The organism is Sulfitobacter mediterraneus (assembly GCF_016801775.1).
Classification (GTDB): domain Bacteria; phylum Pseudomonadota; class Alphaproteobacteria; order Rhodobacterales; family Rhodobacteraceae; genus Sulfitobacter; species Sulfitobacter mediterraneus_A.
In genome coordinates this window covers 2,375,664-2,432,318 of the sequence record NZ_CP069004.1, presented here as the reverse complement: position 1 = coordinate 2,432,318, position 56,655 = coordinate 2,375,664, and the positions used below count along the sequence as shown (strand labels likewise).

Genomic DNA, 56,655 nt, shown 5'->3' with positions numbered 1-56,655 from the left:
GAATGGCATGTCGGGGTAAAGGCACCGGGCACAGCAAAGATCACAACCTTACGTCCCTTGACTTTGTCGGCCATTTTCACGGGCGTTGGCCCCTCAGCGCCCATTTGCACCAGCGTGGCGTCGGGCAGCGTGTCCCCTTGTGAGATTGTCATCAGCTAGACCTTTCATGACATTGCGTTTGCTATGTCGCTCAATATAGGTTTCCGGCGACAGGCGACCAGCGAATTTGGGAGAATGAAACCATGGGCCAAGTAATCGTGATCGGAGCAGGGCAGGCAGGTGCCTCTTGCGTGGCCAAGCTGCGCAACAATGGCTTTGAAGGGGGCATCACACTCATCGGGGCCGAGCCGGTGCCGCCCTATCAACGGCCACCGCTAAGCAAGGCCTATTTGCTGGGAGAAATGAGTTTGGACCGCCTTTTCCTGCGGCCAGAGACCTTCTACGGGGAGCAAGATATCACTCTGCGTATGGGACAGAGTGTGGATGCGATTGATACCGCCGCTCAAACCGTGACACTGGGCGATGAAGTGCTGCCCTACGACGATCTGGTGCTGACCACTGGGTCTGTTCCGAACCGTTTGCCTACGGCCATTGGTGGCGATCTGGATGGGGTGTTCACCGTGCGTGATTTGGCGGACGTGGACGCCATGGCACCGCGATTTACCGAAGGGGCGCGGGTGCTGATTGTCGGGGGTGGATATATCGGGCTTGAAGCGGCGGCGGTGGCGGCCAAGCTGGGGCTCAAGGTGACATTGGTCGAAATGGCCGACCGCATCCTACAACGGGTCGCCGCGCCCGAGACCAGCGATTTCTTCCGTGATCTGCATCGCTCGCATGGGGTCGAAATTCTTGAGGGTGTGGGATTGGATCATCTGACCGGAACCGGCGCGGTGAGCGGGGCGAAGCTGACCGATGGCTCCGAGATCGCGGCGGATTTTGTGATTGTGGGCGTCGGCATACGCCCCGGCACCGCATTGGCCGCGGCGGCAGGCATTGAGATCGACAACGGGATCAAGGTGGATGCGCATGGGCGAACCTCCGCTGCGCATGTCTGGGCGGCCGGGGATTGCACGTCTTTCCCTTATCAAGGCGGACGTATCCGGCTGGAATCGGTGCCCAACGCAATTGAACAAGCAGAATGCGTCGCGCAGAACATCATGGGCGCAGGCGAGGATTACCTGGCAAAGCCGTGGTTCTGGTCGGACCAATATGACGTGAAATTGCAGATCGGCGGGCTGAACACGGGGTATGACAGGGTCGTCACGCGGCGCGCCGATGAAGACAGCGTCAGCTTTTGGTATTATCAGGGCGATCAGCTTTTGGCAGTGGATGCGATGAACGATCCGCGCGGCTATATGGTTGGGAAACGCCTGATTGAGGGCGGCAAATCCCCTGATCCGGCCCTGATCGAAGATCCAGCGACCAATCTGAAGGCGCTTTTGAAAGCGTGAGGATCATCGCGGGCAAATTTCGGGGCACAGCGCTGGCCAATGTTGGCAAGGGGGATGCCGCGGCGCATTTGCGTCCGACCTCAGACAGGGTGCGGGAAAGCCTGTTTTCAATGCTGACCCATCATGACGTGATTCATGGAGCGCGGGTGCTTGACCTTTTTGCGGGCACCGGAGCCTTGGGGCTAGAGGCCTTGTCGCGCGGTGCGGCAGAGGTCTGTTTTGTGGAGAATGGCCGCGCCGGGCAAAAGCTTCTACGCGAGAACATTGAAAAACTCCGGGCGGAGGGAGAGACAACCCTCATGCGCAACGACGCAACACGGCTCGGCCCTTGGCCCAATGCCCGGTTTGATCTGGTGTTTCTGGATCCGCCCTATGGCAAGGGCATGGGCCAGACCGCGCTGGCGGCTGCGCGTACAGGGGGGTGGCTGGCCCCCGATGCGATGATCGTCTGGGAGGAAAACGCCCCGATGAACGCGCCCGAGGGGTTTGAGCGGATCGACAAACGCAAATATGGTGATACCCACGTGACGTTGCTGCGCCACGTGGTGGCAGGTTAAAGCGCTGCGCGAATGGCCGCGCCGAGCCGGGTGATTCCTTCGGCGATCTGGGCGTCATCGGCCAGAGAGAAACTAAGCCGGAGGGTGTTCTTGCCGGACCGATCCGCAAAGAATGCCTGGCCCGGGACAAAGGCCACGCGCTGTGTCTCAAGCGATTGGCGCAACAGTTCGCCGCCGTCCATGTGCTTGGGCAAGGTGAGCCAGACAAACATGCCGCCTTCGGGTTTGGTCCATGTCACACCATCGGGCATCTGTGCCTCCAGTGCGGAAAGCATCGCATCGCGGCGGGCGGTGTAGGTCTGGCGCAGCTTTGCGGTGTGTTCCTCGAAAATCGTGTTGGCAACCTCCGCGATCGCCATTTGGTTGATGGTAGATGAATGCAGATCGCTGGCCTGTTTCATCAGCACCAGCCGCGAGATGACATCTGCCGCACCGCAGATCCAGCCAACCCGCAATCCGGGGGCAAGCGATTTGGAGAAGCTGCCGCAATAAAGGGTCCGGCAGGCGTCTATCGAGCCCTTGCGTGCCACTTCCAAAGCCAGCACCGGCGGAATCGGATCGCCGTCAAAGCGCAGCGCCTGATAGGCGGCATCTTCGATCACCGCAATGTCCAGATCATCGGCCAGATCCAGAATGTTCTCACGGGCCGTTTGGTCAAGCGTTTCGCCGGTCGGGTTGGCAAAATCCACGGACATATAGGCAAATTTGACCCGCCCGCCGTTGTCTTTGGCGGTTTGGGCGTAGTCCTCGGCGGATCGGTTACCGCCGGGGATCAGCCGGTCATAATGCGGCTCATAAGCGTTGAACGCTCCCAATGCGCCCAGATAGGTCGGCCAACCCAGTAGGGCGGTGTCATTGGGGGACAGCATCAGTTTGCCCAGATAATCCAGCGCCTGTTGCGAGCCGGAGGTGATCAGGACGTTGTCGCGGGTACAGGGCACGCCGATTTCGGTCATTTTTCCCACAATCCAGTCGCGCAGCGAGCCGTAACCTTCGGAAACCGAATATTGCAAAGCGGTGCTTTGGTTCTCGGTCGACAGCGCATTGCCAAGCGCCTTTTGAAAGGCCTCGGTCGGGAACAGCGCTGGATCGGGAATGCCGCCGGCAAAGGAAATGATGTCCGGCTGATCCAACAGCTTGAGCAATTCACGGATCTCGCTGGCCTTCATCCGGTCCATGCGGGTTGCAAAAATGTCCTGCCAATTCATGTGACGTTCTCCCAATTTTCGGCAAATGAACACGATTCTATAATTATGGCAACATTTCTTACCTAAAGAGGCGAGAAAACCACAAATGCAAAATGCCGCGCTTTGATGGGCGCGGCATTTCGAAAACTTGGTCTGACGGGACTTAGCCGTAGGTTGGGTGAAACTTGTTGGCCGGTGACAGGGTGAAAATCTCAACCCCGTCTTCGGTCACGCCCACCGAATGTTCAAATTGCGCTGACAGTGATTTATCACGTGTCACGGCGGTCCAATCATCGGCCAACGTCTTGGTTTCGGCACGGCCCAGATTGACCATCGGCTCAATGGTAAAGAACATGCCCGGTTCCAAAACCGCGCCCGTGCCGGGGCGACCATAATGCAGAACGTTGGGCGGCGAATGGAACACCCGGCCCAGACCATGACCGCAGAAATCGGTCACAACGCTCATCCGGTGACCTTCGACAAAGCTTTGGATCGCGTGGCCGATATCACCAAAGGTATTGCCCGGTTTCACGACAGAAATCCCGCGCATCAGGCTGTCGTGGGTCACCTCGATCAGCCGTTCGGCCTTGCGCGGCAGTTTGCCCGCGACATACATCCGCGAGGTGTCACCGTACCAGCCGTCCACGATCACGGTCACGTCGATGTTCAGGATGTCCCCGTCTTTCAGCTTTTTGTCGCCCGGAATGCCGTGGCAGACCACGTGATTGACCGAGATACAGCTGGCGTGTTTGTAGCCCTTGTAACCGATGGTGGCGGATTTGGCGCCTGCGGCCTTGACCTTATCTTCGATGATCCGGTCCAGTTCGCCCGTGGTTTGGCCAACGGTCACATGTTCGGCGATCTCATCGAGAATGGTCGCCGCCAGTTTGCCCGCGGCATGCATGCCGGCGAAATCCGAAGGGTCGTAAATGCGAATGCCGTCTTTCGTCTGGCGGCCACGGTGTTGGTCGTTCACCGGTTTCTCCATCTTTTAGGGTCGGCCTCTCTTACATCGCCGGGCGGCCAAGGGCCAGAGGCGCGGCAAGAGTTACCTCTTGGGGGGTGATATGGGTGCCGATGCACAGGGTTTCCACCCCGGCCTCGGTAGCCTCTGCATGGGCGGCGGCATAGGCGGGGTCGATGTCACCTGCCATCGCGACATGGGTGCAATCGGTCCGTTGCACCAGATAAAGCAGGACCGCACGGTGCCCCTGGCGGGCCATTTGCGCCAGTTCACCCAGATGTTTGGTTCCCCTTGCCGTGACACTGTCAGGAAATTCCGCCAGTCCCGATTGGCGCGATAGGGTCACGCTTTTGACCTCGACATAGGCATCGGGCAGGCCGCTTTCGCTCAGCAGAAAGTCTATGCGGGATTTCTCGCCATATTTCACTTCGGCCCGCACGTTAGTGTAATCCGCCAGCGCTGCGATCTGCCCGCCTTGCAAAGCGGCCCGCACTGCGCGGTTCGGCAATGCGGTATCGACGCCGGTGAAATGGCCGTTTTCATGATCTACAAGGCGCCAACCGAATTTCAGCTTTTTCTTGGGATCATCGTTGGGTTCAAGCCAGATGCGGCTTCCGGGTTCGGCCAGACCCATCATGGAGCCGGGATTGGCACAATGGGCCGTTACCTCGGCCCCCGATTCCTCCAAGGTACAATCGGCCAGAAACCTTTTGTAACGGCGGATCAGGCGGGCGGGGACAAGATCGGTTTGAAAGCGCATGTACGCGGGCCTATACCGACAAGAGCACATGCTCAAGGAACTTGCCCATGACCAACCCAACAGCCGCGATGCTGGTGATCGGAGATGAAATTCTGTCTGGCCGCACCCGCGATTCAAACATGTATCATCTGGCAGGAGAACTGACCAACGCCGGCATCGACCTCAAAGAGGTTCGAGTGGTCGGGGACGAGCGCGGGACCATCATCGCAGCGGTGCAGGCGCTGTCCAATGCGCATGACTATGTCTTTACCTCTGGCGGTATCGGCCCAACCCACGATGACATCACCGCGGATTGCATTGCGGCGGCTTTTGATCGCGCGATTGATGTGCGGGATGACGCGCGGGCCATCCTGGCGGAACATTACGCCAAATCCGGAACCGAGCTGAACTCTGCGCGGCTGCGCATGGCGCGTATCCCCGACGGGGCGGAGTTGATCGAAAATCCGGTTTCGGCCGCGCCGGGGTTCAAGCTTGAAAATGTGCATGTGATGGCTGGTGTCCCTTCGGTGTTTCAGGCGATGGTGCAATCGGTTCTGCCCACATTAACCGGCGGTGCACCCTTGATCAGCAAGACACTGCGTGTGGACCGGGGCGAAGGGGATATTGCCGGACCTTTGGGTGAGCTGGCAGAGAAATTCCCGTTGCTGTCCATGGGATCTTACCCGTTTCAGAAAGACGGCAAATATGGTGCACATGTGGTGATCCGCGGCAATGATCCGGATGCGGTGGATGCGGCCATTGCCGAGCTTGAGGCGATATTTAGATGACACCGACAACGGAACAATTGTTCAGGGCCAGCGACGAGACCTGGCCTGCGGCAAGGGTCTGGAGCCAAGGTCCATGGACCTTGCGCGAGGGCAAGGGTGGCGGCAAACGTGTGTCAGCAGCCACGGCCAACGGTCCGGTGACAGAGGCGGACATCGAAGCGGCAGAGGATGCGATGCGAAGCATTGGCCAGACCCCGCTTTTCATGTTGCGTGAGGATGAGGACCGGCTGGACGGGTTGTTGGCTGGCAAAGGATATGATGTCGTTGATCCGGTCACAATCTATACGCTCCCGATCGAGCGACTGACGGACAAGCCGATCCCGCGCGTGACCGCCTTTGCCGTCTGGGAACCCCTGGCGATCATGACCGAAATCTGGGCCGCGGGCGGGATTGGTCCGGCGCGTTTGGATGTGATGGCGCGGGCTAAGGTCAAAACCGGTATTTTTTCGCGTTGGAACGAGATGCCCGGCGGTGTGGCTTTTGCCGCCGTCCATGACGGGATCTGCATGGTCCATGCTGTCGAAGTGCGCCCCGAACAGCGCCGTCAGGGTGTTGCCGACTGGATGATGCGCAAGGCGGCGTTCTGGGGTCAGGAACAGGGGGCAAGCCATCTGGCGGTGCTTTGCGTCAAGCAGAATGAAGGGGCCAATGCGTTATATCGCGCACTGGGCTTTGCCCCGGCAGGCGGTTATCATTACCGCCAATACCCTGCCTGAGGAGTTACCGCAGATGGCCAATGAAATGCCGACCGCCCTTGACCTGCCGATGGTTGATCCATTGCCCGAGGCCACGCAGAAATATTTCGATGTGTGTCAGGAAAAGCTGGGCATGATTCCGAATGTCCTTCGGGCCTATGCCTTTGATATTGAAAAGCTGAACAGCTTTACCGCGATGTACAACGATCTGATGCTGGGGGCCTCTGCACTGTCCAAGCTGGAGCGGGAGATGATCGCGGTGGCGGTGTCTTCGGTCAACAAATGCTACTACTGCCTTGTGGCGCATGGGGCTGCGGTGCGTGAATTGTCGGGTGATCCGCAATTGGGCGAGGCGCTGGTGATGAATTACAAGGTAGCCAAGGTCACGGACAAACAGCGTGCGATGCTGGACTTCGCAGTCAAGCTTACCAAGGAGAGCGCCAATGTGGTTGAGGCAGACCGTCAAGCCCTGCGCGATGCCGGTTTTTCCGATCGGGACATTTGGGACATCGCCAGCGTTGCGGCGTTCTTTAACATGACCAACCGCGTGGCAAGCGCGTCGGATATGCGCCCCAACGAAGAATACCACGCGCAGGCGCGATGACGCGGCGCTTTGCCTGTCTTATCGGTGCCGCGTTTTGTGCGGCATTGATGGCCGGGCCGGTGCTTGCGCTTGATCTGGCTTTGCCCGTCAACGCCCGCCCCACGGTTGAGCGGAATACATCACCCGATCTTTACGCCGCCCCCATTGGGGTGTTTGAGGCCGGAAAGGTGCCTGTGCTGTCGGTCGAAGGTGATGTGCGGCGCGGTGCCTGGCGGCTTGGCTCACCTGGGTTGACGCCATTGCAGGTGATTGTCCCGCTGCGCAGACAGCTTGTCGATGCCGGATTTGAAATACTGCTGGATTGTGCCAGCGCCGCATGCGGCGGGTTCGATTTCCGGTTCGCCACAGAAACCCTGCCCGGACCAAATATGTATGTGAACATCAGGGCATTTCACTTTGTCACGGCGGTACGCAAAGCAAATGGCACGGTGCAGGAAGTTGTGACCGTTCTCAGCAGCACGTCTGCCACATCTGCCTATATCCAGATTATTCAAGCGGGCGCTTTGGCAGAGCGGACCACAAGCGTCACGGCCAAGGCCGAGGTGCCTGTACCCGTAGGAGAGGCTGGACCTTCTCGTCCAACTGCTCAAGGGGATCTGGCCTCTGCCCTGCTGAACGCGGGTCATGCCGTTTTGTCAGATCTCGATTTTGACACCGGGACAACGTCATTGGGGCAAGGGCCGTTCGCAAGCCTGCAGGCCTTGGCAGAATTGATGCGCGATCAACCGGATCTCAGGCTGGCACTGGTGGGACATACGGATTCTGTTGGTGGATTGCAGGCCAACATCAATATCTCACGGGAACGGGCACAATCGGTGCGGCAGCGGCTGATCGACGTGCACAGCATCTCTCCCTCACGGCTGGAGGCGGAGGCCGTCGGTTATCTTTCCCCCATCGCCACAAACCGGACCGAAGCGGGGCGCACCCACAATCGCCGTGTCGAGGCGGTGCTGCTGCCTGCGCCCAATTGAGCAGACAAAAAGGCCCGGCAACCAGTGGATGGATGCCGGGCGAAGTTTCACCGAGGGGATTGGTGTTTCGTTACCAGTCGCTTGGGCCTTTTTCGGCAAAGGCATGGACCAGAAAATCGATAAAGGCGCGGACCTTGGGCTGGGTAAACCGGCCGGGTGGGTAGACCGCGTAGATGCCTTGGGTTTCCATTGGCAGATCGGGGATTGCGTCCTCGACCAGACCTTGCGCCATCGCGTCGGAGTAAAGGAAGCTTGGCAAATAGGCGATGCCGAGACCCGAGATCGCCGCGTTCAAGAGGCTCTGCCCGTCGTTCACAGACAGCCAGCCCGCGGTGCGCACCTGGCGTTTCTCGCCAGATGGGGCGGTCAGTTTCCAGACATTTCCCGACGATTGGTTGGAATAATGCAGCAGCTTGTGATCATTCAGATCGTCGATCTTTTCGGGCCGGCCGTATTCTTCAAAATACTTCGGGCTGGCGATCATGCGTTTGGTGGTTTCCGTCAGCTTGCGCGCCCGCAAGGTGCTGTCTTCCAGCTCACCGATGCGGACGGCCATGTCAAAGCCTTCACTGATCAGCTCAACATAGCGGTTGTTCAGCACCATGTTCACCGTAATGTCCGGGAAGTCGCTGAGGAATTCCGACAGGGCCGGTGAGAGGTGATTGACCCCAAAATCCGTGGCCACCGAAATACGCAGCAGCCCCGAAGGTGCCGATTGCATGGATGTGACCAATGCATCCGCTTCGCCGGCATCGTTCAGAACGCGGCGGGCGCGGTCATAATAGGCAAGGCCAATTTCAGTGGGCGAGACCCGCCGGGTTGTCCGGTTCAAAAGCCGTGCGCCAAGGCGTGCCTCAAGCGATGAGACGTGTTTTGAGACGGCGGATTTGGATATCCCCATCTTCTTGGCGGCATCGGTAAAGCCACCCTGATCCACCACGGTGGCAAAAGCTTCCATTTCTGTGAGGCGGTCCATTTGGGCTTCCTTCAAAATACTTGTTTCAAGGAAAAGGTATGACGCGCAATTCAGGCAGGAACGGGGCAGGGGTGGGACAGTTGCGTGGTAATTGCGGGATCGTTCATGGCATGGAAACATGGAAACAGCTGTTTCTCACCCGGAGTCAAAGCCATCTGGTAAGTTTGAGAATCAGCAGCATCACGAGGGCAAGTGCAGCCATCGAGAGGCATAGCCAGGCAAAGGCCATCGGGTTGTCCAGCCCCGGCATGCCGCCGATGTTGACGCCAAACAGCCCGGTCAGAAACCCAAGCGGCAAGAACACCCCCGCAGCCACAGACAACCGGTACCCATGCCGGGCCTGCGTGCGTGCGACAAAGAGATCGTGATCGTCTTGCACCGTCAAAAGCCGGTCGCGCAGCGCATCGAGTTCCTCAACCGCCAGTGTGGTGCGGTTCGCAAGTTCGCGCAGGCGCAGACCGTCAGGTTCGGGCATCAAAGGCAGATCAACTGCCGCCAGCTTGGTCAATGCGGTGCGCTGCGGCTCCAGATAGCGGCGCAAGCGGATCACACGCCGCCGTGTGGCGGGTAGGTCTTTGGGCGGCGGCGTGGTGTCGTCATCCAGATCCGCTTCGTAATACTCGGCCAGTTTGGCAATCTCCATTACCTCTTCCTGTACGCGCGTGGTCAGGCGTGACACCAGGGCCTCGACAAAAGCGGCCGGTGTTGCGGGCGCGGCACCTGCTTCGATACCTTGGCGGATATCCTCCAGGGCAAAGACTTTGCGCATGCGCACCGTGATGACCACATCATCATCGACCCACATCCGCACCGATACCATCTGATCGGCCGGTTGCCCCGCGTTCAGGTTGATGCCCCGCAGGTTCAACATCAGACCGTCTTCATAGGCATCGCATCGGGGGCGGGTTTCTGGCTGGATCAAGGCGCCGGCAGGAATGGCAGGCAAATGTTCGGGCAACCATTCGGTCAGCGCCGGATCATTCAGATCAAAATGCCACCAACGATAAGTGCCACCCCCCGTCAGCGCAGTATCATCTGCCGGTTTGGTGGTCCCATCGGGATAGATATCAAAGACGCAAATAGCCATGCATCTACCTTGCAAGGGAAGCTGGATGCTTGCAATGGCGGTGGCGGGGACTAGGCCCGCCACCGATTGTCATCTGGTCAAAGCGTGGCCGCCAGCCGGGTGCCTTGATCAATGGCGCGTTTGGCGTCCAGTTCCGCCGCAACATCGGCGCCGCCGATCACATGGCAGGTCTTGCCTGTCGCCTCAAGCGCGTCTGCAAGGCTGCGGTCTGACAGTTGCCCGGCGCACAGGACTATCGTGTCGGCCTCGACAAGCGTCGGATTTTCGCGGGCCTCGCCAAAGCTGATGTGCAGACCGCTGTCGTCGATTTTTTCGTAGTTCACACCCGCGATCATCTTGACCTCTTTCATGGTCAGTGAGGCGCGATGTATCCAACCCGTTGTCTTGCCCAGCCCTTTGCCCAGCTTACTGGTCTTGCGCTGTAACATGGTGATCTCCCGCGCGGCAGGATGGGGTTGCGGACCTTCGGGGGCCAGTCCGCTGCGATGTTCAGCGGGATCGGCGACGCCCCATTCGCGCATCCATTCCGGCAGGTTCAGTGTTGTGCTTTCTCCGTCATGTGCCAGATGTTCGGACACGTCAAAGCCGATACCGCCAGCACCGATCACGGCGACCTTCTGGCCAACCTTGGCGCTGCCGTTCAGCACATCAATGTAGGACACGACGTTGTCGCCATTCTGGCCGGGGATCTGCGGATCGCGGGGAATAACGCCGGTTGCGATGACAACCTCGTCAAAGCCGTCCAGATCGTTCGCGGACACTTCGGTGTTCAGTTTCACGTCAATCTTCAGATCGGCGACCATGGTGCGGTACCAATCCACAAAACCCCAGAATTCCTCTTTGCCCGCGACCTGTTTGGCCAGGTTCAACTGTCCGCCAATTTCGCTGGCCCGATCAAAGACTGTAACTTTATGCCCCCGCTGTGCCGCAGCAATGGCGGTGGACAAGCCCGCAGGACCCGCGCCCACAATGGCGATGCTTTTGGCCGCGCTCACTGGATCAAGGGTCAACTCGGTCTCGTAGCAGGCTTGCGGATTGACCAGACAGCTTGAGATTTTGCCGCCAAAGGTGTGATCCAGACAGGCCTGATTGCAGGCGATACATGGGGCGATATGGCCGGATTTCCCTGCCATTGCCTTGGCGACAAAGTCAGGGTCGGCAAGCATTGGCCGCGCCAGCGACACCATATCGGCACAGCCATCGGCGAGCACCTCTTCGGCCACCTCGGGTGTGTTGATGCGGTTGGAGGTGATCAGAGGAATACCGACCTTGCCCATCAATTTCTTGGTGACCCAGGCAAAGGCCGCACGCGGGACCGAGGTGGCGATGGTGGGAATACGCGCCTCGTGCCAGCCAATGCCGGTGTTGATGATCGTGGCACCTGCCTTTTCGATTTCCTGCGCCAGTTGCACGACCTCTTCATAAGTGGAGCCGTTGGGGATCAGATCTATCATCGACAGGCGGTAGATCAGGATGAAATCCTCGCCCACCGCCTCGCGGGTGCGGCGCACGATCTCGATAGGCAGGCGCATGCGGTTCTCGTAGGAGCCGCCCCATTCGTCGGTGCGCTTGTTGGTGTGGGTAACAAGGAACTGGTTGATGAAATACCCTTCGGAGCCCATGATCTCGACCCCGTCATAACCGGCCTGTTTGGCGCGGGTGGCACAGGCGACGATATCACTGATCTGTTTTTCGATGCCTTCTGTGTCCAGTTCCTTGGGCGCGAACATAGAGATTGGCGATTTGATCGCGGAGGGGGCAACACAATCGGGCGAAAACGCATAGCGGCCTGCATGCAGGATCTGCATTGCAATCTTGCCGCCGGCCTCATGCACGCGGCTGGTGACGATGCTGTGGTTGTCCACGTCTTGCTGGCTGACCATCATCGCCGCGCCATGCGCCACCGATCCTTCGGGGTTGGGGCCGATCCCGCCTGTGACCATCAGCCCGACTTCCCCCCGCGCACGGGTCGCGTAGAATTCGGCAACACGGTTCCAGTCCTTGGTTTCTTCCAGACCGGTGTGCATCGAACCCATCAGGACACGGTTCTTGAGCGTGGTAAAGCCCAGATCAAGGGGGGCAAGCATATGGGGGTAATTGGACATGTTCGGGCCTCTCTGGCAGGACGCTGGTTGCCGGTGACAACACCTGATGTGATGCGCTAAGTCACGCGCAACGCGGCGTCACCTTTCGCGATTGGACGCCAAGGAAGGATCAGAGGCAAGGTAGAATGACAGAACTGAAAATACGGCTTGCACAGTCGCAGGATGCCGACGCACTGGGCCAGGTGATGTACGATGCGATCCATAGTGGCGCCAGCAGATACACCGCAGCGCAACGCGCGGCATGGCAATCCTCACCGAACAGCGGTGCCAAATGGGCTGAACGGTTGGCCGAGCAGGATGTTTGGCTGGCCGAAGAGGACGGCAACGCGCTCGCCTTTTTGACCCTGCGAAAGGACGGATACGTCGATATGGCCTTTGTTCGGGGCGATGCACAGGGTCGGGGGCTGTTTCGGCGGCTTTACGATCATTTGGAGGCAGCGGCGCTGGTCCAAGGGCATCAGCGGCTTTGGACCCATGCCAGCCTGATGGCGCAGCCCGCCTTTCTGGCGGTTGGCTTTCATGTTATCCGGCATGAAAGCGTGGCGCGGCATGGCGAAACGCTCGACCGTGCCGAGATGGAGAAACCCCTGCAATGACGCCAGATGAAATTGCCAAACTTCCCTATCGCCCCTGTGTGGGGGTGATGTTGATCAATGCCGATGGTGCCGCCTTTGTCGGACAGCGCAAGGACCGTGATCAGGACGCATGGCAAATGCCGCAGGGCGGTGTGGAAAAGGGCGAAGACCCCCGCGAGGCGGCGCTGCGTGAGTTGGAAGAAGAAACGGGTGTCTCGCGTGATTTGGTGCAGGTGGTGGCGGAAACCGCTGGCTGGGTGCCCTATGATTTGCCACACGACATTGTGCCCCATATATGGAAAGGCCGGTTTCGGGGGCAGGAACAGAAATGGTTCCTGATGCGGTTTGAAGGCCGTGACGATCAGGTGAATATCGAAACAGAGCACCCAGAATTTTCGAAGTGGCGCTGGCTGCCGACCGCCGATCTGGTGCCGCAAATCGTGCCGTTCAAGCGTGCGGTGTATGAAACGGTTCTGTCCGAGTTCGAGCCGCATCTGTGATCCGCCTTCTGGCATATCTCGTTGCGATCTGCGCCCCTTTGCCTGCGCTTGCGCTGTCTTGTGCTGAACCTTCCGTTGCGCGCGGGTTCCACGCTGCCAGCGCCGCGCCCGAGACCTATGTCGTTGTACGGGGTCGGCTGTCTTTTGATGAGGGTGCATTGCCGAAGGGCATGACGGACCCCGCACCGCCGAAACAGACAAAGTTACCGGCCCGGATCACCGGCACTTCATTGTCGATGGCAGGGTTCATCCATCACTTTGATCGCGAGATAACGCTTGAGGTGCTTTGCTTTGGCCCGTGGTGCGGCGGTGCTGTGGATGGCATGGGCGTGCTGGCCTTTGTCGAAAAGGCCGATGGCCGCTACACGATGACAATCGACCCATGCGGCGGCTTTGTTTACCCCAACCCCAGCGAGGATCAGATCAACACGATCCAGCAGTGTTTTCGCGGGGAAAGCTGCCTGCTGGACTAGTCGAATATCGGGACATGTGTGGCAGCACTGCGTGGCAGGGTGCCGTCCAAACGGGGATCATCGCCAATCTCGACCTTCAGATCACAGGGAGTAAACCCGCTGCGGATATAGAACGGCAGGGCTTGTGGGCTGTCCATTGTACAGGTGTGGACATGAAAGCGGGAGATGTCTTGCGCCCAAGCGAGCGAGATCGCTTTGTTCATCAAGAACCGGCCTGCGCCACTGCCGATGAGGTTGGCAGTCAGCCCAAAATAGGCCAGTTCGCATGCGCCGTCTTGGCGAAAATCCAGCTCCAGCAAGGCTTCGTCTTTGCCATTTTTGCTGAGAGTGTAAAAGGCGACCTTCGGATCGTTAAGGATCGCGTTCAGATCGGCCTCTTTCATCTTGAGCCGTCCATGCCAGAGCCAATCAAAGCTGCCGACCCGTTTGAACAGATCACGATACCGGTCCAGGTCAGGTTTGATCTGTTCAAAGGTGACGCCCTTCGGCGCAGGCACAGGGCGTTCAGGCGCAGGGGTCAGCATTTCCAGATGCGTCATGACCGCTGCCACCTTGCCCGGTGGAATATCGTAGAGTCCGTCCTCAATCATGTGTCGATCAACCCTTCGGCGCGGAAGGCGGCCAGCATGTCTTGCTGTGGGCGTGGGCCGATATGGCTGATCACTTCGCCTGCGCACAGATTGCCCATCCGGCCGCAGACTTCCAGCTCGCAGCCGCGGGACAGCCCAAACAGGAAACCGGCGGCAAATTGATCCCCTGCGCCGGTGGCGTCGACCGGGGTCACGGATTGCACAGGCACATCCACCCGTTCGCCATCGCGGATCAGGCTGACACCATCGCCGGACCGGGTGCACACGACGATGGGGCACATGTCGGCGGTTTTGGACAGGGCCAGCTCGGTGTCATCGGTTTCAAACAGCGACCGCATCTCGGCCTCGTTGCCGATCACATAGTCCAGATCGTTCTTGATCAGGGACAGGAAATCATCGCGGTGACGTTCCACGCAAAAGGGATCGGAGATGGCGATGCCCGCCTTGCCGCCACCCGCCTTGGTGGCGCGTGCGGCCTCGCGGAATGCGGTTTTTCCGGCGTCGTGGTCAAACAGATAACCCTCAAGAAACATCAGCTTGGCATTGCCGGACACGTCGGTTGGCACATCGTCCGAATTGAGGCCTGTAGAAATACCAAGATAAGTGTTCAGCGACCGTTCCCCGTCCGGTGTGACAAAGATCATGCAGCGAGAGGTTGGCGTATCGCCATTCGCAACCGGCGGATTCACAAAGTCGATGCCGTGATCCGTCATCGCATCCGCATAAAAATGACCCAGCGCATCGTCCCGCACCCGCCCGATAAATGCGGTCTGCATGCCAAGCGCACCTGCGCCCGCAATTGTATTGGCCACAGCGCCGCCCGGCGTCTGCACCCGTTCGTTCATCGCGGCATAAAGGACTTCGGCGCGTTCCTGTTCGATCAGCTGCATGATGCCTTTTTCGATGCCCATATGCCCCAGAAAGCTGTCGTCGGTCTGGGTGATCACATCAACAACGGCATTCCCGATGCCAACAAGTTCGTAGGTCTTCATTCAGTTTTGTCCTCAAATTGGCAAAGGTCACGGATGATACAGGTACGGCATTGCGGTTTGCGGGCCTTGCAGTGGTAACGGCCATGCAGGATGAGCCAGTGATGCGCGTGCAGCTGGAAATCAGCCGGAATGTTGTCCTCAATCGCACGCTCGACGGCGTCTACCGTTTTGCCCGGCGCAATGCCAGTGCGGTTTCCGACGCGGAAGATATGGGTATCAACGGCTTGTGCCGGTTGGCGCCACCACATGTTGAGCACCACATTGGCGGTCTTGCGCCCCACGCCGGGCAGGGATTGCAGCGCCGCGCGGCTGTTTGGCACCTCGCCGCCATAGTCATCCACGAGAATCTGGCTAAGTTTCATGACGTTCTTGGCCTTTTGACGGAACAAGCCAATCGTCTTGATATGTTCGGTCAGCCCCTCAAGGCCCAGATCCAGCATTTTCTGCGGTGTATCGGCGATTTGGAACAGGGCGTGGGTGGCCTTGTTGACGCCAGCATCGGTCGCCTGCGCCGAAAGCGCCACGGCCACAACAAGTGTATAGACATTCACATGCTCCAGCTCTCCCTTGGGTTCTGGGTCAGCGTCCTGAAAGCGGGTGAAAATCTCGCGGATGGTATGATAATCAAGCTGTTTTGCCATTCCATCGGTATGCGCGGAATGGGGCCGGGGGGCAAGTCTTGGCCGCGCCTCTGTGGCGAAGGCGCAAGTTTCGGGTCGCTTGGGGCGGTCTGTCTGCCTAGATTGGCAGCATGACACAGATCACGCCTATTCCCACTGCCGCCACTGATGCCGGTTATCATTTTCAGGTGATGCGCCGCGCCATTGACCTGATTGATACCTCCGAAGACATGATGCCTCTTGACCAGCTTGCGCAAAAAATGGGCATGTCGCCTGCGCATTTTCAACGTATCTTCTCCCGCTGGGTCGGGGTATCGCCGAAACGGTATCAGCAGTATCTGATGCTTGGACAGGCCAAGCAGATGCTGCGCAGCAATGCCACGACATTGCAGGCCGCGCATGAGGTTGGGCTGTCCGGCACCGGGCGGCTGCATGACTTGTTCCTGCGTTGGGAATCGATGAGCCCAGGGGAGTTTGCCCGCAAAGGCGCGGGGCTGACGATCTATTGGGGATGGTTCGACAGTCCCTTTGGACTGGCTTTGGTGATGGGTACGGAAAAGGGTATCTGCGGTTTGGCCTTGGCCTCCGAAATGGGAGAGCAAGCTGCAATGCAGGATCTGACTTTGCGCTGGCCCAATGCGACCTACGTCGAAGACCCGATGATGCTGCGCCCCTGGGTGCTGACCGCATTTGGCGCAAAGGACGGAGGGCTGGACAAGGCGCCCTTGTTCCTGATCGGCGCGCCGTTCCAGATCAAGGTATGGGAGGCATTGCTGACCATTCCATCCGGGGAGGTGACGACCTATTCAGACATTGCCGAATCGATCGGCAATCCGCGTGCCGTGCGGGCCGTGGGCACGGCGGTGGGTCGTAATCCTGTGTCCTGGCTGATCCCCTGCCACCGGGCATTGCGAAAGTCCGGGGCGCTGGGCGGTTATCACTGGGGCTTGCCCGTCAAACGCGCGATGCTGGCATTCGAAGCGGCCCGTGCAGAAGCGTGATCCGATGCGCGGGTTTGCGCCGACTTATTTTTCCCCCTGACTTTTTTCCGCTCATCGCCGTTATATATTGCCACATATCAAGATGCCCTGCCCGAACGGGGCCAGCAACATGAAGGCAGTAGTATGATTTCTTCCAAGCTCACATTGGCCAGCGTTTTGGCCGGCGCATTGGCGCTTTCCGCATGTACTGATCCGGGCCGGATCGGTGCGCAACCGGGTGATCCCAACCAAAAGACCAAGAACGGCGCATTGATTGGCGCAGGCGCAGGTGCCCTTCTGGGTGCGCTGTCCAAAGGCGACGGCAACCGTGGCGATGGCGCCTTGAAGGGTGCGTTGATCGGTGGCGCATTGGGTGCTGGTGTTGGCTATGCGCTGGACCGGCAAGAGGCCGAGCTGCGCCAGCAAATGGGCAATGACGTGGTGATCACCAACACCGGTGACCGTTTGATCGTGACATTGCCGCAGGATATTCTCTTTGCCGTGGACAGTACGACCGTGCAGCCGGGGCTGATGGGCGATCTGCGGACCCTGGCAAATAGCCTGCAGTCTTATCCAAACTCCACGGTTCAGGTGATCGGGCACACAGACAGCGACGGCGACGCGGCCTATAATCAGCAGCTTTCCGAAGGGCGTGCCTATGCTGTGGCCAATGTACTTTACAGCAATGGGGTGCCGACCAGCCGTGTGCAGGCCTTTGGTCGCGGCGAAAGCCAGCCGATCGCAAGCAACCTGACCCCGGCAGGCAAAGCGCAAAACCGCCGGGTTGAGATTGTGATCCTGCCCAACGCCTGATCTGGCGCACCTCTGCAAAAACGCACAAAGCCCCTGCATATCGCGGGGGCTTCTTGCATTTTCGCGCGAAAGAACGAGATAAAGAGCACAGAGAAAACAAAATGGAATGTTTAATATGACCTCCCCCAAGTTGCTTGGCATCTCCGGCTCTTTGCGCCGCGAGGCGACAAATACCAAATTGCTGACCGAAGCAGCGCGGCTGTTCGGTAACAGTGAATACGAATTGGCTGACATCAATTTCCCGCTGTATGACGGGGATGATGAGGCAAGCACAGGTGTGCCTGCTGCGGTACAAAAGGTGGCAGATCAGATCGCGGCAGCGGATGCGGTGATCCTCTCTACCCCGGAATATAACTCCGGTCCCTCTGGCGTTCTGAAAAACGCGCTGGACTGGATCAGCCGCACAGAAGGCAACCCGTGGAACGGCAAGCCTGTGGCGGTAATGTCTGCAGCGGCAGGCCGGGCCGGTGGTGTGCGGGCGCAGATGGTCTTGCGCGGCTTTATGGTGCCGTTCCGCCCGATGATCCTGCAAGGGCCAGAGATCCATCTCGCGGATTCCTCCAACGCATTTGATGAAAACGGCCAACTGATCGGCGAAATGTACACCAAGGATCTGACTGCCCTGATGCAAAGCCTGCGAGGCTTGATCTAGCCTTGCTGCTCTGAAATCTCGATCAGGTTCTGGTCGGGGTCACGGATGTAGATCGACAAAATCGGCCCTGCTGCACCGGTGCGTGCGACAGGGCCGTCTTCAATGGTGACGCCCTGCGCGGCCAAATGCTGTTGCCAGTTCTGGATCGGGGTCCGTGTCAGGAAACACAAATCGGCGCTGCCGGGGGTGGGGCAAAACGCCTTGGGTTCAAATTCTTGTCCGTGTTGATGCAGGTTGATTTTTGAAATACCGAATTTCAGCGCCTGCCGAACCTCGCCTGTAGCGGTTTCAAACCTCTCCGCCCGCATGCCCAGCACGTCTTGGTAAAAGGCGACGGTTGTCGGAATACTGGCCACTGTCAGAACCAGATGATCGAGTGCATCCAAGGTGAATTTGGGTTCGGATTGCAGCATTGAGTTTCCTTCGCTAGACCAATGGCATGAATCCTGCACAGGCCAAACAGACAAGTCAAAGCGATGTCATAGACAGCGCCCGCGCCGCCGCGATGCAGGTGGCGCTGGGGCAAGGGCCGACCATCGGTGCAGGCGATGCATTGCCTCCGTTTTTTCACCAACTGTATTTTTGGGATCCGCAACCGCCCGGTGGGCTTGGCCGCGATGGTCATCCGCAGGTTGGCGGGCTGATCCCTGATATGGGGTTACCACGACGCATGTGGGCCGGGGGAAGGTTGCAGTTTCATGCGCCTTTGCGCACCGGCGCTGAGGCGGTGAAAACGTCGCAGTGCGAAAGCGCGGCCCGCAAGGAGGGGCGCACTGGGCCGCTCGCCTTTGTTACGATGCGCCACGACATTCATCAAAATGGCGTTTTGTGCCTCACCGAATGGCAGGATCTGGTCTACCGAGAAGATCCCGCGCCAGATGCGATCAAACCTGCGCCGCCTGTCGCCCGGATTGATGAGGAAAGCCGTATCGCGGCCTCGTTCTCCTCAACTCTGCTGTTTCGCTATTCGGCGCTGACGTTCAACGGGCACCGCATCCACTATGATCTGGACTATGCCCGCGAGGTCGAAGGCTATGGCGGATTGGTCGTTCACGGGCCGCTCTTGGCGCAAAAACTGATGTTGCTGGCCGAAGCCGAACTTGGCCCGCTGACCACGTTTCAGTTTCGGGCAACATCCCCGCTGATGCATTTTGAAACGGCTGAGTTTTGCCGCAAGGGGCGCGATCTCTGGGTGCGCGGGCCGGACGGACGGCAATGTATGCAGGCCCGTGCCTAGTGATTTGCCTTAAAGGTTATCCTCAACACGGAACCCATCCGGGATGGTGTCGCGCCCGTCCAACATGAGATCGGCCATAACCTGCGCCACCTTCGGGGCCATGCCAAAGCCGATTTTGAAGCCACCATTGGCGATAAAATGACCGGGGCGGTCTGGCCAAGCCCCGAGCATCGGCGCACGGCTGCGGGCACGGGGGCGGACACCGGCCCAACGTTCCAGCACCGGAGCATCACGCAAGGCGGGGACGGCCGCCCGTGCCGCATCAATCACGACATCCAGCTGCGTATCGGTTTGATTGGGTGTGACATACTCCCGCTCTGAAGTGGAACCAATCGCGACTGTGCCATCACTGTGCGGGATGACATGCACGCCGCCCGCAAACAGCTGCGGCAACACCCGCGCATCATAGCGCATCAGTGCCGCCTGACCCTTGACCCCATTGCCGACACTGCGGTGATGGTTCTCGGTCATTTCCAGCAGTCCCGCCACTCCGGTGGCCCATAGTACCTGCCCCCGATCAGGTGCATCTGTGGTGATCTCAACCCCTTTTGCGGTGAGCGCTTTCACCAGGGCATCGCAGGCCTTTCGGGGATGCGCCAAGGCGCTGAGCGTGTCACGGATCAGCAGGCCCGATGGGGTCTGTGGCATCCATTCGGTGTCAGGGGCCGGTATCACCTCCCAAATTGCGTGATCTAGCCATAAGGCCTTGGCCGTTTCAGAGCGTCGCTGCGCCAATGCAAGCGCGGCTTCATCATTGATCGGCTGCAAACGGCCACTGCGTGCATATCCGGCAGACCCGCCACCAGCGGCCTCAACTTCTGCCCAGAAATCCGGGGCCATCAGCAGACTTTCCAATTGAAAGGCCTTCTTGGAGTTCCAGTTTTCCGGCACATGCGGGGCCAAAGCACCAACCAGTCCGCCGCTGCTGCCCGCGGCGGGGCCGTTGGGATCAACCACGCAGACCTTGGCACCCCGCCGCACGCAGGCCCAGGCCACCGAGAGGCCAAAAATTCCCGCCCCGCGCACCGTAATTTCGACCATTGCCAAGCTCCGTTCCTTTGCGCAGTGTCGGCGCGTTGTCCTTCCCTTACTTGGTGTTGCCGTGCAGAACCAGACAGATCAGATCCTTTGGCGCGATGGCGAGGTGCCGGTTTCGACCCGCTTTGATGATCCGTTCTTCAGCCTTGAGAATGGTGTGGCCGAGACAGAGCATGTGTTTTTGGCAGGCAATGACCTGCCGGAGCGGTTTGTGGACGGCTTCCAGATTGCCGAGCTTGGCTTTGGCACCGGGCTGAATCTGCTGGTGGCTTGGGATGCTTTTGCATCCAGCGGCGTTGAGGGGCAGTTGCGCTTTACGAGTTTTGAGGCGTTTCCGATGTCGCCGGAAGATATGGCACGGGCCCATGCTGCCTTTCCCGAGTTTGGCGGTAAACGCGATTTGTTGACCGAGGCCTGGACCGGGCAGGGCGGCGTGATTGACCTGCCGGGTGTGCGCGCGGAGGTCATCGTGGGGGACGCACGTGAAACACTTCCACGCTGGGATGGGATGGCCGATGCGTGGTTCTTGGACGGGTTTTCACCGGCCAAGAATCCCGAACTGTGGTCAGCAGATCTGATGGTAGCTGTGGGTATACATACGAAACCGTATGGAACAGCCGCTACCTACACCGCAGCAGGCTTTGTCCGGCGCGGCTTGGGCGATGCTGGCTTTGCGGTTGAGCGGGTTTCGGGATACGGGCGCAAGCGCCATATGACCCGCGCAAAGATGCAAACAGCATGAGCCAGTCCAACAATATTCCACTTGGCATCGCCTTGATGGTGGCCACCACCTTTGTGTTCGCGGTGCAGGATGGCCTGTCGCAGCATTTGGCGGGCGAATACAATGTTCTGATGGTCGTGATGATCCGCTATTGGTTCTTTGCGGCCTTTGTGATTGCCATTGCACGGCGCAGGTCGGGGGGCATTCGGGCGGCGGCCAAGACCCATCAACCGTTTCTGCAAACTCTGCGCGGCGTCCTGCTGGCAGCGGAAATTTGTGTAATGGTGGCGGCCTTTACGATCCTTGGCCTGGTGGAAAGCCATGCGGTGTTTACATGCTATCCGCTCTTGGTTGCCGCGCTTTCTGGCCCGGTTCTGGGAGAGAAAGTCGGCTGGCGGCGCTGGGCGGCGATCGGAGTGGGCTTCATCGGGGTATTGATCATCTTGCAGCCGGGCATGTCGGTGTTTGATCCCGCGGCTGTGATCCCGCTTTTGTCTGCTACGATGTTCGCGGTCTATGGGTTGCTCACCCGCTATGTGTCTCGGCGTGACAGCACCGCCACCAGCTTCTTTTGGACGGGTGTGACCGGGGCCATTGCCATGACATTCGCTGGCGTATGGTTTTGGGAACCGATGGCCGCAACCGATTGGATGTTCATGGGGTGCCTCTGTGCTACGGGGGTCACCGGTCATTGGCTTTTGATCCGCTGTTACGAGGTGGCGGAGGCCAGCGCGGTGCAGCCCTTCGCCTATCTGCAACTGGTGTTTGCTGCGTTGATCGGGATCAGCTTTTTTGGGGAAACCATCCGCAACAACGTCGCCATTGGCGCAGGGCTGATCGTGGCGGCGGGCCTATTCACCTTTTGGCGCGAACGGCAAAAGCGTGCGGCCCACTAATTCTTCGGAAAACGGGATCGGTAGTGGGTCCTTGCCCAGCCGCGCCCGGTAAATCGGCAGACTTTCGGTGACGCGCATTACATAGTTTTGCGTTTCGCGAAACGGGATCATCTCGACCCAATCGATGATATCAATCTCACCCTTGCGCGGATCCCCATAGGCGGCCATCCAACGGTCCGGTCTGCTGGGCCCGGCGTTGTATGCCGCCGCAACCATGGAGACATTGCCATCAAACCGCCCGGCCATCTGCGCCAGATAGGTCGCGCCCAGCTGTGCGTTGTGGTCCGGATCAGCGGTCAGTCTGTCGGTGGTGTGCAGGCCGGAAATCCCCAGATCAGCGGCCACATCGCGGGCAGTGGCGGGCATCAGTTGCATCAAGCCGCGTGCGCCCGCGTGGCTGACCACAACAGGATCAAATTCACTTTCGCGCCGGGCGATGGCGAGGTTCATCTCGGGCGCCATTGGCAGGTCAAGTTCCAGCAGGGAATGCAGGGGGTAGTATGGCGCGGCAATCGTAAGCCCGCGTCTTGCTGCGCGTTTGCCGATCATCACTGCAAGATGCGGCTGGTTCAGATCTATGGCAGCTTGGCCCAGCTGCGCCAGCCCGGCTTTATCCAGTTCATCTGCAAGATGCAGCCAGAACCGTTCGGCAAGCGAGAGCTCGCCCGACGCCTGTAGCAATATGCCAGCCTCGAACCGTGGGTCAATGGCGAAGGCTGCACCCCGCCAATCGGGTGGCGTTTCCGTGCCTGCGAGGCTGCTGTCAAACGGCAATCCGCCCCGCTCTGCGGCCAGCAACCCGTAGAAAGATGTTTGGTATTTCGCGCCCTCGGAATAGGCCTTCTGAGCGCCGTTCTTGTCCCCCATCGCCTCAAGCGCCCGGCCTTGCCAATATCCGGCACGCCCTTGCGAAATCGGCGATTGCACGGCGCTGTCGTGATTCATGAAATGTTGATGCGCACGCGCTGGATCTTTGAGGAACCTCAACGCCAGATAGCCGGACAACCATTCAAGATCGGCATAGTCGGATCCTTCGGTCAGGAAATGTTGCGATGCCAGTTGATAGGCCAGTTGACCATTGCCTGCCCGCATTTCGGACCGGGCCAGTGCACGTCGACGATTGCCCCATGCCGATGGTTTTCCCAAGGCCTTGGCGCTTGTGGATTGCGCAAGCAAGAGCTCCTTAGCCGATCCGCTGAGCCCCTTGCGAATGCGCCATTCGAAACGGTCATGTTGCAAGCCGGGATCGTTGGCGTGCTGGGGCGGCAGGGCATCTATCAGCTTGTTCACTTCCCGCGATAGCCGCTGCAGCGCGATGCGCGTTTCGGCGAGGGCGACCCTATCTGTGCTCACCAGATCAAACATCCGGCGGGCGGCGTCATGTTTGCGTTGCCACAGCAAGGCCTCCAATCGCGCATTGTGATGGGGCTTGAGCAAGGCGGCATTTTCCGCGAGGAACAGGATTTGCGCAGGGCGATCCATGTCCATACGCTGCCAAGCTTGGATCAACAGATCCTCGGCCCTGTCCTTTTTATCATTGCGGCTCAGCGCCCCAGCGTAGGCCAGCACACCCAACGGAGTTTGCGGCGGGTGGTCTTTGAAGAACTTCAGGATATTTGGGTCGCCTTGCCCGATAACCACGGCTTCGGATTGTTTGCGAAGATATGCCTCTCCGGGCCAATTGGTTCGGCGGGTCAGAAAATCCATAATTTCTGTGTAGGTGCCGCGCCCGGCACGCAGGTAATGCCAGGTGATGATGTCGGCGGCTATTTGCCCATCACGGACCGCGATCCGGCTTGCGTTGTCCCAATTTCCGCTGCGCATCGCCTCAAGCGCTTTGGCCAAGGGGCGGGGCCGCTCGGCCAAAGCAGGCACAGCAAGCATAAAAACAAGCGCGAAGAGCGTCAGAATGCGTGTCATTGCTTGCATTTCCCATGGGTCAGAGGCTAGAGCCTTGAAACATATACCGTGGCGCACCGTAATCAAATCACACCCGCGCCAATGGTCATTCAGAAGTTCGGCAATTCTGCCGGCCAGCACAACAAAGGAGCGTGCACATGTTTACAGGTTCTATGCCTGCCCTCGTCACGCCGTTTCGCAACGGCGAGCTGGATCTGGAGACCTTGAAGAAACTCGTGGAATGGCACATCGGCGAAGGCAGTGATGGCCTCGTCCCTGTTGGCACAACCGGCGAATCGCCGACCCTGACCCACCGTGAGCATGAGATTGTCGTGGAAGAGGTGGTCAAAGCTGCCGCAGGCCGGGTTCCGGTCATTGCCGGTGCCGGATCCAACAACACCACCGAAAGCATCCGCCTGGCCCGTCATGCAGAATCTGTTGGCGCCGATGCGGTTCTGGTCGTGACGCCCTATTACAACAAGCCAACCCAGCGCGGCCTGATCGCGCATTTTACCGCTGTGCACGATTGCTGCAACTTGCCTGTGATCATCTACAATATTCCAGGCCGGTCCGTGGTGGATATGACGCCAGCAACCATGGGCGAATTGGCCAAGCTGCCGCGCATTGTTGGCGTAAAAGACGCCACCGGTGATCTGGCGCGGGTCTGTGACCAGCGTCTGACCTGCGGTCCTGATTTTATCCAGTTGTCCGGTGAAGATGCCACGGCCCACGGGTTTAATGCCCAAGGTGGTACCGGCTGTATTTCGGTCACTGCGAACGTGGCACCTGCGATGCTGGCCAAGATGCAGGCGGCCTGCGCAGCCGGCGATTATCGCGCTGCGCTTGATATTCAGGACCGGCTGATGCCCCTGCACAAAGCCATATTTACAGAGCCGGGTTTGGTGGGCGTGAAATACGCCATGTCCAAGCTTGATCTGTGCTCGGACGAGGTGCGCTTGCCACTGACAGCCCTATCGGATGAGACTAAGGTGCTGGTTGATGACGCGATGCGCCATGCCGGTTTGACGAATTAATTTTGGCTAAATGGCGGGGTGAACCCCGCCCTGCGGTTCCGGGTTGCGGTTTGCTGGGCTTCGCCCCACCATGCGTTGAAAACAACCCGGAGCCTATTCATGAATATCTTGCCCACCATCGCCGACAGCGTCCCCGAGCTGGAGGACATCTTTCGCGATCTTCATGCTCATCCCGAGATTGGTTTTACCGAAGTGCGCACCAGCGGCATCGTGGCGGAAAAGCTGCGCAGCTATGGTGTGGACGAGGTGCATGAAGGTTTGGGCAAAACGGGTGTTGTCGGGATCATTCGTGGCAAGGGGCAAGGCAATCGCCGTGTCGGTCTTCGGGCCGACATGGACGCGCTGCCGATACAGGAAGCGACGGGTCTTCCCTATGCCTCAAAGAATGACGGGGTGATGCATGCGTGTGGGCATGACAGCCACACCACGATGCTGTTGGGCGCAGCCAAACATCTGGCGGCAACGCGGGATTTTGACGGGACAGCGGTGGTGGTGTTTCAGCCTGCCGAAGAGGGGCTTGGCGGGGCCAAACAGATGCTGGCGGATGGTTTGTTCGAACAATTCCCCTGTGATGAGATTTTCGGGATGCACAACCATCCCAATGGCAAGCCCGGCAAGGTGGGGATCTGTAAGGGCCAAGCGATGGCCGGCGCGGCGTTTTTTGACATTCACATAAAGGGCAAAGGCAGCCATGCGGCCAAGCCGAGCGATTCCCGTGACGCATTGATCATTGCGGCGTCACTGGCCAGCGAGATGCAAACCATCCTCAGCCGCAATATTCCCGCGCAAGAGGTTCTGGTGATGTCGATCACGCAAATCCACTCGGGATCGGCTTATAACGTGGTGCCAGAGACCGCCACTTTGGCGGGCACGGTCCGGTACTTTGCGGATGAGATGTACGAATTGGCCGCATCGCGGATGCAGGCCTTGTGTGATGGTTTTGCCATCGCTCATGGGGTTGAGATCACACTTGATTTGCGGTCGGTCTTTGACGTTCTGATCAATGATGACGAACTGTCGGATGTCTATATGCAGGCGGCGGGTGATATTGTCGGGATTGAAAACCTTGACCCGAATGCCCCGCCCGTCACGGGGTCCGAGGATTTTGCCGATATGCTGCGGGTCGTGCCGGGGGCCTATTGCACGGTTGGTCATGGCGGTACCGCGCCGCTGCACAATCCCGAATATGTTCTGGATACCTCAATCCTGCCCGTGGGCGCGTCAATAATGGCGCGTGTGGTTGAGGTGCGTTTGCCACTGTCGTGAGGGTTGGTTGCGGAGGTGGCGGGGTGAACCCCGCCCTACGCCGCTGGAAGCAGCGCCAATTCCATTTGCGGCAGAACCCGTCCGGGAATGGAGCCTGAGGGAACCTCGCGGACGGTCTTGAACCCCATCGCCTCATAAAATGGCACCGCTGCCGGATCGGCGTCCAGCTTGAGCAGCAACAGACCTTGCGCCCTTGCGGCGGCTTGGACCACCTGCCAAAGGGCGCGGCCCACGCCCTGCCTTTTGGCGTCCGGATCAATAAAGAAGGTCGATATTGTGCCAGCGCCCGTGGCTGCATCCGGATCGAGGGTGACGCAGCCGCGCAGATTGCCCTGCGCTTCAGCCACCCAGAAATTACCCTTCTCTATGCGCGCAGGCGTGACGCGCAGTTCATCCGCGCAGGCCGCCATGAAGGCATCGTCATAGCCGTTGGATTGTTTGGACCGCATCACCAAAGCGGTGAGCGTGTCAGCCTCCTCCGAACGGGCCAGGCGCAGGTTGAGTCCCATGGCAGTCATCGTTTGCCGTAGTAGAGGCCAACCACATGTTCGGCCTCTGCAAAGAACAACCAACGGGCCGTCAACACCCCGGCCACATGGGCCAAAACGGCGATGATCGCCAGCAGGTGATTGAACGGCAGCAAAAGCAGAACCACCGGCAGCACGGCCATCAATGCAATCGCAATGAGTCGCAGTTTTTGTGCGTGCTTGCGGCCAATCACATGCACGAATTCCCGCAGCAGATAGTTGGTGCCGGTGTGCGGCGGCTCAAAGGCGCGAGGGGTGCCGATGTGACCCAATTGGGTTGCGCTGGCCAGATCGCTGCCCGAGCTGCCAAAGGCCTTGTCGCCCATTATCCAAGTTGCAGCCTGGATCAGGCCGGACACCACCAGCAATCCGATAGCCCATGTGACCTGCCCTGCCAAAAGGGCACCGCCCGCGATGCTGAGCGACAGGAAATTGGCAGGGGTCAGAGGCATGTTCCAGCGCGGAACTGTCTTGAGTTGGGTATAGATCATCGAGGTGGTGAACACCGTCCCAAGGGCAAACACCGCCCCGATGATCCCCAAAAGGGTCCAACGGCTGTCAAAGAACACAAGGCCAATGCCGTAAACCGCTAGGATGATCAGCGCCAGAACCGCACACCAGCCTTCACGGCTGAGCCAGCTGCTGCGCCATTGGGTGAAGGCCTTGAGCGCCCGTTCGGGATGACCGAGGTGGAAAGTAGAGGAGATCAACCCGCCCACCGCCAGCAGATAGGCGATGGTGAAAAAGGCAAAGGCGGAAAAGCCTGTAACGGCCGGAATGCCAAGGCCAAGCCAGAACAGCAGTCCAAAGCCCAGCCCGGAGAAGGTCGAGAAAAAGATAACAGAAGGGGCCGGATGCATCAGAGTTTCTCCAGTGTTTTGTCGAGCCAGCCAAGAAAGCCTTTCGGCTCTTGCGCCACGGGTTCCAGGAAGGGCGCCAGAACATCAAATTCGGGAAGCGCATCCTTGGGGCGGGGCGGCAGGTATTTGTTCACAGGTTTAGTGCCCTGTTCCGGCATCAGATCAACACCGCCGCGTTCCGCAACCAATTGGCTGACGGCGCTGCCGGGATCGCCCAGGTCACCGAAATGCCGCGCACCGGCAGGGCAGGTGCGCACGCAGGACGGGACGCGGTCCACCTCGGGCAGGTTTTCATTATAGATCCGGTCCACGCAAAGGGTGCATTTTTTCATCACCTTCTCTTCCTGATCCATTTCGCGGGCGCCGTATGGGCAGGCCCAGGCGCAAAGGCCGCAACCGATACAATCGCTTTCGTTGACCAACACAATGCCGTCCTCGACACGTTTGTAGCTGGCGCCGGTGGGGCAGACCGTGACGCAGGGGGCGTCTTCGCAGTGCAGGCATGACTTTGGGAAGTGGATCAGTTGGGCGTGGCCCTCGGCCGGCTGGATCTCGTAGGAATGCACCCGGTTGAGGAAGGTGCCGGATGGATCAGCGCCATAGGGATCTTGATCGGACAGGGGCGCGCCATAGTTTTCGGTGTTCCAGCCTTTGCAGGAAATCACACAGGCGTGGCAGCCGACACAGGTGTCCAGATCAATGACGAGGCCGAGTTTCTTGTCGGTGTGTTGAGGCAGGGTTGTCATATGCGGCGCTCCTGTTGGATGTCGAACCGGGGGCCAGCTCCCGGACCCCCGGAATATTTAAGGCCAAAAAGGGAGAGGATCATTTGCCCACCTTCCATGCCAGTTTGTCTGGCCCCTGACCTACGGGGGATTTGATCGGTGGATATTCAGGCCGCGATTGTTTTGGCGCCTCAGCCTTTTCGATACGGACCTTGAGATCGAACCAAGCGGCCTGACCTGTAATCGGGTCGGAGTTGGCCCAGCGCATACCGTCGCCTTTGGGCGGCAGCAATTCATGGATCAGATGGTTGAGCAGAAAGCCTTTGGTGGCCTCTGGTGCGTCTTTGTCCAGCGCCCATGCACCCTTTCGTTTGCCGATGGCGTTCCAGGTCCAGACCGTGTTGTCGTTGAGGGCGGCCATTTCCATCACCGGTACGGTGATTTCGCCGTGGGGGGAGGAGACCCGCGCCCAATCGCCATCGGACAAATCATGCTGGCGCATCAGTTTGGTAGGCAGGTACAGCGGGTTGTGGCCGTGCAACTGGCGCAGCCAAGCGTTTTGCGACCCCCACGAGTGGTACATTGCCATGGGGCGTTGGGTCAGGGCGTTGACGGTATAGCCTTCGTTGCCCTGCTGGTCGGTTTCGTACCAGATCGGCAGCGGCGACATCGTGTGTTTGATCCGCTCGCGCAGGTGGTCGGGTGGTTGGATGTCTCCGTGGCCTTCAGCGGCGAGTTGGAACTTGCGCATCGGCTCGACGTAGAGGTTGAACAGATAGGGTTGCGGCGCGTCATAGAGACCCATGCCCACGGCCCAATCCTGATAGGCGCGGTTCCAGGGTTTAAAATAATTGGCGCCCTCGGGGATGTGTTCGACAAAGAAACCGCCGTTCTCGATGTAATTGTCGATCTGGCTTTCGTTGACGCCGCCGCGCCCCGATTGCAGGCCGTTTTCGCCCATGCGCCAGCCGGCCAAGGGGCCAATGCCGGGGCGGCGTTCGTGGTTGGTGATGTAGTCGGCATAATCTGCGTATTTCTGGCTGCCGTCATCGTTGACAAAGCCGGGCAGACCCAGTTTTGCGCCCAGATCACAAAGCGCGGACTGGAAGCCTTTCACATTCCGGTCCGGCTCCACCACCGGCCAGCGAATGGCATCCGCCGCCGCGTCCGCCTCGCAGATCGGGCGGTCCAGCAACGAGATACAATCGTGCCGTTCTAGATATGTCGTATCGGGCAGGATCAGATCGGCATAGGCGACCATCTCCGACGAATAGGCATCGGAATAGATGATATGGGGGATCACGTAATCGCCGTTTTCATCCTTGTCCGTCAGCATCTCCATCACGCCGCCGGTGTTCATCGAGGAGTTCCACGACATATTCGCCATGTACATGAACAATGTGTCGATCTTGTAGGGATCACCGGCATGGGCGTTCGAGATCACCATATGCATCAGCCCGTGGGACGACATCGGATTGTCCCAGGTGAAGGCCTTGTCGATGCGTGCGGCGCTGCCGTCAGGTTTCAGCGCGAGGTCTTCGGGACCATGCACAAAGCCGAGATGTGGGCCATTGAGCGGTGCGCCGGGGGTCATGCCCACATGTGGTTTGGGGTGTGCCTTGGCAGGTTTTGGATAGGGTGGTTTGAAGCGAAAACCGCCAGGCACTTCGACCGTGCCAAGGAGGATTTGCAGCACATGCAAGGCGCGGCAGGTTTGAAAGCCATTGGCGTGAGCCGAGATCCCGCGCATCGCGTGAAAGGACACAGGGCGGCCCGTCATGGTCTGATGCGTTTCACCGCGGAAGTCGGTCCATTCGTGATCAAGCTCGAACGCTTCTTCAAAGGCGACGCGGGCCAATTCTGCAGCGATGGCGCGGATGCGCCCCGCAGGGATACCAACGCGGTCTGCCACGGCTTCGGGGGTGTAATCGTCAGACAGGTATTGATCGGCCATTTGGTGGAACACCGGGCGGTGTGTCACTCCTTTGGCGCGGTGGGTTGCGGCAAGATCGGGTTTGACACCGGGTTGGTCAAAGGGGGTCAGCTTGCCCGTGGCGCGGTCGATGACAAGTTCCTTGCCATTCTTGTCTCGCAGGAAAAGGCCAAACTCGGGCGACTTCTCATCGCCATTCACCAACACCGGCGCGTCGGTGTATTGCGCCAGATAATTCAGGTCGATCTTGCCCGCTTTCATCAGGCAATGGATCATCGACAGGATAAACAGCCCATCGGTGCCTGGCGTGATACCGACCCAGTCATCCGCAACGGCGTTGTAGCCGGTGCGGATCGGGTTCACACCGATGACGCGTGCGCCGCGTTGCTTGATCTTACCCAGACCCATCTTGATCGGGTTGGAATCGTGGTCTTCGGCCACACCGAAAAGCATGAATAGTTTGGTGTGGTCCCAATCCGGCTGGCCAAACTCCCAAAATGCACCGCCCATGGTGTAAATGCCGGCAGCGGCCATATTGACCGAACAGAACCCGCCGTGAGCCGCATAATTGGGCGTGCCAAAGGCCTGTGCCCAAAGGCTGGTGAAGGATTGCGATTGATCGCGGCCGGTGAAGAACGCCAGCTTTTCGGGGTTGTCCTGGCGGATCGGCTCAAGCCAATCGGCGGCGATTTGGTAGGCTTCGTCCCAACTGATCTCTTCGAACTCGCCAGAGCCGCGCGGACCAACCCGCTTGAGCGGTGATTTGAGCCGTGATGGCGCGTTGTGCTGCATGATGCCAGCCGAACCTTTGGCGCACAAAACACCCTGGTTCACCGGATGGTCGCGGTTGCCCTCGATATAGGCGACCTTACCGTCCTTCAAATGCACGTTGATGCCACAGCGGCAGGCGCACATGTAACAGGTGGTTTTACGGACCTCGTCTGACACATGCGGGCTCAGGTCGATCACGGGCTGTTTTTGTGTCATGGAATTTCCTGTTTGATCTTAAGAAGTTGCCTGAAGGCTGGTCACGGCAATCATGTTTGTAACGTCCTGTGCGGTGCACCCGCGAGACAAATCGTTGGCGGGTTTGGACAGGCCTTGCAATACGGGTCCGATGGCATCCGCACCGCCGATGCGTTGGGCGATCTTATAGCCGATATTGCCCGCATCAAGATTGGGGAAGATCATCACATTGGCATGGCCCGCGACGGAAGATCCCGGCGCTTTGGTTGCGCCGACCTCCGGAACAAAAGCCGCGTCGAACTGCAATTCACCGTCGGCGGGGAGGTTTGGATGATCTCGTTTCAGGATCTCAACCGCGTCGCTGACTTTGGTGACGGCGGGATGGCGGGCACTGCCCTTGGTTGAAAACGACAGTAGCGCCACCTTGGGGGCATCGCCAAGCAGTTGTCTGCACGAGGCGGCCGAGGCCACTGCGATCGCGGCAAGCTCTTCGGCGGTTGGATCAATGACAAGTCCGCAATCTCCGAAAATCATTGCGCTGCGGCCTGATGGATGCCCCATTGGCAAGGCCATCAGGAAAAAGCTGGAAACCAAGGGGACATCTTTGGCTTTGCCGATGATCTGCAGCGCGGCGCGCACGGTTTCGGACGTGGTCGCAACCGCCCCGCCAACAGTGCCATCCGCATGGCCATTGCGCACCATCATGGCGGCAAACACCAATGGATCACGCGCTTGGGCGGCGGCGATGTCTTTGCTGACGCCTTTGTGTTTGCGCAGATCAAAATAGGTTTGGGCGAATTCTCCCGTGAGGGCCGAAGTCTGCGGATCTTCCACTGCGATGTTGGCACCAGCCGCGACGCCAACGTCGGCCAGTTGAGCCAGCACGTCTGCCATCGGCCCGACCAGTGTGATCCGGGCAATCCCGGCTCGCACGGCAGAAACGGCGCCGGCCACGACCCGTGGGTCGTGGCCTTCGCTGAGCACGATATGGGCAGGCCGGGCGGCGGCGCGGTCTTGCAGACCTTGCAGCACTCTCATGGCTTGCCCATTCGTTTATGTTGCCAATGTGGCATTCAGATCATGCACCCGCTTGCGGGCGCATGTCGTCGCGGCTGATGCCCGCCACCGAGACAGGTTTTTTCATCGCGTCGCGGCGGAATGGCTCACCTAATTCCTGGTTCAGCAACACCTCGATGAATGTGGTTTTGCCGTCGTTCATCTGGGCCTTGATCGCCTTGTCCAATGCGTCAGTCAACTCGTCCATACCGGAGACCTGAACGCCCAGAACGCCGCAGGCCTTTGCAATGGCGGAATAGTCCACATCCTGCGCCAGTTCGGTGCCGACAAAGTTGTCGTCGAACCAAAGAGTCGTGTTCCGCTTTTCCGCGCCCCACTGATAGTTACGGAAGATCACCATGGTGATTGGTGGCCAGTCATCGCGGCTGACCGATACCATTTCGTTCATCGAGATGCCGAATGCACCGTCACCGGCAAAGCCGACAACCGGAACATCCGGACAGCCCACCTTGGCGCCAGCAATGGCAGGGAAGCCGTACCCGCAAGGGCCAAAGAGGCCGGGTGCGAGGTATTTGCGGCCCGCTTCGAAGGTTGGATAGGCGTTGCCGATGGCACAGTTGTTGCCGATGTCAGAGGAAATGATCGCATCCTTAGGCAAGGCCGACTGGATCGCGCGCCATGCCATCCGCGGGGACATCTTGCCCGGTTCACGGCTGCGTGCGCGTTCGTTCCATGTGGTGCCCGGATCGTCGTCCTCGTGATCCATGGAGGTCAGTTCCTGCGCCCAGGCGGACTTGGTTGTGCTGATCAGGTTCTTACGATCTGCGCGGCCTGTATCACCTGCATCATCGGCCAGTTTTGACAGGATGCTGTTCGCGACTTTCTTGGCGTCGCCAACGATACCGACAGTGACCTTCTTGGTCAGGCCAATCCGGTCGGGGTTAATGTCCACCTGAATGATTTTGGCGTCGGTGGGCCAATAATCGATGCCATAGCCGGGCAGGGTCGAGAACGGGTTCAAACGGGTGCCAAGCGCCAGGACAACGTCCGCTTTGGAAATCAATTCCATCGCGGCCTTGGACCCGTTGTAGCCCAAAGGACCAACCGACAGCGGGTGCGAGCCGGGGAATGCATCGTTGTGCTGATAACCGCAGCAGACAGGCGCATCCAGTCGTTCAGCCAGTGCCTTGGAGGCGTCGATTGCTCCGCCGATGACGACACCTGCACCGTTCAGAATGACTGGGAATTTGGCTTCGGACAGCAGCTTGGCCGCGTCGTCGATGGCCTGTTCGCCGCCGGAGGGGCGTTCAAATTCCACAATCGCAGGCAATTCGATGTCGATCACCTGTGTCCAGAAATCGCGCGGGATGTTGATCTGGGCCGGGGCGCTGGCGCGTTTGGCCTGAATGATAACGCGGTTCAGGGTCTCGGCGATCCGCGAAGGATCGCGGACCTCTTCTTGATAGGCGACCATGTCTTCGAAGAGGGCCATTTGCTCCACTTCCTGGAAACCGCCCTGACCGATGGTTTTGTTCGCGGCCTGAGGTGTGACCAGCAGCAGCGGCGTGTGGTTCCAATAGGCAGTTTTTACAGGCGTGACAAAATTGGTGATGCCGGGGCCATTCTGCGCAACCATCATCGACACCTTGCCAGTCGCGCGGGTGTAACCGTCCGCCATCATGCCGGCGTTGCATTCGTGGGCGCAGTCAAAAAACTTGATGCCCGCAGCCGGGAACAGGTCGGAAATGGGCATCATCGCAGAGCCGATGATCCCAAAGGCATTGTCGATGCCGTGCATCTGAAGAACTTTTACAAATGCTTCTTCGGTGGTCATTTTCATGGCGGTTCATCCTTAGGATTGGTGGAGCGGGGCGAATCCCGTAATTTGCTGTTTGCCAAACTAAAGTTTGCGTGGTGGTGAGGTTAGGTCCAGTCGTCGAGGTGGGATAGCGCCAGGCTAGTGAATTTGCCTCATTTCCTGCGCAATCAGATTGACGCCTTCTGGAATCCTTGTTGTGGGGATCGAAGAATAGGCGAGGCGGTAGTAGTTTTGCGGTTGGTGGTCCCCGGCAAAGAAGGCGCGGCCCGGCTCGATCAAGACCCCTTTTGGATGCAAACGGCGGGCCAGTTCTTCGGTGTTGATCCTATCCGGCGCCCGCATCCAGAAAGATGAACCGCCATAGGCACCCCGGCCCGATACTTGCAATTCATGTGCAGCAAGCGCCTCTTCCATAACGCGGCGGCGTTCATGCATGGCAGTCCCCATGCGGCGGATCAGGGCATCGTAATGCCCAAGCGACAGAAAATAAGCGGCGGTGCGTTGAATGTGACCGGGCGGGTGACGCAAGACGCTGGCTCTCAGGGCGCGTGCCTCGCGAATAAAGGGTTCGGACCCCACCAGATAGCCCAGCCGGAGCCCCGGAAACAGTGATTTGGAGAAGCTACCGACATAAACAACCCGGCCATCTGTATCGAGGGATTTGAGCGCCGGAGAGGGTGATTTGAGAAAGGACATCTCAAACTCGTAATCATCTTCGACAATGATCGCTTCCAACTCTCGTGCGCGTTCAAGCAAGGCGCGGCGGCGGTCCATTGGCATGGTCGCATTGGTCGGGCATTGATGGCTGGGTGTGCTGAAAATTACATCGGTATCGGGGGGGATGGCATCCGGTGGCAAGCCGTCATGATCCACGCGCACAGGCGTTACATGGCAACGCGACTGGGACAGGATATCACGCAGCGCCGGATAACATGGATCTTCCAAAGCGGCGCGGCGGCGTTGGGTGAGCAGAACCTGGGTCGTAAGCCAGAGCGCATTCTGAGCGCCAAGTGTAATCAAAATCTGTTCAGGGCGCGCCGAGATACCCCGGCGCGGCAAGGTGTGGCGGGCGATGAATTCGATCAGCTGCGGATCGTCCTGATCAAAGTAATCTGCCGTCAAAGCAGAGAAATCCCGTTGGCCCAAAGCTTGCAGGGCGCAGAGCCGCCAATTTGCATGGTCGAACAGGCTTGGATCCGCCTGGCCATAGATGAAAGGATACCGGAATTTGGCCCAATCCTGCGGTTTTCCGGGCACAACGCTGGCCCCGAACCGTCGCCCGATGGCGCGGTTCCAATCCACGGCTTCCTGGTTTTCGGTGGCGGGGCTGAAATTTGGCGGGGAGGGGGCGTTTTCGGAAACAAAATAACCTGAACGCCCCTTTGAGGTCAGGTAATCATTTGCCAAAAGTTCGGTGTAAGCAATCGTGACCGTGATCCGGCTGACCCCGAGGTGCAGCGCCAGTTTGCGGGTGGAGGGGAGCTTCTCGCCCTGCTGGAACCGGCCAGAGAGAATGCCTTGGGCGATCATCTGCTGGATTTGTTGCTGCAAGGTGCCGTGGGATTCCGGGTGAAGAAAGAAAGTTTCGACCGGAAGTGCCATCAGAATCCCCTAAACTGGCGTTACGCTGTGCCAGATTTGGTATTACGGTTGCGCGAAATTGGATCTGTAGTGGCGGAAAAATCGTCAATAATCAATACCTATGGGTGAAAAATCGAGACAAGGAGTATTGAAAAATTGCAAAATGGGGCAAATGCGGTTTTCTTTTTACCGCTCTTCGACCTCTTGGAATTTGAATTTTGTGAATGTGAAAACCCCCGGAAGGACCGGGGGTTTTCTGTCATGCTGATCGTGTGGCCTTAAGGGCAGGCCGCTGTGTAGCGTTGGCCGGCGGAGTTCTCATACACACATTGGCCCGACTGCGTCTTGCCGATGTAGTTGCCTGCTGCTGCACCTGCTGCGCCACCAATCAGTGCGCCGACAACTTTGTCATCGTCGTTGGATACGGCCGCGCCCGCCGCTGCACCCAGTGCGGCACCGGTCAGAGCGCCCTGATTTGCGGTTGTCCCGTTACAGGCGGCCAGTGCGGCGATCATCGGTACGGTCATCAAAATCTTTTTCATCGTTAATCTCCCGAATGGTTACAGGATCAAACGCTTTCCCTTCAGAAGAGTTCCCGTTTCCATCGGTATGCGGTGGCAGGGCAGCAAAAAACCGCCGGAACGCTCCGGCGGTTTTGGGAGATTGAGGTCAGATGGGGTTAACCGAAGACACGCCCCAGCGCACCGTCTACGGCGCTGACGATCTGGTTGATGTCGTCCTTCGTGGCGATCAGGGCTGGCGAGAAACACAATGTGTTGTTCTTGCCGGGCAGCGACCGGTTTGTCGCGCCGATGATCACGCCTTGTTGCATGCAATCTCCAACGACCTTTTGAACAAGGCTCTCGGCGACGGGCGCGCGGCTGTCGCGGTCATCGACCAATTCGGCGCCAAGGAACAGTCCCTTGCCGCGCACTTGGCCGATCACGGCGTGCTTGTCCGCCAGTGCGTTCAGCTCATCCAACATATAGTGGCCCATGTCGGTGGTGTTTTGCAGCAGGTTCTCATCTTCGATGATCGCCATGTTCTCGATACCTGCCGTTGGTCCGGCCGTGCAGCCGCCAAAGGTCGAAATGTCGCGGAAATAGTTCATCGGATCAGAGGCGTCGTCCTTGAACATGTTGAACACCTCTTCGGTGGTCACAAGGCAGGCAATCGCGGCGTACCCGGAGGCCACACCTTTGGCCATGGTCACCATGTCGGGCTTGATGCCGTAATGCTGGTAACCAAACCATGTGCCGGTCCGGCCCACGCCACAGACAACTTCGTCGATGTGCAGCAGAATGTCATATTTCTTGCAGATCTCCTGCACGCGGTCCCAATAGCCTTCGGGCGGGGTGATCACACCGCCGCCTGCGGTGACGGGCTCAAGGCAAAGGGCGCCTACGGTGTCTGGGCCTTCGGCAAGGATCACTTTCTCAATCTGATCGGCGGCCCAAACGCCGTAATTTTCCTGCGGCGCGCCGTCCTGTTCGAATGCACGGTACTCAAGGCAATGCGGAACGCGCACAAAGCCATCGGTGAAGGGGCCGTATTGTGCATTGCGCTCGTCCTGACCGCCAGCCGACAGGCAGGCGATGGTGGTGCCGTGATAGTCACGGTCGCGGTAGAGGATCTTGTGCTTCTTGCCGCCATACCGTTTGTGCGCGATCTGGCGGACCATCTTAAAGCCCTTCTCGTTCGCTTCAGAGCCAGAGTTGCAATAGTAGACCCGGCTCATGCCGGGCATCTTGTCGATCAACATTTCGGCGAAGTTGGAGCCCGGGATGGAACCAGCAGAGCCTGCAAAGTAGTTCAGCTTGATCAGCTGGTCGCGCACAGCATTGGCGATCCGTTCGCGGCCATAGCCCACGTTGACGGTCCATACACCGCCGGACACAGCATCAAGGTGCTCTTTGCCCTTTTGATCCCAAACGCGCATGCCCTTGCCTTCGACAATGATGCGCGGATCGGTGGTCTCATAGGGTTTGTGCTGGCTCAGGTGATGCCAGATATGCGCGCGGTCTGCTTCGACAACGCGGGAAATGTCGTTTTCATTGAAGTTACCGTCCATGGTGCCAGACCTTTCGTTGCGCGGGTTGGATGAATGAAATCAAGGCGCACTGCGCCTCTATGGGTCAATCTTTGCTGTTTGAATGCAGAATCAAGTAGGGCCAGATCATTCGTATTGTTAGCGCCAGAAATCAATCCTGTCCAACAGGCTGAATGGCGCGTTGGATCGGGCAGGCAAGCTGAAAGATCAAGCCTGGGCAACACTTTGACGCCCCCATGGCCATGGCAATGCGGTTTTGCCCCAAAGATCAGTAAAGGCAGGGCGCTTATTGCAGATAAAGAAAGCGCAGCCGCCGGCCCGAACCGGCAGGTCCATACTATTGTACACTTGCCCTTTGTCCGGCTCATCGTTGACCCTGGGGCATCTCAATGAATTGAAGTGCGAGAACTGGACTCATGCAGGCATTGGAAGTGGACGTTTATTATTGGCCTCGATTCCCGCCAGAATTTTCCTAGGTCAGATCTGGTCCGTTGGGAAAGCCATCTTTTGAATAACTCAAAGGGTAGATGTGACAAAACGCAAGTTCGGCAGAGAAGGTTGCCCAATTCGCAGATAAATTACATGCTGGTGTCGCACACCAACTGACATCGTCGCAAATTTTCCACATAGTACCAAGGTATATGTGGGCACATGCATCACAAAATGAGACCGGCAAAACATGCCGGCGTATCTAATCAACAAACCGGCTTGGACAGGCCGGACAAAAGATCAACAGGGAGATTGTTATGATCAAGAAGACAGCAACAGGATTTGTAGCCGGCGCCGTAATGGCGATGACCGGTCAGGCCGCAATGGCCGATGGCCACGGTGAAATCACCGTCGGTTACTTCCTCGAATGGCCAATGCCATTCCTCGCAGCAAAAGCATCCGGTGCCTACGACGAAGCGCTGGGCATGAAAGTGAACTGGGTTTCTTTTGAAACCGGTACCGCAATGTCTGCAGCGATGGCGTCGGGCGATGTGCAGATTTCCGTCTCGCAGGGTGTGCCGCCCTTCGTTGTGGCAACATCTGGCGGTCAGGATCTTCAGATCATCGACGTTGCGGTGTCCTATTCAGAAAACGACAACTGCGTTGTTCGCTCTGATCTGGAGATCGACAAGGATAGCGCTGGCGAACTGGCAGGCAAGAAAGTCGCTGTGCCACTGGGTACAGCCGCGCACTACGGCTTCCTGCGCCAGATGGATCACTTCGGTGTTGATGTGTCCACCTTGCAGGTTGTGGACATGGCGCCACCAGAAGGCGCAGCCGCGCTCAGCCAGGGCGCAGTTGACTTCGCCTGCGGTTGGGGCGGTGGCCTCGCACGGATGAAAGAATACGGCAATATCCTTTTGACCGGTGCTGAAAAGCAGGAACTGGGCATTCTGGTGTTTGACGTGACATCCGCGCCAGCGGCCTTCCTTGCCGAAAACGGCGATACCGCGGCCAAATTCGCCGCTGTGACAGCCGCGGCAAACGCAGACTGGAAAGCCAACCAGAGTGACGAAATGCTCGCGGTGATTGCAAAAGAATCCGGCATGGACGTTGAAGCAACGAAGGCATCCATCTCCACGTTTGAATTCCCATCTGTAGATGAGCAGCTTTCCGAAGCATGGCTTGGCGGCAACGCGGCCTCCTTCATGAAAGGTGTGGCAGATGTGTTTGTTGAAGCAGGGTCCATCGACTCCGCGCTCGACAGCTATGAAGGCACAGTGAACACTGGCCCACTCGAAGCTGCCAAAGGCATGTAATCCAAAGGGGGCGGTGTGGCCGTGAGGGCCGCACCGCCCTTTTTCCAATGAAACAGAGGTGGGGAAAACCCTGCCCTTTGATCCCTGACGGGGGTGGGACGCGGAATTATGACCGGACTCTCCATTGATAAACTGTCGATGCGATTTGATCTGCCGGATGGCGGACACGTGCAAGCGTTGCAAGACGTATCGATTGACCTCAAAGCGGGCGAATTGCTGAGTGTGCTGGGGCCATCGGGCTGCGGTAAGACGACGCTGCTCAATATCGTTGCGGGTTTTCTCGCGCCAACTTCCGGTGTGATGACCCTCAATGGTCACACGATCACCGGCCCGGACGCCGAACGCGGCATGGTCTTCCAGCAAGGTGCGCTGTTTGAATGGATGAGTGTGCGTGAGAACGTGGGCTTTGGTCCGTCGATGAAAGGCATGCCCAAGAATGACAAGGCAGAAATCGTTGATCATCTGCTGGATGTGGTTGGTTTGCAGGACTTTAAAGAAAAGGCCGTTTACGAGCTTTCGGGCGGGATGCAGCAGCGTGTGGCTTTGGCCCGTTGTCTGGCCAATGACCCCGATGTCATTTTGATGGACGAACCGCTGGGCGCGCTTGATGCCTTGACCCGCGAAAAGATGCAGAGCCTGGTTTTGAAACTTTGGAAAGAGACCGGCAAGACGATCATCCTGATCACCCACTCCGTTGAAGAGGCGTTGCTCTTGGGCGAGCGTTTGATCGTGATGGCCCCGCGGCCAGGGCGCATTCACAAGGAATACCGACTGCCGTTTGCAGAGCTGGGCGTGAACGCCGACCTGCGCGAGGTCAAGAAACATCCCGATTTCGGCCCCAAACGTGAAGAGATCCTCAATATGATCTGGGACATGGAAGAAGAGATCATGGGCACCAAGGAGGACGCGGCATGACCGGCATTTTCTTTCTGATCATTTATGTAGCGATCTTTGTCGGCAGCGCCTTTGTGGTGACAAAACTGCTGCAGAAAGGCATTCGTGATTACACATCTTTGAAAACTGTGACCTTCGGTGACGAAAGTGCGGTGACACCCAACCGTGCTGCCGGGATCATCTCGATCCTGACGATTTTCCTGATGTGGGGCGTGTTCACCGGGTCAAACCTGCTGCCATCCTTTTTGCATGCGCCGGGCCCTTTTGAGGGGACCACCAGCTTTACCTATACTGCGCAGGTCGAAGGGCAGGCCCCCGATGATGCGGAGGTGACGGTCCTTGTGCATCCACGTAGCGAACCGGCAGAGGCGCCCGAAGTTGCGCCGGGTGACGGATTTGCCAAGAACGATTCCATTGCCATCGCGCAGTGGCGGACTGGTCTGGTGCGGGTCGACAAGAATGACGAGCTGACCAAGAAAGACGGCGCCAAGGTGATTGCCATCAACGGCCAGAAAATTGCGCCGGGCGAAACCGTCAAGACGGCGGGCGGTGCCGTGACCCTTTCTGACAAGGGCACGCCCAACTTTGAGCCAGCGAAGGGCTGGCAGATGGAACCGCTTTATCTGCCAGCGCCCGAACAGGTTTGGACCCGTTCGGTCCAGATCATGCAGGAGGGCTTCCGTAACTTCACCTTGCTTGAACACCTTGGCTTCTCGCTCTTCCGGGTTGTTGTTGGCTTCGTTCTTGGTGCAATTGTCGGCATTCCGTTGGGTTATGCGATGGGGCTCAGCAATTGGTTCCGGGGTTGGTTCGATCCGATTGTGGAATTCATGCGCCCAGTACCGCCGCTTGCCTTGATCCCGCTGGTGATCATTTGGGCCGGTATTGGCGAGGCTGGCAAGATCATCCTGCTGTTCCTTGCGGCGCTTTGGATCATGGCGATTGCGGCGCGGTCCGGTGTGTCCGGGGTTAAAATCTCCAAGGTGCATGCGGCCTATTCGCTGGGCGCCAGCAAATGGCAGATCATGCGCCACGTGATTGTCCCGAACTCTCTGCCGGAGATCTTTACCGGTGCGCGGGTTGCGATGGGCGTTTGTTGGGGCACGGTCGTGGCCGCCGAACTGGTCGCGGCGGAACAAGGCGCGGGTATGATGATCATGACCGCGTCAAAGTTCCAGAACACCGACATCGTGATTATGGGGATCATCCTGATTGGGGTTATCGGGTTTGGCATCGATATGCTGATGCGGGCCGCTGAGAAGTATCTCGTACCATGGAAAGGTAAGGGCTGATCTGAGCCCGCTTTCATCAAAGCAAGTGTGCCGGGGTTTTTGGAAACTCCGGTCACGGAACAAAAAACGCCGGAGGGGTTCCTCCGGCGTTTTTTTTTTGGCTGTTAGCCCAATGATCGCGAAGCTATTTTCTTGAAAGAAAACGAAGTGGACTTATTCATCATCCGCCTCTTGGGGTATCACGGTTATTTGCCGCGTTTGGGTCCGGCTTTACCGCCTTGTTTCCCGACCTTGTTTGGCGGCGAGAAACGCTTGGACGGATCGCTTGCGCGTTTGTAGCTGCTTGGCTCCGATGCCGACTTTTTCGGCGCACCCTTAGGTTTGCGCGGCGCCTCGGTCGCTGGTTTCTCTTTCTTCCAGACGGCTTTTGCCTTGGGCTTGCCGGGGGCTTCGCCATTTGATTTTGGCTTTGGCTTGGCGCCGGGCTTCATCGGGCTGCGGTCGGTTTTGTGAGACTTCGGCGGGCGCTCGCCCTTGGGGCCGCCGCGCGGTTTGTCGAACCTGGGCTTTTCACTGCGCTCTGCGCGAACTTCGGCCACCGGATCCTCGCGGTAGGGTTTGCGTGGCTTGCGCGGTTCGGATGGTGCGTCGGAATCGTAAGATTTGCGATGCGGCTTTCCACCCGGCTTGGGACCCCGTTTCGGGCCGCCTGGCTTTGGACCGCGCGGCAGGTCCGGAGGGCTGTCGAGCTGGGTGACAACAGCGCCGCCTTCGGCTTTCATGTCTGGCCCAAGAGCATTGACAAACTTGGTTGCGGAGGAGGCCAGAATTTCAACAAAGCTGTGGCTTGGCTGTACGCGGATTGCGCCAATGTCGTCTTTGGTCAGATCACCCAAGCGGCACAGCATCGGCAGCAAGGTGCGCGGCTCTGCCCCATCATTGCGGCCTGCAGAGACCGAAAACCAGACAGAAGGCCCAAAGGCGGGGCGGGGTTTGTCGTCGCCGCGTTCGCCCGGATCGGTCAGATCTTCGGGGGCAGAGGCACGTGCGCGGTATAGGTTCACAAATGCGGTTGCCAGTTGTTCGGCACTGAATTGCTCGACCAGGTTGGCCACAAAAGCTTCTGCATCTTCAGGGATGGGCGCAGACCATGCATCATCGCCCAGCAGTCTGGCTTCGTCGGCGGCATTCACCTCGGCGGCGGTGGGTGCGGCGGCCCATTCGGCTTTCAGTTTGGCCCAACCCAGCAGGCGGTTGGCCTTTGTTTTCATCTTGGGCGGGACGATCAGCGCCGAAACCCCCTTGCGCCCAGCACGGCCGGTCCGGCCAGAGCGGTGCAGAAGGGTGTCCGAGTTGGACGGCAGATCGGCGTGAATTACCAGCTCCAGATTGGGCAGGTCGATCCCGCGTGCGGCCACATCGGTGGCGATACAGACCCGCGCCCGGCCATCACGCAGGGCTTGCAAGGCATTGGTGCGTTCCGATTGGGTCAGCTCCCCAGACAGGGCAACAACAGAAAAGCCGCGGTTGGTGAATTTGGCAGTCAGCCGCGCCACAGCGGCGCGGGTGTTGCAGAAAACGATGGCATTCTTGGCCTCGTAAAACCGCAGCACGTTGATAATAGCGTTTTCCGTGTCACGCGGGTGCACGTTCAGGGCGCGGTATTCGATATCCGCGTGCTGTTTGGCTTCGCCGACGGTGCTGATGCGTTGCGCGTCACGTTGGTAGGACTGCGCGAGCTTGGCAATTGCGGCCGGCACGGTGGCCGAAAACAGCAGGGTGCGGCGGTCTTCGGGCGCTTCGGACAGGATGAATTCCAGCTCGTCGCGGAACCCGAGATCGAGCATTTCATCTGCTTCGTCCAAAACAACGGCCCGCAGATCGCCAAGGTCGATGTTGCCGCGTTTGATGTGGTCGCACAGACGCCCCGGCGTGGCCACAACCACATGAACACCCCGGTCCAGGGCGCGGCGTTCGGTGCGTTGGTCCATGCCGCCAACACAGGTGGTGACAATCGCGCCGGCCTTGCCATAGAGCCAGCTGAGCTCGCGGCTGACCTGCATGGCCAATTCGCGTGTTGGTGCGATCACCAATGCCAAGGGCGCGGCGGCCGGGCCGAAATGTTCAGCCCCGTCCAGCAAGGTCGGCGCGATGGCCAGGCCAAAGCCGACGGTCTTGCCAGAGCCGGTCTGGGCCGAGACCAAAAGGTCGGCCTGGGCAAGCGCCGGATCGGTCACGGCCTCCTGAACGGCGGTAAGAGTTTCATAGCCCTGTTGGGCTAGCGCATCTGCGATGGTCTGGATCAAGGGATCATCCTGTTCTGAAGCATAGCCTGCAGTGCAGGCGGCCAGAGGCAGAGAGCCTCGGCGCAAGGTTTGGGCGTCGGTAAGGGTTTGCAGGGTGATTGTACATGGTGTTTATGTTTCGTGGGGTAAATGTGACCCTTGTTTTGTGGATTTTAAGAACTGTTTTGGGTATTTTACCGTAATTTTATCTCGCAGGCCTGTGGGAAAGGTTTTTTATGTCTGATGATTTTAATGCAGCGCAGGGTGATTCCGTGCCAAATCGCGGCGGGGTGCTGCGGACGGGCGGCAAGCATCCTGACGTTCTGACGATTGAGGACGTGATCACCTTCAAGCTGCGGCGGCTGGTGTTGATCGGGGAACGTGAGGGCCATCTTTGGTCCGAGGATCTGTTTGATCTCAGCTTGAATGAATGGCGGCTTTTGGCATTGATCAAGGCGCGGATGCCGGCGCGGGCGGGCGATATTGCCGACTTTATCCTGATGGACAAAAGCCAGGCCAGCCGTCTGATCAAATCCCTGCAATCCAAGGGGCTGGTTGTCACGGGCGAAGACCCCGATGATGGCCGGGCGCTGATGCTGGAACTCACGCCCGAGGGCGACAAGCTATACAACAGCATGATGGCTGAGGTGCTGCGCAGCAATGAAGAAGTGCTTGCGCCGCTGTCCGCAGAGGAAATCCTGTTGTTCAGTGATATGCTGCAGCGGTTGATTGATCATAGCTATGATCACCTTGAAGGACAGATGCGCCGCGGGAACTGATCGGGGCGGCCCCATCGTTATTTTCAGGGCCAGGCGGCAGTGCCGTAATATTTCACTTTGGCTGCGCAGGCTTAGCGGAAAATGCGCGGAAAATGGCTTGGGCCTCTCGCCAAATGCTGTCTTTTCAATTAGAACAAATAGTGAACATATGGAGGAATGTATGCCACCCGATTCCCCTTTTGGACAGGTGATTTCCCTGTCTCACAAACATTTGGTTCAGGATGTGCCGTGCCCCGGCGACGCCGCCGCGCCGGGCGCTGCGGTGTTGCGCGATGTGCTGGCAGGCGGGCCGTTCGATGCGGCACCGGCGGGGTTTGTTCTGGCCGCTTTGCCCGACAGTGCCGCGCCGGTGCTTTGGGTCAGCGACCGCATGTCACGGCGCGAAAACGGGCGGCTTTATGGGCCAGCGCTGGCGCAGTTTGGTCTCAAGGGGCCAATCCTGCGGGTCGAGGTCAGCCACCCGCGCGATGTGCTTTGGGCGATGGAAGAGGGCGCGGGCTGTGCCGGATTGGCGGCGGTGGTGGGCGAGATTCATGGCGCGCCCGAGGTGTTGAGCTTTACTGCGACCAAGCGGTTGGCGCTCAGGGCCGAGACCGCGCAAGTGCCGGTCTGGTTGATCCGGTCTGCCGATCACGGGGCGTTGTCGGCGGCCCGCGAACGCTGGCGGTTGTCATCCTTGCCGTCGCAGATGCACCCGGACAATCCACAGGCGCCGGGTCTACCACAATGGGAGGCCGAGCTGTTTCGCGCCCGTGGTCGTGCGCCGGGGGTCTGGAGCGCGGGCTATGACAGCAGCGCCCGCACAGCCGCGGATCGTCTCCGTCTGGTTTCCCGATCTGGCGATGGACCGCTGGCGGAGGATCACCGCGCAGCAGCGGACGCTGCCGGATGAAACCGTGCCTGTGGTTCTGGCGCAGGCGGGCCGTCATGGGCCGGTGGTCTATGCGGTGAGTGCGGCGGCGCAGAGGCGGGGCATATCGGAAGGCGAACGGATTGTTGATGTGCAGGCCATCCACCCTGATCTGCATGTGGAACAGGCCGATGCACCAGGGGATCGCAAGCTGTTGGACAGGGTTGCCCATTGGGCACGGCGTTGGTGCCCGTGGACGGTGCGGGATGGCGCAGATGGCATTGTGATGGATGTGACCGGCGCGGACCATTTGTTTGGCGGAGAGACCGCGATGTTGCGTGATATTGGTACAAGATTTCAGATGCAGGGGCTGACCGCGCGGCTGGCGATGGCGCCGACGCGTGGCGGCGCACAAATGTTGGCGCGGTTTGGCGCGGGGCGGGTGATCTGTGACACCGAGGATCTTGAGATGTGTCTTGCACCGCTACCCGTGGCGGCGCTGCGGATTGGCGCGGATACAGATCGGCTGCTGCAACGGCTGGGCCTCAAGACGCTGGGCGCCTTGATGCAGGTGCCGCGTGTGGCGCTGATGCGGCGCTTTGACCGGCTGGCCGAAGAAATCAATCCGCTGGTGTTGCTGGACCGTGCCCTTGGCCGGACGGCGGACCCGCTGAATGCGCCTGCGGATGCACGGCATTGGCTGGCGCGGGTACGCCTGCCCGAACCGGTGATTGATCCGCTGCCGCATCTTGAGGCACTGGCGCAGGATTTATGTGTGCAACTGGCCGAGGCGGAGCAGGGCGTGCGGCAGCTGCGGCTGACGATCTACCGCGTGGATGGCGAATGGCGCAGCCGCGATGTGGCTACGGCCAGCGCCAGCCGTGATCCGGCGCATCTGTTGCGGTTGTTGGCGGGCAAGCTGGACGGGATCGACCCCGGCTTTGGCTTTGATCTGCTGACACTTGAGGCATTGCGGGTTGAGCCGTTGGCGTTGCAGCAGGACCATCTGGAGGGCCGCCGCGATGCGCAGCGGGATGTTGCGGCGTTGCTGGACCGGCTGACCGCACGTTTGGGGCCGGACAAGATCACCTGGTCCGCCTGGGTGCAAAGCCATCTGCCCGAACGGGTGGAGCATGCCCTGCCGGCGCTGGGGCATGTGGCGAGGCAGGCACCGGTGCTGGACCGGGCGCGGCCCTTGCGATTGCTTGAGCCGCCCGAAGAGATCGCGGTGCTGTACGCCGTGCCCGAAGGTCCGCCCGCGCGGTTTCGCTGGCGGCGGGTGGCCTATCTGACGCGTCGCCACGAGGGGCCGGAACGGATCGCCCCTGAATGGTGGCGCGACCGGCCCGGTACGCGGCTGCGGGATTATTACAAGGTCGAGGTTGGCGATGGGCGGCGGTTCTGGATCTATCGCGAGGGGATTCTGGGCGACGGGCGCGGCGGCGATCCACGCTGGTTCATGCAGGGAATCTTTGCATGATGAAAGGACCGGCCTGCGCCCCACCAGAATGTGCGATTGGCACGGACCCAAGGCTGCTTTGCAGCCTTGGGTCCGTGCCGGGCGTAAACATTTTTGATTTGCCCCTCTGTGGATCGTCCGCGCGTGAAAATCACGGGCGATACCCTATCGCTTTGTAATCTGCCATGCCCCAACAAGACGGACATAAACGCCGCACGCTGGATCCTGACGATCCGTTCCAGTGGCACCCGCCCAGCCCCTATGTGGAGCTGGGTCTGGCCAGCTGTTTTTCGTTTCTGCGGGCGGCCTCTGACGCGGTGGATCTGACAGCGACGGCCAATCTGCTGGGCTATGACGCCATGGGCATTGCCGATCACAACACGCTGGCCGGGGTCGTGCGCATCCATACCGAGGCGCAAAAGGCCAAGCTGCGCCCATTGATCGGGGCGCGGCTGGTTTTGCTGTGCGGCACAGAACTTCTGGCCTATCCAAAAGACCGCGCCGCCTATACCCGGCTGTCGACACTGCTGAGCCGTGGCAAGATGTCGGACGTTGAGGGCGGCTGGCAGGAAAAAGGTGAAACCCATCTGACGCTTGAGATGCTGGCCGCCCATGCCGAGGGGCTGCAACTGATCGTGATGCCGCCTGCGCAACTGGATGTGTTTGAGGCCGGATTGCCCCGGCTGGTGCGGGCGCTGCCGCAGTTGCGCCATATCGGCGCAGCCTATCTTTATCGCGGCGATGATGTGGCGCGGATCAACCGGTTGGATGGGATGGCGCGGGCGCAGGGCCTGGGCATTCTGGCCACCAACGATGTGCTGTACCACACGCCCCAGCGCCGCCCCCTGCAGGATGTGATGACCTGCATCCGCGAGAGCTGTACGATCGACAAGGCCGGTTTCCTGCTGGAGGCCAACGCAGAGCGACACCTGAAATCCCCCGCCGAGATGTGCCGCTTGTTCGGTGCCTGGCCCCATGCCATCCGGGCCACGCGCGAGGTGGCGGATGCCTGCGTCTTTTCGCTGAGTGATCTGAAATACGAATACCCCCATGAGATCGTGCCGGAAGGGCGCGGTGCGCAGGAGGAGTTGGAGCATCTGACGTGGGAAGGTGCAGCGCAGCGTTACCCGGATGGAGTATCGGCGCGGATCAGGGGGATCATCGAAAAGGAATTTGCGCTGATCCGCTCCAAGAAGATTGCCCGCTATTTCCTGACCATCAACGACATCGTCCGCTTTGCCCGCGAGGTGGCAGAGCCGCCCATCCTGTGCCAGGGGCGTGGATCTGCCGCCAATTCTGCCGTTTGTTTCTGCCTTGGCATCACGGCGGTGGATCCAGAGGAACATGACGTGCTGTTTGAGCGGTTTCTCAGCGAAGAGCGGGACGAGCCGCCCGACATCGACGTGGATTTCGAACATGAGCGGCGCGAGGAAGTGATCCAGTACATGTATGAAAAATACGGGCGGGAGCGGGCCGGGCTCTGCGCCACGGTGATCCATTACCGCCCGCGATCCGCGATCCGCGAGGTCGGCAAGGCGATGGGCCTGTCCGAGGATGTGACGGCGAAACTGGCCAGCACGGTCTGGGGCAGTTTTGAGGGGCAGATGGGCGATGAGCGGGTCAAGGATGCGGGCATGGACCTGTCTGACCCCTATCTGCGCCGGGTGATCGCGCTGGCCCGCGAGATGACCGGCATGCCGCGCCATTTGAGCCAGCATGTGGGCGGATTTATCCTGACCGAACGGCCCCTGACAGAGATGGTGCCCATTGGAAATGGCGCGATGCCAGAGCGCAGTTTCATCGAATGGGACAAGGATGACATTGATGCCTTGGGCATCTTCAAGGTGGATATTCTGGCGTTGGGGATGTTGACCTGTATCGCCAAGTGTTTTGACCTTCTGCGGGCGCATTACGGCGTGGATCATGATCTGGCCAGCGTTCCGGCGGATGATGCGGCGACCTATGATATGCTCTGTGCGGGGGACAGCCTTGGGGTGTTTCAGGTGGAAAGCCGGGCGCAGATGGCGATGCTGCCGAAGCTGCGGCCCCGGGTGTTTTACGATCTGGTGATCGAGGTGGCGATTGTGCGCCCCGGCCCCATTCAGGGCGATATGGTGCATCCGTTCCTGCGCCGGCGTCAGGGGCTCGAAGGGGTCAGCTATCCCGCGCCGGGGCCGGAACATCCGCAGGATGAACTGCTCAAGATCCTGGGGCGGACGCTGGGCGTGCCGATCTTTCAGGAACAGGCGATGAAAATCGCCATTGATGCGGCGCGGTTTACGCCCAAGGAGGCCAATGAGCTGCGCAAGGCGATGGCCACCTTCCGCTCACGCGGGACCATTGAAACGCTGCAAAACAAGATGGTCGGGAGGATGACCGATCGCGGCTATTCGGAAGATTTTGCGCGGCGGTGTTTTGATCAGATCAAAGGCTTTGGCGATTATGGCTTTCCCGAAAGCCACGCGGCCAGCTTTGCCAAGCTGGTCTATGTGTCCTCTTGGATGAAATGCCACTATCCGGCGGCCTTTGCCTGTGCGCTGCTCAATTCCCAGCCGATGGGGTTTTATGCGCCCGCGCAGATCGTGCGGGATGCGCGGGAACATGGTGTCGAATTGCGCGGGGTGGATGCCAATTATTCCGATTGGAACAGCACGCTGGAGCCCTGCGAGACCGGATTTGCACTGCGGCTTGGCCTGCGGCAGGTGGACGGCATGCGCGAGGATGCCGCGGCGCGGATCATGGCGGTGCGGGACATGCCGTTTGTTGATGTGGCCGATCTCAAGACACGGGCGCGGCTGGACCGCGGGACGGTGCGGCGGTTGGCGGCGGCGGATGCGATGCGGTCCATGGGGATCGACCGGCGTCAGGCGCTGTGGCAGGGGCAGGCATTAAAAGATGCGCCGGATCTGCCGATCTTTACCCACGCCGAGGCCATGGACGAGGGTGCGGAGCCAGCAGTATCGCTGCCCGCCATGCCCCAGGCCGAACATGTGGTGGCCGATTATCAGACCCTGCGGCTGTCGCTGAAGGCGCATCCGGTCAGCTTTTTTCGGGCCAGCCTGCGGCGTCAGGGGTTTGCTGTGACCGACCAACTGCCGGGGATGCGAAATGGGGCGCGGGTGTCACTGGCGGGGCTGGTGTTGGTGCGGCAAAAGCCCGGCAGTGCCAAGGGCGTGTGTTTCATCACGCTGGAGGATGAGGCGGGGGTGGCCAATCTGGTGATCTGGCCCAAGCTGTTTGAACATTTTCGGCCCATCATCATGGGCGCCCGGCTTTTGGTGGTGCATGGGCGCATTCAAAGTGACGGGCGGGTTATTCACGTGGTTGCGGACCGGCTTGAGAACCGCACCGACCGGCTTGATGATCTGGCGGTGGACCGGGTGCCGCAAACGCAGGCGCGGGGCGACCATCCGACGCATCCGATCGCGGGGCAGGTGAGCGCCCGGAGGCATCCACGCGATGTGCGGGTGATCCCGAAGTCGCGGGATTTTCATTAGCGGTGTCTATGTGGCACTGGTAGGACAGGCGCGGCCCCCTTCGGGGCCCGCAAGTGATTTAATTTTGGTGATGAGGGACGCTGTCCCTCAAACTCCCTGAAGTATTTGGGGCCAAAAAGGGAAGTGGGCAAAGATGTTGGGCAACGTGCCTTTGACGCGGGATCTGGTGTTGGTCGGGGGCGGGCATGCCCATGCGCTGGTGTTGCGGTCCTGGGGGATGAAGCCCCTGCCGGGGGTGCGGTTGACGGTGATCAATCCGGGGCCGACGGCACCCTATACGGGGATGTTGCCGGGGCATGTGGCGGGACATTATGCGCGGGACACGCTGGAGATTGATTTGGTGCGATTGTGCCGCCATGCCGGTGCGCGGCTTATTCTGGACAAGGCCTGCGGGATTGATCGGGCAGGGTGGCAGGTCTTGATGGAGGGGCGGATGCCGGTGGCCTATGACGTGGCCTCCATCGACGTGGGGATCACCGCGCAGATGGATCTGCCGGGATTTGCCGAGCACGGGGTCGGGGCCAAGCCGCTGGATGTTTATGCGGCCCGCTGGCGTGATTTTCTGGCGCAGGTGCAGGCAGGGGATGCCGCGCCGGAGGTTGCGGTGATCGGCGGCGGCGTGGCCGGGTGCGAGTTGGCGCTGGCGATGGCCCATGCCTTGCGGCAGGCAGGCGTTGTACCGGATGTGACTGTGATCGAGGCCGCCGCCGAGATTTCCGGTGTGGGCGCCTCTGCGCGGCGGCGGCTGTTGGCACAGATGCAGCAGCTTGGCGTGGCCGTGCGGTGCGGGGCGCAAGTGACCCGGATCGGGGCACAGCGGGTCGAGATTGCCGGGCAAGACACGGTTGCCGCCGCGTTTTGTGTCGGGGCTGCTGGTGCCTTTGCGCATGAATGGGTTGGCGAGACTGACCTGCCGCTTCAGGATGGCTTTATTCGGGTTGATGAAACATTGGGCGTGGAGGGTGACCCCGCTTTGTTTGCCGTGGGGGATTGCGCACATATGCCTTTCGCGCCAAGGCCAAAGGCCGGGGTGTTTGCCGTGCGTGCCGCCCCGGTTCTGCATCACAATTTACGAGCGGCTCTGGGCGTTGGGCGCCGCCGCAGGTTCAAACCGCAAGCGCATTATCTCAAGTTGATCTCGCTTGGCGGCAAATCCGCGATGGCGGAGAAGTTCGGGGTGAGCCTGTCTGGCCCACTGCTGTGGCGCTGGAAGGACCGGATTGATCGGGCCTTTATGGAAAAATTCACCAACCTGCCGGTGATGAAGGTGGCACCGCCGCGCGGCCCTGTGGCGGCAGGTGTTGCCGAGATGCTGGAAGCTGCGCCGCTTTGTGGTGGTTGCGGGGCCAAGGTGGGTGGCGGTGTCTTGGGCACTGCGTTGGATCGGTTGAAGCCTGTCAGCGGCGCAATTCTGACCGGAGCAGGGGATGATGCGGCGGTATTGGGCCAGCCTGGCGGTGGTTTTCAGGTGATCAGTACGGATCATCTGAGGGCAATGATTGCGGACCCCGTATGCATGACACAGGTGGCGGCGGTTCATGCGCTGGGAGATATCTGGGCAATGGGTGCCAAGCCGCAGGTGGCGCTGGCGCATCTGATCTTGCCGCAGATGACACCGGATTTGCAGGCACGAACCTTGGCAGAGATCACTCAGGCGGCCTCGGCTGTGATGGGCGCGGCAGGGGCGCAACTGGTGGGCGGGCACACCACCATGGGGGCCGAATTGACGGTCGGGTTCACGGTAACGGGGTTGCGTGACGAGATGCCGATTACCGTCTCCGGGGCGCAGAATGGTGATCTTTTGGTGTTGACCCGGCCCATTGGCACGGGGGTGATCTTTGCGGCGGATATGCAAGGCAAGGCGGATGGGCGCGATGTCGCTGCTGCCTTGCACGTCATGCAAGAGTCGCAGGATATCGCGGCGGCGGCGCTGGCCAAGGCCCATGCAATGACCGATGTAACGGGGTTTGGCCTTGCCGGACATATTCAGGCGATGTGCCGCGGGTCTATGATGGATGCGGTTTTGTGGCAGGATCAGATACCGGTCTATGGTGGTGCGCGGGCCTTGTCGGACAAGGGGATGGCGTCAAGCCTGATGCCGGCCAATCGCCGTGATGCGCCGGTTGCGGGGGTGGATGATGCACTGCTTTATGATCCGCAAACGGCGGGTGGATTGTTGGCCGCTTTGCCGCCAGATGCCGCGGCCAAAGCCGTGGCGCAGATGGAGGCGCAGGGCATTACGGCGGCGGTGATTGGCCGGCTATCTTCCGGCCAAGGCGCGATCACGCTGGAGCAGCGCCGCTGAGCAATGTTTGTGCTGCCTGTTGCAACGTGGTTTCTGACAGGTCAGGCAATTCCAGACGTCTGACCGGCGTGGCGGAGCGGGCGGCGGATTTCGCATAGCGCGGGTCGTAGTGGTCGCGCACAAGGCCGGTTGCGAGGGTTTGCCAATCGCCGGTTTTGGCAAGGTCATGCCATTGTCCTATGAGCTCTACGGGGTGATAGGGCCGCAATTGTTCAATCTGTGCACCGAATTGCGCCGGATCGTCCGTCAAATCCTCGTAAGCACGGCACAGGAAATCGGCGCGGGCTGGCAAGGGGGCCGATATTTCAATCCTCGGAGCCGTACACATACGGCTCCAAAGCGCAGGCGGCACGACTCGGTCGCCGATTTTACTGCTTTCGGCCTCGACCCAAGTCACCTTGTTTGGATCAAGCTGTGCGCAAGCCGCGGCCAAACGGGATTCGAACATTTTTTGTTTGGGTTGTTCGCTTGCGGTTGCCCCAAAGATCGAGCCACGGTGACCGGCCAGCGCTTCGAGGTCCAGTATCTGGCCTCCGGCGGTTTCAAGATGTTGGAGCAGGCGGGTTTTGGCGGTGCCGGTGCCTCCCGATACCAAGATCAACTGGTGCGGCAGCGGACCATCATAAAGCATCTTGCTGACCAGACTGCGGTAACTGCGATAGCCGCCGCTGAGCAGCCGAACCCGCCAGCCCACCTGATCAAGGATGGTGGTAAATGCACCGGACCTTTGGCCACCGCGCCAACAATAGACCAGTGGTTGCCAATCGCCACCTTTGCCGGCCAGCGGCCCTTGCAAATGCGCAGCGGTGTTTTGCGCCACAAGTGCGCCGCCTATTTTGCGGGCACTGAAGGGGCTGTCTTGTTTGTATATCGTGCCAACCTTGGCCCGCTCGGCATCATCGAGCACCGGCAGGTTGATCGCGCCGGGCAGGTGGTCTTCGGCAAATTCAGAAGGCGCGCGGACATCAATGATCGTATCCACAGCCAGATCTGTCAGGTCGCTATAAGTGGAAAGGGTGCAGGGGATCATCAGGTGCCTCGGATCGGAACCTTCCCTATGTAACGGCTTTGCCGGTGAGGTCCAGTTGCGCGGCGGCTTGGATCTTTTGCCAAAGGTGGCGCACGGCGGTGAGATCCTGAATGCCCAGACCGCTCAGGCACGCGAGGGTGATGCCCTTGGGGTCGCGCACTGTACCATGGGTCAAACAGGTGCCAATCTCGGTCAGGTCATCTGCCGTGATAATCCCTTGCGCGATCGCCCGATGGGGTGATCCAAACGATTCCCCCGAGGTGCAGGCATCTACAAAGATAGCCGCCTTTGCCATCACCTGCGGATCGATCTCGCATTTTGTTGCATCATCAGAGCCGACGGAGGTGATGTGTTGGCCGGGCCGAAGCCAATTTGCGTCGATCACCGGATCTTTGGCGGCGGTGGCGGTGAGGATGACATCGGCAAGCGGCACGGCCTCTGCAAGATCGCCTACGAGTGAGAATTCTGTTTCAGAGTGGGTCTTGGCCAGATCATCGCGCAGTTGCTCGGACTTTTGTGGATCGCGCCCCCAGACGGCAATTTGCGGCACGCGGCGCGATAACAGCAATGCTTCAACCTGCAAACGCGCCTGCATTCCAGTGCCGACAACCAATGCATTGGCGGCATCGACCGGGACCAACAATTCGGCGACAACTGCGCCAGCTGCGGCAGTGCGATAGTCCGAAATCAGGTGATTGTCCTGCAGGATCGCAATCGGTTTGCAGGTGATGCTGTCAAACACCACGATCAATCCGCTGGAGGCCGGTTCCCCGCGATCGATCAGCACCTGTGACCAACCCGCCATTTTCACCGTAAAGATCGGGCAATCGGGCAGGCAGGCGGATTTGACGTGAATGTCTGCCATGTCATTGGGATGCAACACATAGACGGGCGCCTGTGCACTGCCATCTGAAATGGCGCGAAAGGCGTCTTTTGCGGCGGGCAGAAGGGCAGCGATGTCCAGATGCGGGGCGATATCATCTGGTTGGAACATGGGGATCATGGAGCGCAGACCTTTCCTTCACCCACAAAGGCAACATGCCCTGCAACGGAGATATTTGTGATGCTATCAGGGGTGCCATAGGCCGTCACCTGTAACTGGCTCGGGCGGCCCATGAAGTGCCCTTGCCTGAGAGTGACGGGGTCGCCCGCATTGATCAGCCCGTGTTTTAATGCATAAGCCCCGACCACTCCCGCCGCGCTTCCTGTGGCGACGTCCTCGATCACACCATCGTTGTTCCAATGCCGCCCTTCAAAGGTGTCCACGTCGAAGAGATAGGCAAATTCTGCGCCAACTGCGGCCAATTGCTGATCAAGATCATCCACGGTGATCCGCGCCTGATCCAAGCCGCCGCTTACCGGGATCACCAGATACTTCAGCCCTGTCGAGATCACCTCCAATGGCAGATCGGCCATCTGCGTCTCGGCGAGATGAAACGCATCCGCAAAGCCGGGCTTTGCGCCCATGGGCAGAACGGCGATGAAATCCGGGGCACCTTGATCGAGGGTGCCGGTGTATATGCCATTCTCCAACGCGGTGCGGATCGTAACCATTCGACCACCGTTTAGCGTAATGGCCCATGTTTGCGGTGCAGTGTCGCCCGAGGCGCGATGCAATGTGCAGGCCGCGCCAATCAACGGATGTCCGGCGAACGGCAGTTCTTCCAACAGATCAAAGACGCGTGCCGTGATGCGATCTTGATCCTGACTGAGAAATATGGATTCGAAATGGCGCATTTCCTGTGTCATGCGCAGCATCTGCTGGGCGCTGAGCCCGGCGCAATCGGTAAAAACCGCAAGGCTGTTGCCTGCATAGGGTTGGCTGGCAAAGACGTCGCAATGCACAAAGTTGTAGTCATCCTGCGTCCGTGGCATAGCATACCTGCATAGTGGAGAATCTATATAGATGAATGACTATACGCTTGCCGAAATTGTGTCAATCGCTGGCCCACTGAAGGCTTTGGCGAACGAGAACCGATTGCTGATCCTGCATTGGTTGGCTGATCCGGAGCGGTTCTTTCCGCCGCAAGTGGATGGCGATTTGGTGCAGGACGGCGTTTGTGTCGGTTTCATCACCGAGAAGATTGGCCTGAAACAGCCGACTGTGACCAATCATATGAAGATTTTGCAGGATGCCGGCTTTGTGCGCAGCAAACGGATCAAGAACTGGGTTTTTTACCAATTGATCCAAGGGAAGGTTGCAAGCTGTCTTGAGGATGTCAGTCAGCTTGCCAAGACATGATCTGGCAGAGGCTTAGCCCTTTGCCGGCGGTTCCGAGGGGTCGCAAATTTCATACCAAGACGGCTTCTCGTTCACATGTTCATGAAAGCCGTTCTTGATCGGCAATTCATCGTCAAAGGCATTGGCCGAGATGGGAAAGCTGTCCTCCTCTGACAGAATTTCGCCGAGAGAGGTGCCACAGGTTTTGCAAAAGCATCTGGGGTATTTGTAAGGCGCCTCAGGGACAAAGGCCTGCACGTTGTCTTTGCCTTTGATCCAACGCAAATCGTTCTTTTTCACAAAGACAATCGCACTGGCCCCGGCCTTGCGGCAGCGCGAACAATGGCAGGTGCCCATCGTCGTCGGCGGCGCGTCCAAAGCAAACTCGATGGCCCCGCAATAACAACTTCCCTTCAGCATGCGCCCAAACCCTTTTTCAACGACTGCAGTTTGAGAACAATACGTGA

53 protein-coding genes (1 of these 53 cut by a window edge) are annotated in these 56,655 nt (G+C 59.3%); 26 read left to right on the top strand and 27 right to left on the bottom strand.

What is annotated here, in order from left to right:
* Positions 1 to 152 carry the 5' end (the start) of a peroxiredoxin gene (locus JNX03_RS12105; protein ID WP_203209288.1) on the bottom strand. It extends 337 nt beyond the left edge of the window, so the window shows 152 of its 489 coding nt (coding positions 1–152); its start codon is at positions 150 to 152; its stop codon lies beyond the left edge, outside the window.
* A gap of 90 nt (positions 153 to 242) precedes the next feature.
* Between JNX03_RS12105 and JNX03_RS12100 the strand changes: the two genes are divergently transcribed.
* Positions 243 to 1,451, top strand: coding sequence for an NAD(P)/FAD-dependent oxidoreductase (locus JNX03_RS12100; RefSeq protein ID WP_203209287.1), 1,209 nt, complete (start codon positions 243 to 245; stop codon positions 1,449 to 1,451).
* Entirely contained in the window at positions 1,448 to 2,008 is a 561-nt protein-coding gene (gene rsmD, locus JNX03_RS12095) for a 16S rRNA (guanine(966)-N(2))-methyltransferase RsmD (RefSeq protein ID WP_203209286.1), read from the top strand. The genes JNX03_RS12100 and rsmD overlap by 4 nt, the downstream gene beginning before the upstream one ends.
* Here the strand turns inward: rsmD and JNX03_RS12090 are convergent.
* From JNX03_RS12090 to sfsA, 3 genes are all read right to left on the bottom strand, one after another.
* On the bottom strand, positions 2,005 to 3,216 hold the full coding sequence (locus JNX03_RS12090) for a PLP-dependent aminotransferase family protein (RefSeq protein WP_203209285.1): 1,212 nt from the start codon (positions 3,214 to 3,216) through the stop codon (positions 2,005 to 2,007). The two genes, rsmD and JNX03_RS12090, sit on opposite strands and share 4 nt — an antisense overlap.
* A gap of 142 nt (positions 3,217 to 3,358) precedes the next feature.
* Positions 3,359 to 4,171 carry a type I methionyl aminopeptidase gene (gene map, locus JNX03_RS12085; RefSeq protein WP_231024207.1) on the bottom strand — a complete coding sequence of 271 codons (813 nt, stop codon included), beginning with the start codon at positions 4,169 to 4,171 and terminating at the stop codon, positions 3,359 to 3,361.
* A gap of 31 nt (positions 4,172 to 4,202) precedes the next feature.
* Positions 4,203 to 4,919, bottom strand: a complete 717-nt coding sequence (gene sfsA, locus JNX03_RS12080) for a DNA/RNA nuclease SfsA (protein ID WP_203209283.1) — start codon at positions 4,917 to 4,919, stop codon at positions 4,203 to 4,205.
* Between the two features lie 47 nt (positions 4,920 to 4,966).
* Between sfsA and JNX03_RS12075 the strand changes: the two genes are divergently transcribed.
* The 4 genes from JNX03_RS12075 to JNX03_RS12060 are packed head-to-tail and all read left to right on the top strand — an operon-like array spanning position 4,967 to position 7,956.
* Positions 4,967 to 5,686: a competence/damage-inducible protein A gene (locus tag JNX03_RS12075; RefSeq protein WP_203209282.1), complete on the top strand. Its 720-nt coding sequence runs from the start codon at positions 4,967 to 4,969 to the stop codon at positions 5,684 to 5,686.
* Entirely contained in the window at positions 5,683 to 6,402 is a 720-nt protein-coding gene (locus JNX03_RS12070; RefSeq protein WP_203209281.1) for a GNAT family N-acetyltransferase, read from the top strand. Before JNX03_RS12075 ends, JNX03_RS12070 begins: the two co-directional genes overlap by 4 nt.
* 13 nt (positions 6,403 to 6,415) lie before the next feature.
* Positions 6,416 to 6,985, top strand: coding sequence for a peroxidase-related enzyme (locus tag JNX03_RS12065; RefSeq protein WP_203209280.1), 570 nt, complete (start codon positions 6,416 to 6,418; stop codon positions 6,983 to 6,985).
* Positions 6,982 to 7,956 (top strand): OmpA family protein, encoded by a 975-nt coding sequence (locus tag JNX03_RS12060; protein WP_203209279.1) that lies wholly within the window; start codon positions 6,982 to 6,984, stop codon positions 7,954 to 7,956. Before JNX03_RS12065 ends, JNX03_RS12060 begins: the two co-directional genes overlap by 4 nt.
* Positions 7,957 to 8,026: 70 nt before the next feature.
* Here the strand turns inward: JNX03_RS12060 and JNX03_RS12055 are convergent, their stop codons facing one another.
* The 3 genes from JNX03_RS12055 to JNX03_RS12045 all read right to left on the bottom strand — a co-directional run bounded on the left by JNX03_RS12055 (position 8,027) and on the right by JNX03_RS12045 (position 12,124).
* Positions 8,027 to 8,932 carry a LysR family transcriptional regulator gene (locus JNX03_RS12055; protein WP_203209278.1) on the bottom strand — a complete coding sequence of 302 codons (906 nt, stop codon included), beginning with the start codon at positions 8,930 to 8,932 and terminating at the stop codon, positions 8,027 to 8,029.
* 145 nt (positions 8,933 to 9,077) lie between these two features.
* Entirely contained in the window at positions 9,078 to 10,019 is a 942-nt protein-coding gene (locus JNX03_RS12050; RefSeq protein ID WP_203209277.1) for a CorA family divalent cation transporter, read from the bottom strand.
* Positions 10,020 to 10,096: 77 nt separating this feature from the next.
* Entirely contained in the window at positions 10,097 to 12,124 is a 2,028-nt protein-coding gene (locus JNX03_RS12045) for an NADPH-dependent 2,4-dienoyl-CoA reductase (protein WP_203209276.1), read from the bottom strand.
* 125 nt (positions 12,125 to 12,249) lie between these two features.
* On the opposite strand from JNX03_RS12045, the gene JNX03_RS12040 reads away from it, so the two are divergent.
* Genes JNX03_RS12040 through JNX03_RS12030 form a run of 3 tightly spaced genes read left to right on the top strand, consistent with a single transcriptional unit; the run spans position 12,250 to position 13,672 of the window.
* A complete protein-coding gene (locus JNX03_RS12040; protein ID WP_203209275.1) occupies positions 12,250 to 12,720 on the top strand; it encodes a GNAT family N-acetyltransferase in 471 nt (156 codons plus the stop codon).
* Positions 12,717 to 13,199, top strand: a complete 483-nt coding sequence (locus JNX03_RS12035; protein WP_203209274.1) for an RNA pyrophosphohydrolase — start codon at positions 12,717 to 12,719, stop codon at positions 13,197 to 13,199. The genes JNX03_RS12040 and JNX03_RS12035 overlap by 4 nt, the downstream gene beginning before the upstream one ends.
* Positions 13,196 to 13,672, top strand: coding sequence for a hypothetical protein (locus JNX03_RS12030; protein WP_203209273.1), 477 nt, complete (start codon positions 13,196 to 13,198; stop codon positions 13,670 to 13,672). The genes JNX03_RS12035 and JNX03_RS12030 overlap by 4 nt, the downstream gene beginning before the upstream one ends.
* On the opposite strand, the gene JNX03_RS12025 is transcribed toward JNX03_RS12030, so the two are convergent.
* The 3 genes from JNX03_RS12025 to nth are packed head-to-tail and all read right to left on the bottom strand — an operon-like array spanning position 13,669 to position 15,895.
* Positions 13,669 to 14,262, bottom strand: coding sequence for a GNAT family N-acetyltransferase (locus JNX03_RS12025; RefSeq protein ID WP_203209272.1), 594 nt, complete (start codon positions 14,260 to 14,262; stop codon positions 13,669 to 13,671). The two genes, JNX03_RS12030 and JNX03_RS12025, sit on opposite strands and share 4 nt — an antisense overlap.
* Complete coding sequence (locus JNX03_RS12020) at positions 14,259 to 15,254, bottom strand: adenosine kinase (protein ID WP_203209271.1); 996 nt, start codon at positions 15,252 to 15,254, stop codon at positions 14,259 to 14,261. The genes JNX03_RS12025 and JNX03_RS12020 overlap by 4 nt, the downstream gene beginning before the upstream one ends.
* Complete coding sequence (gene nth / locus JNX03_RS12015; protein WP_203209270.1) at positions 15,251 to 15,895, bottom strand: endonuclease III; 645 nt, start codon at positions 15,893 to 15,895, stop codon at positions 15,251 to 15,253. Before nth ends, JNX03_RS12020 begins: the two co-directional genes overlap by 4 nt.
* A gap of 110 nt (positions 15,896 to 16,005) precedes the next feature.
* Here nth and JNX03_RS12010 point away from each other — a divergent pair, with 110 nt between their 5' ends.
* From JNX03_RS12010 to JNX03_RS12000, 3 genes are all read left to right on the top strand, one after another.
* Positions 16,006 to 16,875: a methylated-DNA--[protein]-cysteine S-methyltransferase gene (locus JNX03_RS12010; protein WP_203209269.1), complete on the top strand. Its 870-nt coding sequence runs from the start codon at positions 16,006 to 16,008 to the stop codon at positions 16,873 to 16,875.
* Between the two features lie 123 nt (positions 16,876 to 16,998).
* Entirely contained in the window at positions 16,999 to 17,667 is a 669-nt protein-coding gene (locus tag JNX03_RS12005) for an OmpA family protein (RefSeq protein WP_203209268.1), read from the top strand.
* Between the two features lie 115 nt (positions 17,668 to 17,782).
* Positions 17,783 to 18,319, top strand: coding sequence for an NADPH-dependent FMN reductase (locus JNX03_RS12000; protein ID WP_203209267.1), 537 nt, complete (start codon positions 17,783 to 17,785; stop codon positions 18,317 to 18,319).
* On the opposite strand, the gene JNX03_RS11995 is transcribed toward JNX03_RS12000, so the two are convergent.
* Positions 18,316 to 18,732, bottom strand: coding sequence for a VOC family protein (locus JNX03_RS11995; RefSeq protein ID WP_203209266.1), 417 nt, complete (start codon positions 18,730 to 18,732; stop codon positions 18,316 to 18,318). The two genes, JNX03_RS12000 and JNX03_RS11995, sit on opposite strands and share 4 nt — an antisense overlap.
* Positions 18,733 to 18,758: 26 nt before the next feature.
* Between JNX03_RS11995 and JNX03_RS11990 the strand changes: the two genes are divergently transcribed.
* Entirely contained in the window at positions 18,759 to 19,556 is a 798-nt protein-coding gene (locus JNX03_RS11990; protein WP_203209265.1) for an FAS1-like dehydratase domain-containing protein, read from the top strand.
* Positions 19,557 to 19,565: 9 nt separating this feature from the next.
* Here the strand turns inward: JNX03_RS11990 and JNX03_RS11985 are convergent, their stop codons facing one another.
* The gene (locus JNX03_RS11985) at positions 19,566 to 20,597 is read right to left on the bottom strand and encodes an NAD(P)/FAD-dependent oxidoreductase (RefSeq protein ID WP_203209264.1); all 1,032 of its coding nucleotides are present in this window, start codon (positions 20,595 to 20,597) and stop codon (positions 19,566 to 19,568) included.
* A gap of 61 nt (positions 20,598 to 20,658) precedes the next feature.
* On the opposite strand from JNX03_RS11985, the gene mnmD reads away from it, so the two are divergent.
* Together mnmD and JNX03_RS11975 are read left to right on the top strand one after the other, a co-directional pair.
* Complete coding sequence (gene mnmD / locus JNX03_RS11980) at positions 20,659 to 21,336, top strand: tRNA (5-methylaminomethyl-2-thiouridine)(34)-methyltransferase MnmD (protein ID WP_203209263.1); 678 nt, start codon at positions 20,659 to 20,661, stop codon at positions 21,334 to 21,336.
* Positions 21,333 to 22,211 carry a DMT family transporter gene (locus JNX03_RS11975; protein ID WP_203209262.1) on the top strand — a complete coding sequence of 293 codons (879 nt, stop codon included), beginning with the start codon at positions 21,333 to 21,335 and terminating at the stop codon, positions 22,209 to 22,211. Before mnmD ends, JNX03_RS11975 begins: the two co-directional genes overlap by 4 nt.
* Here the strand turns inward: JNX03_RS11975 and JNX03_RS11970 are convergent.
* Entirely contained in the window at positions 22,167 to 24,140 is a 1,974-nt protein-coding gene (locus JNX03_RS11970; protein ID WP_203209261.1) for a lytic transglycosylase domain-containing protein, read from the bottom strand. The genes JNX03_RS11975 and JNX03_RS11970 overlap by 45 nt on opposite strands.
* A 128-nt stretch (positions 24,141 to 24,268) precedes the next feature.
* Here JNX03_RS11970 and dapA point away from each other — a divergent pair, with 128 nt between their 5' ends.
* Together dapA and JNX03_RS11960 are read left to right on the top strand one after the other, a co-directional pair.
* Positions 24,269 to 25,144, top strand: coding sequence for a 4-hydroxy-tetrahydrodipicolinate synthase (dapA, locus tag JNX03_RS11965; RefSeq protein WP_203209260.1), 876 nt, complete (start codon positions 24,269 to 24,271; stop codon positions 25,142 to 25,144).
* A 99-nt stretch (positions 25,145 to 25,243) separates the two neighbouring features.
* On the top strand, positions 25,244 to 26,410 hold the full coding sequence (locus tag JNX03_RS11960) for a M20 aminoacylase family protein (RefSeq protein WP_203209259.1): 1,167 nt from the start codon (positions 25,244 to 25,246) through the stop codon (positions 26,408 to 26,410).
* A 35-nt stretch (positions 26,411 to 26,445) separates the two neighbouring features.
* Here JNX03_RS11960 and JNX03_RS11955 read toward each other — a convergent pair whose 3' ends face one another.
* From JNX03_RS11955 to JNX03_RS11915, 9 genes are all read right to left on the bottom strand, one after another.
* Complete coding sequence (locus JNX03_RS11955; RefSeq protein ID WP_203240791.1) at positions 26,446 to 26,919, bottom strand: GNAT family N-acetyltransferase; 474 nt, start codon at positions 26,917 to 26,919, stop codon at positions 26,446 to 26,448.
* A 5-nt stretch (positions 26,920 to 26,924) separates the two neighbouring features.
* Positions 26,925 to 27,797 (bottom strand): dimethyl sulfoxide reductase anchor subunit family protein, encoded by an 873-nt coding sequence (locus tag JNX03_RS11950; RefSeq protein ID WP_203209257.1) that lies wholly within the window; start codon positions 27,795 to 27,797, stop codon positions 26,925 to 26,927.
* Positions 27,797 to 28,543 (bottom strand): 4Fe-4S dicluster domain-containing protein, encoded by a 747-nt coding sequence (locus JNX03_RS11945; RefSeq protein ID WP_203209256.1) that lies wholly within the window; start codon positions 28,541 to 28,543, stop codon positions 27,797 to 27,799. The genes JNX03_RS11950 and JNX03_RS11945 overlap by 1 nt, the downstream gene beginning before the upstream one ends.
* Positions 28,544 to 28,622: 79 nt before the next feature.
* Positions 28,623 to 31,442, bottom strand: coding sequence for a molybdopterin oxidoreductase family protein (locus JNX03_RS11940; protein ID WP_203209255.1), 2,820 nt, complete (start codon positions 31,440 to 31,442; stop codon positions 28,623 to 28,625).
* 18 nt (positions 31,443 to 31,460) lie between these two features.
* Positions 31,461 to 32,459: a phosphate acetyltransferase gene (pta, locus tag JNX03_RS11935; protein ID WP_203209254.1), complete on the bottom strand. Its 999-nt coding sequence runs from the start codon at positions 32,457 to 32,459 to the stop codon at positions 31,461 to 31,463.
* A gap of 40 nt (positions 32,460 to 32,499) precedes the next feature.
* Positions 32,500 to 34,278: a sulfoacetaldehyde acetyltransferase gene (gene xsc, locus JNX03_RS11930; RefSeq protein WP_203209253.1), complete on the bottom strand. Its 1,779-nt coding sequence runs from the start codon at positions 34,276 to 34,278 to the stop codon at positions 32,500 to 32,502.
* Positions 34,279 to 34,395: 117 nt separating this feature from the next.
* On the bottom strand, positions 34,396 to 35,859 hold the full coding sequence (locus JNX03_RS11925; RefSeq protein WP_203209252.1) for a PLP-dependent aminotransferase family protein: 1,464 nt from the start codon (positions 35,857 to 35,859) through the stop codon (positions 34,396 to 34,398).
* Between the two features lie 257 nt (positions 35,860 to 36,116).
* Positions 36,117 to 36,380 (bottom strand): glycine zipper 2TM domain-containing protein, encoded by a 264-nt coding sequence (locus JNX03_RS11920; RefSeq protein WP_203209251.1) that lies wholly within the window; start codon positions 36,378 to 36,380, stop codon positions 36,117 to 36,119.
* A 137-nt stretch (positions 36,381 to 36,517) separates the two neighbouring features.
* Positions 36,518 to 37,909, bottom strand: a complete 1,392-nt coding sequence (locus JNX03_RS11915; protein WP_203209250.1) for an aspartate aminotransferase family protein — start codon at positions 37,907 to 37,909, stop codon at positions 36,518 to 36,520.
* A gap of 725 nt (positions 37,910 to 38,634) precedes the next feature.
* On the opposite strand from JNX03_RS11915, the gene JNX03_RS11910 reads away from it, so the two are divergent.
* The 3 genes from JNX03_RS11910 to JNX03_RS11900 all read left to right on the top strand — a co-directional run bounded on the left by JNX03_RS11910 (position 38,635) and on the right by JNX03_RS11900 (position 41,822).
* Entirely contained in the window at positions 38,635 to 39,636 is a 1,002-nt protein-coding gene (locus tag JNX03_RS11910) for a taurine ABC transporter substrate-binding protein (RefSeq protein ID WP_203209249.1), read from the top strand.
* Between the two features lie 108 nt (positions 39,637 to 39,744).
* On the top strand, positions 39,745 to 40,551 hold the full coding sequence (locus JNX03_RS11905; RefSeq protein WP_203209248.1) for a taurine ABC transporter ATP-binding protein: 807 nt from the start codon (positions 39,745 to 39,747) through the stop codon (positions 40,549 to 40,551).
* Between the two features lie 5 nt (positions 40,552 to 40,556).
* On the top strand, positions 40,557 to 41,822 hold the full coding sequence (locus tag JNX03_RS11900; protein ID WP_203212232.1) for an ABC transporter permease: 1,266 nt from the start codon (positions 40,557 to 40,559) through the stop codon (positions 41,820 to 41,822).
* A gap of 185 nt (positions 41,823 to 42,007) precedes the next feature.
* On the opposite strand, the gene JNX03_RS11895 is transcribed toward JNX03_RS11900, so the two are convergent.
* Positions 42,008 to 44,068: a DEAD/DEAH box helicase gene (locus JNX03_RS11895; protein ID WP_203209247.1), complete on the bottom strand. Its 2,061-nt coding sequence runs from the start codon at positions 44,066 to 44,068 to the stop codon at positions 42,008 to 42,010.
* A 215-nt stretch (positions 44,069 to 44,283) separates the two neighbouring features.
* On the opposite strand from JNX03_RS11895, the gene JNX03_RS11890 reads away from it, so the two are divergent.
* The 5 genes from JNX03_RS11890 (at position 44,284) to selD (ending at position 52,937) form a co-directional block, all read left to right on the top strand.
* The gene (locus JNX03_RS11890; RefSeq protein WP_203209246.1) at positions 44,284 to 44,826 is read left to right on the top strand and encodes a MarR family winged helix-turn-helix transcriptional regulator; all 543 of its coding nucleotides are present in this window, start codon (positions 44,284 to 44,286) and stop codon (positions 44,824 to 44,826) included.
* A 160-nt stretch (positions 44,827 to 44,986) separates the two neighbouring features.
* Entirely contained in the window at positions 44,987 to 45,718 is a 732-nt protein-coding gene (locus tag JNX03_RS11885; protein ID WP_203209245.1) for an ImuA family protein, read from the top strand.
* Positions 45,612 to 47,156 carry a Y-family DNA polymerase gene (locus JNX03_RS11880; protein ID WP_231024213.1) on the top strand — a complete coding sequence of 515 codons (1,545 nt, stop codon included), beginning with the start codon at positions 45,612 to 45,614 and terminating at the stop codon, positions 47,154 to 47,156. Before JNX03_RS11885 ends, JNX03_RS11880 begins: the two co-directional genes overlap by 107 nt.
* Before the next feature lie 164 nt (positions 47,157 to 47,320).
* Positions 47,321 to 50,632, top strand: coding sequence for an error-prone DNA polymerase (locus JNX03_RS11875; RefSeq protein WP_203209244.1), 3,312 nt, complete (start codon positions 47,321 to 47,323; stop codon positions 50,630 to 50,632).
* Between the two features lie 133 nt (positions 50,633 to 50,765).
* Positions 50,766 to 52,937 carry a selenide, water dikinase SelD gene (gene selD, locus JNX03_RS11870; RefSeq protein WP_203209243.1) on the top strand — a complete coding sequence of 724 codons (2,172 nt, stop codon included), beginning with the start codon at positions 50,766 to 50,768 and terminating at the stop codon, positions 52,935 to 52,937.
* Here the strand turns inward: selD and mnmH are convergent.
* Genes mnmH through JNX03_RS11855 form a run of 3 tightly spaced genes read right to left on the bottom strand, consistent with a single transcriptional unit; the run spans position 52,915 to position 55,842 of the window.
* Positions 52,915 to 53,967 (bottom strand): tRNA 2-selenouridine(34) synthase MnmH, encoded by a 1,053-nt coding sequence (mnmH, locus tag JNX03_RS11865; protein WP_203209242.1) that lies wholly within the window; start codon positions 53,965 to 53,967, stop codon positions 52,915 to 52,917. The genes selD and mnmH overlap by 23 nt on opposite strands.
* 25 nt (positions 53,968 to 53,992) lie before the next feature.
* Positions 53,993 to 54,970: an ornithine cyclodeaminase family protein gene (locus JNX03_RS11860; RefSeq protein WP_203240792.1), complete on the bottom strand. Its 978-nt coding sequence runs from the start codon at positions 54,968 to 54,970 to the stop codon at positions 53,993 to 53,995.
* The gene (locus JNX03_RS11855; protein ID WP_203209240.1) at positions 54,967 to 55,842 is read right to left on the bottom strand and encodes a PhzF family phenazine biosynthesis protein; all 876 of its coding nucleotides are present in this window, start codon (positions 55,840 to 55,842) and stop codon (positions 54,967 to 54,969) included. Before JNX03_RS11855 ends, JNX03_RS11860 begins: the two co-directional genes overlap by 4 nt.
* Positions 55,843 to 55,873: 31 nt before the next feature.
* On the opposite strand from JNX03_RS11855, the gene JNX03_RS11850 reads away from it, so the two are divergent.
* Entirely contained in the window at positions 55,874 to 56,209 is a 336-nt protein-coding gene (locus JNX03_RS11850) for an ArsR/SmtB family transcription factor (protein ID WP_203209239.1), read from the top strand.
* Between the two features lie 12 nt (positions 56,210 to 56,221).
* Here JNX03_RS11850 and JNX03_RS11845 read toward each other — a convergent pair whose 3' ends face one another.
* The gene (locus tag JNX03_RS11845; protein WP_203209238.1) at positions 56,222 to 56,608 is read right to left on the bottom strand and encodes a GFA family protein; all 387 of its coding nucleotides are present in this window, start codon (positions 56,606 to 56,608) and stop codon (positions 56,222 to 56,224) included.
* Between the last annotated feature and the right edge of the window lie 47 nt (positions 56,609 to 56,655).

Coding starts and splice junctions, on each gene's coding strand:
- JNX03_RS12090 (WP_203209285.1), bottom strand. CDS start 3,216: ATGAATTGGCAGGACATTTTTGCAACCCGCATGGACCGGATGAAGGCC.
- JNX03_RS12050 (WP_203209277.1), bottom strand. CDS start 10,019: ATGGCTATTTGCGTCTTTGATATCTATCCCGATGGGACCACCAAACCG.
- JNX03_RS11880 (WP_231024213.1), top strand. CDS start 45,612: ATGACAGCAGCGCCCGCACAGCCGCGGATCGTCTCCGTCTGGTTTCCC.
- sfsA (WP_203209283.1), bottom strand. CDS start 4,919: ATGCGCTTTCAAACCGATCTTGTCCCCGCCCGCCTGATCCGCCGTTAC.
- JNX03_RS11855 (WP_203209240.1), bottom strand. CDS start 55,842: ATGCCACGGACGCAGGATGACTACAACTTTGTGCATTGCGACGTCTTT.
- JNX03_RS12060 (WP_203209279.1), top strand. CDS start 6,982: ATGACGCGGCGCTTTGCCTGTCTTATCGGTGCCGCGTTTTGTGCGGCA.
- selD (WP_203209243.1), top strand. CDS start 50,766: ATGTTGGGCAACGTGCCTTTGACGCGGGATCTGGTGTTGGTCGGGGGC.
- JNX03_RS12025 (WP_203209272.1), bottom strand. CDS start 14,262: ATGATTGAGGACGGACTCTACGATATTCCACCGGGCAAGGTGGCAGCG.
- JNX03_RS12045 (WP_203209276.1), bottom strand. CDS start 12,124: ATGTCCAATTACCCCCATATGCTTGCCCCCCTTGATCTGGGCTTTACC.
- JNX03_RS12055 (WP_203209278.1), bottom strand. CDS start 8,932: ATGGACCGCCTCACAGAAATGGAAGCTTTTGCCACCGTGGTGGATCAG.
- JNX03_RS11875 (WP_203209244.1), top strand. CDS start 47,321: ATGCCCCAACAAGACGGACATAAACGCCGCACGCTGGATCCTGACGAT.
- JNX03_RS11985 (WP_203209264.1), bottom strand. CDS start 20,597: ATGGTCGAAATTACGGTGCGCGGGGCGGGAATTTTTGGCCTCTCGGTG.
- mnmH (WP_203209242.1), bottom strand. CDS start 53,967: ATGATCCCCTGCACCCTTTCCACTTATAGCGACCTGACAGATCTGGCT.
- xsc (WP_203209253.1), bottom strand. CDS start 34,278: ATGAAAATGACCACCGAAGAAGCATTTGTAAAAGTTCTTCAGATGCAC.
- JNX03_RS12005 (WP_203209268.1), top strand. CDS start 16,999: ATGATTTCTTCCAAGCTCACATTGGCCAGCGTTTTGGCCGGCGCATTG.
- JNX03_RS11960 (WP_203209259.1), top strand. CDS start 25,244: ATGAATATCTTGCCCACCATCGCCGACAGCGTCCCCGAGCTGGAGGAC.
- JNX03_RS11950 (WP_203209257.1), bottom strand. CDS start 27,797: ATGCATCCGGCCCCTTCTGTTATCTTTTTCTCGACCTTCTCCGGGCTG.
- JNX03_RS11990 (WP_203209265.1), top strand. CDS start 18,759: ATGAATCCTGCACAGGCCAAACAGACAAGTCAAAGCGATGTCATAGAC.
- JNX03_RS11920 (WP_203209251.1), bottom strand. CDS start 36,380: ATGAAAAAGATTTTGATGACCGTACCGATGATCGCCGCACTGGCCGCC.
- JNX03_RS12010 (WP_203209269.1), top strand. CDS start 16,006: ATGACACAGATCACGCCTATTCCCACTGCCGCCACTGATGCCGGTTAT.
- JNX03_RS12000 (WP_203209267.1), top strand. CDS start 17,783: ATGACCTCCCCCAAGTTGCTTGGCATCTCCGGCTCTTTGCGCCGCGAG.
- JNX03_RS11925 (WP_203209252.1), bottom strand. CDS start 35,859: ATGGCACTTCCGGTCGAAACTTTCTTTCTTCACCCGGAATCCCACGGC.
- JNX03_RS11945 (WP_203209256.1), bottom strand. CDS start 28,543: ATGACAACCCTGCCTCAACACACCGACAAGAAACTCGGCCTCGTCATT.
- JNX03_RS11885 (WP_203209245.1), top strand. CDS start 44,987: ATGCCACCCGATTCCCCTTTTGGACAGGTGATTTCCCTGTCTCACAAA.
- JNX03_RS11970 (WP_203209261.1), bottom strand. CDS start 24,140: ATGCAAGCAATGACACGCATTCTGACGCTCTTCGCGCTTGTTTTTATG.
- JNX03_RS11850 (WP_203209239.1), top strand. CDS start 55,874: ATGAATGACTATACGCTTGCCGAAATTGTGTCAATCGCTGGCCCACTG.
- JNX03_RS11890 (WP_203209246.1), top strand. CDS start 44,284: ATGTCTGATGATTTTAATGCAGCGCAGGGTGATTCCGTGCCAAATCGC.
- JNX03_RS12020 (WP_203209271.1), bottom strand. CDS start 15,254: ATGAAGACCTACGAACTTGTTGGCATCGGGAATGCCGTTGTTGATGTG.
- JNX03_RS11995 (WP_203209266.1), bottom strand. CDS start 18,732: ATGCTGCAATCCGAACCCAAATTCACCTTGGATGCACTCGATCATCTG.
- JNX03_RS11905 (WP_203209248.1), top strand. CDS start 39,745: ATGACCGGACTCTCCATTGATAAACTGTCGATGCGATTTGATCTGCCG.
- dapA (WP_203209260.1), top strand. CDS start 24,269: ATGTTTACAGGTTCTATGCCTGCCCTCGTCACGCCGTTTCGCAACGGC.
- nth (WP_203209270.1), bottom strand. CDS start 15,895: ATGGCAAAACAGCTTGATTATCATACCATCCGCGAGATTTTCACCCGC.
- JNX03_RS11860 (WP_203240792.1), bottom strand. CDS start 54,970: ATGATCCCCATGTTCCAACCAGATGATATCGCCCCGCATCTGGACATC.
- JNX03_RS12075 (WP_203209282.1), top strand. CDS start 4,967: ATGACCAACCCAACAGCCGCGATGCTGGTGATCGGAGATGAAATTCTG.
- JNX03_RS12040 (WP_203209275.1), top strand. CDS start 12,250: ATGACAGAACTGAAAATACGGCTTGCACAGTCGCAGGATGCCGACGCA.
- JNX03_RS11955 (WP_203240791.1), bottom strand. CDS start 26,919: ATGGGACTCAACCTGCGCCTGGCCCGTTCGGAGGAGGCTGACACGCTC.
- JNX03_RS11845 (WP_203209238.1), bottom strand. CDS start 56,608: ATGCTGAAGGGAAGTTGTTATTGCGGGGCCATCGAGTTTGCTTTGGAC.
- JNX03_RS12070 (WP_203209281.1), top strand. CDS start 5,683: ATGACACCGACAACGGAACAATTGTTCAGGGCCAGCGACGAGACCTGG.
- JNX03_RS12065 (WP_203209280.1), top strand. CDS start 6,416: ATGGCCAATGAAATGCCGACCGCCCTTGACCTGCCGATGGTTGATCCA.
- JNX03_RS12100 (WP_203209287.1), top strand. CDS start 243: ATGGGCCAAGTAATCGTGATCGGAGCAGGGCAGGCAGGTGCCTCTTGC.
- pta (WP_203209254.1), bottom strand. CDS start 32,459: ATGAGAGTGCTGCAAGGTCTGCAAGACCGCGCCGCCGCCCGGCCTGCC.
- JNX03_RS11975 (WP_203209262.1), top strand. CDS start 21,333: ATGAGCCAGTCCAACAATATTCCACTTGGCATCGCCTTGATGGTGGCC.
- JNX03_RS12035 (WP_203209274.1), top strand. CDS start 12,717: ATGACGCCAGATGAAATTGCCAAACTTCCCTATCGCCCCTGTGTGGGG.
- JNX03_RS11910 (WP_203209249.1), top strand. CDS start 38,635: ATGATCAAGAAGACAGCAACAGGATTTGTAGCCGGCGCCGTAATGGCG.
- JNX03_RS11940 (WP_203209255.1), bottom strand. CDS start 31,442: ATGACACAAAAACAGCCCGTGATCGACCTGAGCCCGCATGTGTCAGAC.
- JNX03_RS11915 (WP_203209250.1), bottom strand. CDS start 37,909: ATGGACGGTAACTTCAATGAAAACGACATTTCCCGCGTTGTCGAAGCA.